General features: G+C 45.2%; 54 protein-coding genes, 1 tRNA gene and 2 pseudogenes (2 of these 57 cut by a window edge). 28 read left to right on the top strand and 29 right to left on the bottom strand.

Translation table 11 applies throughout. The features are described 5' to 3' along the window. Positions 1-451, top strand: partial view of an ABC transporter ATP-binding protein gene (locus tag LFX25_RS16240; RefSeq protein ID WP_167450714.1) — the 3' end only. Its footprint begins 1,448 nt before the window's first position; the window shows 451 of its 1,899 coding nt (coding positions 1,449-1,899); its start codon lies beyond the left edge, outside the window; its stop codon occupies positions 449-451. After that, positions 448-861, top strand: a complete 414-nt coding sequence (locus tag LFX25_RS16235; protein ID WP_238731169.1) for a response regulator — start codon at positions 448-450, stop codon at positions 859-861. The genes LFX25_RS16240 and LFX25_RS16235 overlap by 4 nt, the downstream gene beginning before the upstream one ends. Positions 862-1,016: 155 nt before the next feature. Here the strand turns inward: LFX25_RS16235 and LFX25_RS16230 are convergent, their stop codons facing one another. Next, on the bottom strand, positions 1,017-2,456 hold the full coding sequence (locus LFX25_RS16230; RefSeq protein WP_238731167.1) for a HEAT repeat domain-containing protein: 1,440 nt from the start codon (positions 2,454-2,456) through the stop codon (positions 1,017-1,019). A gap of 55 nt (positions 2,457-2,511) precedes the next feature. Between LFX25_RS16230 and hflX the strand changes: the two are divergent. Then, positions 2,512-4,379: pseudogene (gene hflX / locus LFX25_RS16225) on the top strand (GTPase HflX). On the opposite strand, the gene LFX25_RS16220 reads toward hflX, so the two are convergent. Genes LFX25_RS16220 through LFX25_RS16210 form a run of 3 tightly spaced genes read right to left on the bottom strand, consistent with a single transcriptional unit; the run spans position 4,343 to position 6,351 of the window. After that, positions 4,343-4,714: an STAS domain-containing protein gene (locus LFX25_RS16220; RefSeq protein ID WP_238731163.1), complete on the bottom strand. Its 372-nt coding sequence runs from the start codon at positions 4,712-4,714 to the stop codon at positions 4,343-4,345. The pseudogene hflX and the gene LFX25_RS16220 overlap by 37 nt on opposite strands. A gap of 11 nt (positions 4,715-4,725) precedes the next feature. Further along, entirely contained in the window at positions 4,726-5,028 is a 303-nt protein-coding gene (locus tag LFX25_RS16215) for a hypothetical protein (protein ID WP_238731161.1), read from the bottom strand. Positions 5,029-5,061: 33 nt separating this feature from the next. Beyond that, on the bottom strand, positions 5,062-6,351 hold the full coding sequence (locus LFX25_RS16210; RefSeq protein ID WP_238731159.1) for a homoserine dehydrogenase: 1,290 nt from the start codon (positions 6,349-6,351) through the stop codon (positions 5,062-5,064). A 151-nt stretch (positions 6,352-6,502) separates the two neighbouring features. Here LFX25_RS16210 and LFX25_RS16205 point away from each other — a divergent pair, with 151 nt between their 5' ends. Beyond that, on the top strand, positions 6,503-7,132 hold the full coding sequence (locus LFX25_RS16205) for an LIC_10572 family protein (RefSeq protein WP_118964389.1): 630 nt from the start codon (positions 6,503-6,505) through the stop codon (positions 7,130-7,132). 13 nt (positions 7,133-7,145) lie between these two features. Then, positions 7,146-8,414 carry an amidohydrolase family protein gene (locus LFX25_RS16200; protein WP_238731157.1) on the top strand — a complete coding sequence of 423 codons (1,269 nt, stop codon included), beginning with the start codon at positions 7,146-7,148 and terminating at the stop codon, positions 8,412-8,414. Positions 8,415-8,439: 25 nt separating this feature from the next. Here the strand turns inward: LFX25_RS16200 and LFX25_RS16195 are convergent, their stop codons facing one another. Genes LFX25_RS16195 through cutA form a run of 3 tightly spaced genes read right to left on the bottom strand, consistent with a single transcriptional unit; the run spans position 8,440 to position 10,434 of the window. Then, positions 8,440-9,219: a GNAT family N-acetyltransferase gene (locus tag LFX25_RS16195; RefSeq protein ID WP_238731155.1), complete on the bottom strand. Its 780-nt coding sequence runs from the start codon at positions 9,217-9,219 to the stop codon at positions 8,440-8,442. A gap of 38 nt (positions 9,220-9,257) precedes the next feature. Beyond that, positions 9,258-10,091, bottom strand: coding sequence for a patatin-like phospholipase family protein (locus LFX25_RS16190; protein WP_118954884.1), 834 nt, complete (start codon positions 10,089-10,091; stop codon positions 9,258-9,260). A gap of 22 nt (positions 10,092-10,113) precedes the next feature. Continuing rightward, complete coding sequence (cutA, locus tag LFX25_RS16185) at positions 10,114-10,434, bottom strand: divalent-cation tolerance protein CutA (protein ID WP_118954885.1); 321 nt, start codon at positions 10,432-10,434, stop codon at positions 10,114-10,116. 117 nt (positions 10,435-10,551) lie between these two features. On the opposite strand from cutA, the gene LFX25_RS16180 reads away from it, so the two are divergent. Both LFX25_RS16180 and LFX25_RS16175 read left to right on the top strand, forming a co-directional pair. Further along, entirely contained in the window at positions 10,552-11,937 is a 1,386-nt protein-coding gene (locus tag LFX25_RS16180; RefSeq protein ID WP_238731153.1) for an OmpA family protein, read from the top strand. Between the two features lie 257 nt (positions 11,938-12,194). Further along, positions 12,195-14,759 (top strand): SpoIIE family protein phosphatase, encoded by a 2,565-nt coding sequence (locus LFX25_RS16175; protein ID WP_406600537.1) that lies wholly within the window; start codon positions 12,195-12,197, stop codon positions 14,757-14,759. Here LFX25_RS16175 and LFX25_RS16170 read toward each other — a convergent pair. From LFX25_RS16170 to LFX25_RS16160, 3 genes are read right to left on the bottom strand one after another with little or no spacing between them, the layout of a single operon-like run. Further along, the gene (locus LFX25_RS16170) at positions 14,756-15,631 is read right to left on the bottom strand and encodes a ribose-phosphate pyrophosphokinase (RefSeq protein ID WP_238731149.1); all 876 of its coding nucleotides are present in this window, start codon (positions 15,629-15,631) and stop codon (positions 14,756-14,758) included. The genes LFX25_RS16175 and LFX25_RS16170 overlap by 4 nt on opposite strands. Before the next feature lie 8 nt (positions 15,632-15,639). Next, on the bottom strand, positions 15,640-17,142 hold the full coding sequence (locus LFX25_RS16165; protein WP_238731147.1) for a thymidine phosphorylase family protein: 1,503 nt from the start codon (positions 17,140-17,142) through the stop codon (positions 15,640-15,642). 6 nt (positions 17,143-17,148) lie between these two features. Beyond that, complete coding sequence (locus tag LFX25_RS16160; protein WP_238731630.1) at positions 17,149-18,519, bottom strand: MBL fold metallo-hydrolase RNA specificity domain-containing protein; 1,371 nt, start codon at positions 18,517-18,519, stop codon at positions 17,149-17,151. 456 nt (positions 18,520-18,975) lie between these two features. On the opposite strand from LFX25_RS16160, the gene LFX25_RS16155 reads away from it, so the two are divergent. Together LFX25_RS16155 and LFX25_RS16150 are read left to right on the top strand one after the other, a co-directional pair. Further along, a complete protein-coding gene (locus tag LFX25_RS16155) occupies positions 18,976-19,899 on the top strand; it encodes a lipase family alpha/beta hydrolase (protein ID WP_238731145.1) in 924 nt (307 codons plus the stop codon). 137 nt (positions 19,900-20,036) lie between these two features. Then, positions 20,037-21,092 (top strand): 2-dehydropantoate 2-reductase, encoded by a 1,056-nt coding sequence (locus tag LFX25_RS16150; RefSeq protein ID WP_238731143.1) that lies wholly within the window; start codon positions 20,037-20,039, stop codon positions 21,090-21,092. Here the strand turns inward: LFX25_RS16150 and LFX25_RS16145 are convergent. From LFX25_RS16145 to rssA, 3 genes are read right to left on the bottom strand one after another with little or no spacing between them, the layout of a single operon-like run. Further along, positions 21,089-21,703 (bottom strand): DUF2062 domain-containing protein, encoded by a 615-nt coding sequence (locus LFX25_RS16145; protein ID WP_238731142.1) that lies wholly within the window; start codon positions 21,701-21,703, stop codon positions 21,089-21,091. The genes LFX25_RS16150 and LFX25_RS16145 overlap by 4 nt on opposite strands. 9 nt (positions 21,704-21,712) lie before the next feature. Beyond that, positions 21,713-22,573 carry a tetratricopeptide repeat protein gene (locus tag LFX25_RS16140; protein ID WP_238731141.1) on the bottom strand — a complete coding sequence of 287 codons (861 nt, stop codon included), beginning with the start codon at positions 22,571-22,573 and terminating at the stop codon, positions 21,713-21,715. A 58-nt stretch (positions 22,574-22,631) separates the two neighbouring features. Continuing rightward, positions 22,632-23,600: a patatin-like phospholipase RssA gene (gene rssA / locus LFX25_RS16135; protein WP_238731139.1), complete on the bottom strand. Its 969-nt coding sequence runs from the start codon at positions 23,598-23,600 to the stop codon at positions 22,632-22,634. A 155-nt stretch (positions 23,601-23,755) separates the two neighbouring features. Between rssA and LFX25_RS16130 the strand changes: the two genes are divergently transcribed. Next, positions 23,756-25,855, top strand: coding sequence for a SpoIIE family protein phosphatase (locus LFX25_RS16130; RefSeq protein WP_238731135.1), 2,100 nt, complete (start codon positions 23,756-23,758; stop codon positions 25,853-25,855). Here the strand turns inward: LFX25_RS16130 and LFX25_RS16125 are convergent. From LFX25_RS16125 to LFX25_RS16115, 3 genes are all read right to left on the bottom strand, one after another. Then, a complete protein-coding gene (locus LFX25_RS16125) occupies positions 25,852-26,268 on the bottom strand; it encodes a MaoC family dehydratase (protein WP_238731134.1) in 417 nt (138 codons plus the stop codon). The two genes, LFX25_RS16130 and LFX25_RS16125, sit on opposite strands and share 4 nt — an antisense overlap. 1 nt (position 26,269) lies before the next feature. Then, positions 26,270-26,722 carry an FAS1-like dehydratase domain-containing protein gene (locus LFX25_RS16120; RefSeq protein ID WP_118954895.1) on the bottom strand — a complete coding sequence of 151 codons (453 nt, stop codon included), beginning with the start codon at positions 26,720-26,722 and terminating at the stop codon, positions 26,270-26,272. A gap of 116 nt (positions 26,723-26,838) precedes the next feature. Beyond that, positions 26,839-27,768 carry an alpha/beta hydrolase gene (locus tag LFX25_RS16115; RefSeq protein ID WP_238731132.1) on the bottom strand — a complete coding sequence of 310 codons (930 nt, stop codon included), beginning with the start codon at positions 27,766-27,768 and terminating at the stop codon, positions 26,839-26,841. A gap of 71 nt (positions 27,769-27,839) precedes the next feature. On the opposite strand from LFX25_RS16115, the gene LFX25_RS16110 reads away from it, so the two are divergent. The 4 genes from LFX25_RS16110 to LFX25_RS16095 all read left to right on the top strand — a co-directional run bounded on the left by LFX25_RS16110 (position 27,840) and on the right by LFX25_RS16095 (position 31,721). Then, positions 27,840-30,188 (top strand): sulfatase, encoded by a 2,349-nt coding sequence (locus LFX25_RS16110; RefSeq protein WP_238731130.1) that lies wholly within the window; start codon positions 27,840-27,842, stop codon positions 30,186-30,188. An 84-nt stretch (positions 30,189-30,272) separates the two neighbouring features. Beyond that, entirely contained in the window at positions 30,273-30,749 is a 477-nt protein-coding gene (locus tag LFX25_RS16105) for a MarR family winged helix-turn-helix transcriptional regulator (RefSeq protein WP_238731129.1), read from the top strand. A gap of 62 nt (positions 30,750-30,811) precedes the next feature. Continuing rightward, positions 30,812-31,321 (top strand): LIC10604 family protein, encoded by a 510-nt coding sequence (locus LFX25_RS16100; RefSeq protein ID WP_238731127.1) that lies wholly within the window; start codon positions 30,812-30,814, stop codon positions 31,319-31,321. A 1-nt stretch (position 31,322) separates the two neighbouring features. After that, the gene (locus LFX25_RS16095) at positions 31,323-31,721 is read left to right on the top strand and encodes a DUF3052 domain-containing protein (RefSeq protein WP_238731125.1); all 399 of its coding nucleotides are present in this window, start codon (positions 31,323-31,325) and stop codon (positions 31,719-31,721) included. Positions 31,722-31,771: 50 nt separating this feature from the next. Here the strand turns inward: LFX25_RS16095 and LFX25_RS16090 are convergent, their stop codons facing one another. The 3 genes and pseudogenes from LFX25_RS16090 to LFX25_RS16080 all read right to left on the bottom strand — a co-directional run. Then, the gene (locus LFX25_RS16090) at positions 31,772-32,572 is read right to left on the bottom strand and encodes an enoyl-CoA hydratase/isomerase family protein (protein WP_238731124.1); all 801 of its coding nucleotides are present in this window, start codon (positions 32,570-32,572) and stop codon (positions 31,772-31,774) included. Positions 32,573-32,709: 137 nt separating this feature from the next. Continuing rightward, positions 32,710-33,822 carry a PAS domain-containing sensor histidine kinase gene (locus tag LFX25_RS16085; protein WP_319937447.1) on the bottom strand — a complete coding sequence of 371 codons (1,113 nt, stop codon included), beginning with the start codon at positions 33,820-33,822 and terminating at the stop codon, positions 32,710-32,712. Then, positions 33,814-34,614, bottom strand: a pseudogene (locus tag LFX25_RS16080) (PAS domain-containing protein); the annotation flags it as partial. The pseudogene LFX25_RS16080 and the gene LFX25_RS16085, both read right to left, overlap by 9 nt. 308 nt (positions 34,615-34,922) lie before the next feature. Between LFX25_RS16080 and LFX25_RS16075 the strand changes: the two are divergent. Next, entirely contained in the window at positions 34,923-35,810 is an 888-nt protein-coding gene (locus LFX25_RS16075) for an LA_0442/LA_0875 N-terminal domain-containing protein (protein ID WP_238731123.1), read from the top strand. Between the two features lie 43 nt (positions 35,811-35,853). Here the strand turns inward: LFX25_RS16075 and LFX25_RS16070 are convergent, their stop codons facing one another. From LFX25_RS16070 to LFX25_RS16060, 3 genes are all read right to left on the bottom strand, one after another. After that, positions 35,854-39,183, bottom strand: coding sequence for an efflux RND transporter permease subunit (locus tag LFX25_RS16070; protein WP_255717833.1), 3,330 nt, complete (start codon positions 39,181-39,183; stop codon positions 35,854-35,856). 322 nt (positions 39,184-39,505) lie between these two features. Next, positions 39,506-40,609, bottom strand: a complete 1,104-nt coding sequence (locus tag LFX25_RS16065; protein ID WP_238731122.1) for a DegT/DnrJ/EryC1/StrS family aminotransferase — start codon at positions 40,607-40,609, stop codon at positions 39,506-39,508. A gap of 235 nt (positions 40,610-40,844) precedes the next feature. Continuing rightward, complete coding sequence (locus LFX25_RS16060) at positions 40,845-41,060, bottom strand: hypothetical protein (RefSeq protein ID WP_238731120.1); 216 nt, start codon at positions 41,058-41,060, stop codon at positions 40,845-40,847. A gap of 110 nt (positions 41,061-41,170) precedes the next feature. Here LFX25_RS16060 and LFX25_RS16055 point away from each other — a divergent pair, with 110 nt between their 5' ends. Beyond that, a complete protein-coding gene (locus tag LFX25_RS16055; protein ID WP_238731118.1) occupies positions 41,171-42,214 on the top strand; it encodes a helix-turn-helix transcriptional regulator in 1,044 nt (347 codons plus the stop codon). Between the two features lie 93 nt (positions 42,215-42,307). On the opposite strand, the gene LFX25_RS16050 is transcribed toward LFX25_RS16055, so the two are convergent. From LFX25_RS16050 to LFX25_RS16035, 4 genes are all read right to left on the bottom strand, one after another. Continuing rightward, a complete protein-coding gene (locus LFX25_RS16050) occupies positions 42,308-43,489 on the bottom strand; it encodes a thiolase family protein (protein WP_238731117.1) in 1,182 nt (393 codons plus the stop codon). 73 nt (positions 43,490-43,562) lie between these two features. Beyond that, positions 43,563-44,027: a MarR family winged helix-turn-helix transcriptional regulator gene (locus LFX25_RS16045; RefSeq protein ID WP_238731116.1), complete on the bottom strand. Its 465-nt coding sequence runs from the start codon at positions 44,025-44,027 to the stop codon at positions 43,563-43,565. 139 nt (positions 44,028-44,166) lie between these two features. Next, entirely contained in the window at positions 44,167-44,616 is a 450-nt protein-coding gene (locus tag LFX25_RS16040; RefSeq protein ID WP_238731115.1) for an acyl-CoA thioesterase, read from the bottom strand. Positions 44,617-44,799: 183 nt separating this feature from the next. Next, positions 44,800-45,222: a VOC family protein gene (locus LFX25_RS16035; RefSeq protein WP_238731114.1), complete on the bottom strand. Its 423-nt coding sequence runs from the start codon at positions 45,220-45,222 to the stop codon at positions 44,800-44,802. A 733-nt stretch (positions 45,223-45,955) separates the two neighbouring features. On the opposite strand from LFX25_RS16035, the gene LFX25_RS16030 reads away from it, so the two are divergent. Further along, positions 45,956-46,291, top strand: a complete 336-nt coding sequence (locus LFX25_RS16030) for an LIC10421/LIC12816 family protein (protein ID WP_238731113.1) — start codon at positions 45,956-45,958, stop codon at positions 46,289-46,291. A gap of 215 nt (positions 46,292-46,506) precedes the next feature. Here the strand turns inward: LFX25_RS16030 and LFX25_RS16025 are convergent, their stop codons facing one another. Continuing rightward, a complete protein-coding gene (locus LFX25_RS16025) occupies positions 46,507-46,782 on the bottom strand; it encodes a hypothetical protein (protein WP_238731112.1) in 276 nt (91 codons plus the stop codon). 57 nt (positions 46,783-46,839) lie between these two features. Then, the gene (locus tag LFX25_RS16020) at positions 46,840-48,276 is read right to left on the bottom strand and encodes a hypothetical protein (protein ID WP_238731627.1); all 1,437 of its coding nucleotides are present in this window, start codon (positions 48,274-48,276) and stop codon (positions 46,840-46,842) included. Positions 48,277-48,458: 182 nt separating this feature from the next. Between LFX25_RS16020 and LFX25_RS16015 the strand changes: the two genes are divergently transcribed. After that, positions 48,459-49,016 (top strand): DUF1564 domain-containing protein, encoded by a 558-nt coding sequence (locus tag LFX25_RS16015; protein ID WP_238731111.1) that lies wholly within the window; start codon positions 48,459-48,461, stop codon positions 49,014-49,016. A 1-nt stretch (position 49,017) separates the two neighbouring features. Here LFX25_RS16015 and LFX25_RS16010 read toward each other — a convergent pair whose 3' ends face one another. Continuing rightward, positions 49,018-49,260, bottom strand: a complete 243-nt coding sequence (locus tag LFX25_RS16010; protein ID WP_238731110.1) for a hypothetical protein — start codon at positions 49,258-49,260, stop codon at positions 49,018-49,020. Positions 49,261-49,539: 279 nt separating this feature from the next. Here LFX25_RS16010 and LFX25_RS16005 point away from each other — a divergent pair, with 279 nt between their 5' ends. The 10 genes from LFX25_RS16005 to LFX25_RS15960 all read left to right on the top strand — a co-directional run. After that, the gene (locus LFX25_RS16005; RefSeq protein ID WP_238731109.1) at positions 49,540-50,484 is read left to right on the top strand and encodes a helix-turn-helix transcriptional regulator; all 945 of its coding nucleotides are present in this window, start codon (positions 49,540-49,542) and stop codon (positions 50,482-50,484) included. Between the two features lie 40 nt (positions 50,485-50,524). After that, positions 50,525-51,418: a 4-(cytidine 5'-diphospho)-2-C-methyl-D-erythritol kinase gene (locus LFX25_RS16000; RefSeq protein WP_238731108.1), complete on the top strand. Its 894-nt coding sequence runs from the start codon at positions 50,525-50,527 to the stop codon at positions 51,416-51,418. A gap of 4 nt (positions 51,419-51,422) precedes the next feature. Continuing rightward, positions 51,423-51,498: transfer RNA gene (locus LFX25_RS15995), tRNA-Gln, on the top strand. Between the two features lie 24 nt (positions 51,499-51,522). Then, a complete protein-coding gene (locus LFX25_RS15990) occupies positions 51,523-52,281 on the top strand; it encodes a sugar phosphate nucleotidyltransferase (protein ID WP_238731107.1) in 759 nt (252 codons plus the stop codon). Continuing rightward, positions 52,278-53,216 (top strand): ribose-phosphate diphosphokinase, encoded by a 939-nt coding sequence (locus LFX25_RS15985; protein WP_135574093.1) that lies wholly within the window; start codon positions 52,278-52,280, stop codon positions 53,214-53,216. The genes LFX25_RS15990 and LFX25_RS15985 overlap by 4 nt, the downstream gene beginning before the upstream one ends. A gap of 15 nt (positions 53,217-53,231) precedes the next feature. Beyond that, positions 53,232-53,867 carry a 50S ribosomal protein L25/general stress protein Ctc gene (locus LFX25_RS15980; protein WP_238731106.1) on the top strand — a complete coding sequence of 212 codons (636 nt, stop codon included), beginning with the start codon at positions 53,232-53,234 and terminating at the stop codon, positions 53,865-53,867. A 47-nt stretch (positions 53,868-53,914) separates the two neighbouring features. Beyond that, positions 53,915-54,478, top strand: a complete 564-nt coding sequence (pth, locus tag LFX25_RS15975) for an aminoacyl-tRNA hydrolase (protein ID WP_135574089.1) — start codon at positions 53,915-53,917, stop codon at positions 54,476-54,478. Positions 54,479-54,635: 157 nt separating this feature from the next. Continuing rightward, positions 54,636-56,603 carry an ATP-dependent zinc metalloprotease FtsH gene (gene ftsH / locus LFX25_RS15970; protein WP_238731104.1) on the top strand — a complete coding sequence of 656 codons (1,968 nt, stop codon included), beginning with the start codon at positions 54,636-54,638 and terminating at the stop codon, positions 56,601-56,603. Beyond that, on the top strand, positions 56,600-57,070 hold the full coding sequence (locus LFX25_RS15965; protein ID WP_238731103.1) for an EVE domain-containing protein: 471 nt from the start codon (positions 56,600-56,602) through the stop codon (positions 57,068-57,070). The genes ftsH and LFX25_RS15965 overlap by 4 nt, the downstream gene beginning before the upstream one ends. Continuing rightward, positions 57,067-57,554, top strand: partial view of a 7TM diverse intracellular signaling domain-containing protein gene (locus LFX25_RS15960; protein WP_238731102.1) — the start only. It continues 1,597 nt past the right edge of the window; only the first 488 of its 2,085 coding nucleotides appear in the window; its start codon is at positions 57,067-57,069; its stop codon lies off the right edge, out of view. The genes LFX25_RS15965 and LFX25_RS15960 overlap by 4 nt, the downstream gene beginning before the upstream one ends.

The raw sequence follows: 57,554 nt of genomic DNA, 5'->3' as shown, positions 1-57,554 counted from the left end.
CTATGGAAAACCGGGGGCGACCCGCAAGGACGTGATCCGCGCGGCGAGACTTGCGCACGCACACGATTTTATCAAACAGATGGATAAAGGATACGACAGTATTCTCGGAGTTCGAGGTTTGAATCTTTCCGGCGGACAAAGGCAACGTCTCGTGATCGCCCGCGCTTTGTTGCGCGACCCGGAAATCATGATCTTGGACGAAGCGACTTCCGCTCTCGACGTGGAATCGGAGCGACTCGTAAGCGACGCTCTCCGAAGATTGTACGCCAACAGAACCACATTCGTAATCGCTCATAGACTTTCCACGATCAAAGACATTCCCCGGATCATCGTTATGGACAACGGCAAGATCGTGGAAGAAGGAAATCACAATTCCTTATATGAGCAAAACGGAATTTACCGAAAACTTTCGGACAATCAATTTGCGGCTAATAACGGAGTATTACCATGAAAAAAAGCGTTTTGATCGTGGACGACAACGACCGCTACGCGAACAACCTCAAGGTTTGGTTTGAAAAAAAGGGATTCGAGACCGTGCGCGCGATCGACGCTGCCCAAGGTTGGGAAATTTATTCCAAAGATAAGAATCGGTTTCATACGATCGTGACGGATATCACGATGGAAACGCAAACGTCCGGCCTTTGGATGATCCGCAGGATTCACAAGGACGGGTATCAGGGAAACAAAATCATCGCGACCACCGGTTTCGATTTTCCCGGCGTGATGTTTTTTTCGGCTTCGATTCTTCCTTGGTTTGCCGGAATCGGTTGGATGGTTCCTAAGGTTCCGCTCAAGGAAGGAACGGTTGTGTTCCTTCCCACTGCGCTGAAACGAAGAACGACCTTTGAATCCGTTGTTTAAACGGAGTAAGTCCGAACTTCGTACAAATCCGAAATCGAACGGAACGCTCGCAAGATCTATTCTTGCGAACGAAAGCGCGCTTAAATTTTAATTAAGTCGGGTTTAACCGTGCGACCTTTGTTGATCTGATTTTTTCCGTTTCGGACATTACCGGATCAATTCTCCGGAGTTTGCCCGCCTTCATTGGAAGGTTGATTCTCCGTTTCGGAAGGATTGGCCGCAGGATCGGTTTCTTCCATCTCCGAAGCGGGAGTGAATTTGTTTTCCTTTCTCCGATACTTTCCTTTGCCTTTCTTTTTCTCTTTCGGAGGAGCGATGATCGTTCTGATCTTTAAGTAAGGACCGAACACCCAGGATTGGAACGTTTCGTAATAACTTTCCGGATTCTTGGATTCAAGAAGAAGAAGGTAGTAATGATCTTCCGCGTATTTATCTCCGACCTTTTGTATAAAACGGCGATCGCTCTTCTTCAAAATCTTTCCGACTTCTCCCACGGTTAGGTTTCGCATCTTGCGGGATGTAGGATACGGATTTTCTTGCGAAAAACCGCCTTCTACTTGAACCGTTCCGAATTGATAAAAAGCCTTTCTCAGATAAAGCTGCGCCAAAACCCTTTGGGTCAATTCGTCCGAAGTGGAACTTTCTAATATTCTAATAAACGAATAGGTTCCGTAAAGGCTCGTGTTCTGGCCGATCGCCTCGATGATGTTGCGCACGAGTTCCGGTTTTGTTTCGAGGGTTTGTTCCAAAATTCTAAGCGACGCTCGGGTTTTATGAATTCCCAACGCTTCGATCGCGGTCTTTTGAAGTTCGGGATCTTCCGATTCCAAATACGTTTTAAAGAGTTTGAGGTCGTCGTTTACCTGAAACGCGGCCAAACCCAAGATGGAGGCCTTGACGATTTCGGTTCTGGAAGAACGGATTCCCTGGCGGATCAAAATGTCCCGCGCCGAAGGATCCTTGGTTTTACCCATTCCTCTCCAGGAGGAAAACTGAATGTCCGGATCGTTCGACTTGATTCCTCTGAAAAAGTAATCCAAGGAAGATGGAGAACCGATATCGGCTAACGCCTTGTAGGCGGCCTGTCTTACCGCTTCCCCGTCCCGTTCGATTACGTGGTGCAGCGTCTTTACTCCGCCTTTTCCCATTCTTCCGATGGCTAAAACCGCGGCGGCGCGCACTCTCGGAATCGAATGCGTGAGCGCGATCCGATCCAAAACCTTATAACGTTTTTCCGCTTCCGCGCGGAAGACGGTCAGAATTCCTTTTTTGAGGGAAAGATCGTAATCGATCTCTTGTCTTTCTTTCGGTGTGAGGTCCTTTCGTTTTCTTTTTTCATACGAAGAAACTCCGTCCGATTCCTCCGTAAGATTTCGCGGATCGTCCACGTTCAAACCGCCGGAAGAGTTTCCGTCCGTAGACGATTCTCCCGAACCCGGAGTTTCCGCGGAATCGTCCGGCGCGTCGACTTGTTTTGCGAGCCCGCCGTTTTGTTTCGAAATTGAAATCGATTCCGCTTTCAGACCGGAAAGACTCAAAGAAGAAAGAAGAACAACGTAAAACGATACGTTTCGAATTTTAAAAAATGAGGACATGGGCAGCCTTTGAACGATAAAAATTTTTCTTAAGGGTCTATTATAAGTTCGGTCGATTTTTCAGCTTTTTCACGCTTTTTTCCATGACAAGCATGATTTCCGAGAACACGAATGCTTGACGGAAACCTGCAAACCTGCTACGTTTTAGGTAAAAGGAGAATATTCTTTATTAGCAAGCTCAGCGGCAACCTCAACGGTCTCAAATCCAATCAAATCCAAAGATTGAAAAAAATTTCCGAGAAAAGAATCCGGGAAGATGTAATCGTTAGTCAAGAAATTTCACGCACTCTCTGCGAATTATCCTTAGAAATCAGTAAACAAATCGGAATTCTCATCGATCGATCGGGTTACGTTACTCATGTGTTAGTCGGATCGGACAATTCCATCGAGATCCCGTTTTTGGACCGCCTTCGTACGTCGGAAGCCAGGCTGCGCGGCCTAAGGCTCGTTCACACACATTTAAAGGGAGAATCTTTAAATCAGGAAGATTTGACCGACTTGGCGTTGCTTCGTTTGGACTATATCACCGCGATCGTAATGGATTCTTCCGGAAATCCGAACGGGTATTACTCGGCGCACGTAAATCCGGAATCGGAAGACGAGCTTTGGACCGTTCTCCCCAAACAATATCCGGGTCAGCTAAAAGAAGGAATCATCGAAGAAATCTTGGACATCGAGTCCATGTTGTCTCGTTCGAGAAGAAATCTCAAGGATGCGCAAAAAGAAAACCGAGCTTTCTTAGTCGGCGTATATCCCGAAAGAACGACCGGCAGACATCCAAACCTTTCCATGGAAGAATTAAAGGAACTCTGTAGAACCGCGGAGGTTCACGTGGTCGATACGTTTATGCAGAGAAAGAATCGTCTCGATCCTTCCACCGTTCTCGGAAAAGGAAAGCTGGAAGAAATCATCCTCAAAGCGATTCAGAAACACGTGGAACTTCTCGTGTTCGATTTGGAACTCACTCCTTCCCAAGCGAAGAAGATTTCGGACATCGCGGACATTAAGGTCATCGATCGTACTCAGTTGATTCTCGATATCTTTGCGAGAAACGCGAAGAGCCGAGACGGTAAACTGCAGGTCGAATTGGCTCAGTTGAAATATCTCAAAGGACGCCTAACGGAGTTGGACGACAACATGTCGCGCTTGACCGGGGGAATCGGAGGAAGAGGGCCGGGGGAAACGAAACTCGAGATCGGAAAACGGAGAGTAGAGGAACGGATCACAAGACTCGAAGTGGAACTCAAATCCCTTAAAAAAAGAAGGGAAATCAATCGGAGACAAAGAAAGAAAAACGAACTTCCGGTTGTGGGCATCGTGGGTTATACGAACGCCGGAAAATCCACTTTGTTGAACGCGTTGACCAACAGCGAAGTCCTTTCCGAAAACAAGTTGTTCGCGACTCTCGATCCGACTACGCGAAGAATCCGCTTTCCGGAAGAAAGAGAAATCATCATCTCGGACACGGTGGGATTTATCCACGATCTTCCTCCCGAACTTTCCAACGCGTTCAAAGCGACCTTGGAGGAATTGGGGGATTCGGACCTTTTGATTCACGTCGTGGACGTTTCCAATCCGGATTATAAACTACAAATGGAAGCCGTGGAAAAGATTCTGGAAGAATTAGAACTTTCTCATATACCGATGATTCAGGTTTTCAACAAGATCGATAACCTCGAAACGTTCAAGACTTGGGCCGGGGCAAACGAAGATTCGAACGGATACAAAAAATCCTCCCGGCCTTCGATCAATCACGGACCGGGTTTGGAAGCGATCGCCGATTTAAAAGAGGATCTGGGAATCGATCTTCATTCGGATACGGTTCTCGTATCCGCATACAGAGGATGGGGTTTAAAGACTTTATTGGATCTTCTGGAAGAAAGAATTTACGCGAAAGCCTTCTTTGCCTCGTCCACGGAATGATAGATCTCGACCTTTTTCGGAAGTTCCATCAAACGAATCACGTTTTCCAAAAAGTGATTCAATCCTCCGATCACGATCTTGCCGGAATGCTGATCCACTGTTTTGATCAAGGTAAGAATCGTAGCCACGCCGACGCTGTTGATGTATTCGAGCGCTGAAAGATCGAGAATGATATTGTAGACTTCTTCCTCGAAGATAAAATGAATTTTACGGGAAATCTCGAACGAATTGGAGTTCGTCACCTTGCCGTTAAACACGACGAGCTGGACGTCCTTATTGGGGAGACTCGTTTTTGTAGTCTCAATATACAATGAATCGAATTCTACTCTCGCCATGAAAATTCCTTTTATCGTTCCGGGTAAAGTTTCCCGTCTTTGTATTTCAGTCGGACTTTCTCGCCCTCTTGAAAAGTATCGGCATCATACCGACCTTTTAAAACAACTTGAATCTTTCCTTTTCCAGGAATCTCACCTTCATATTCCAGGTAGTTCCTTCTATGAGAACGTTTTTTTTCAAATTCCACTACGCGCCCTTTCAGAAAATCGTCCAGATTTACATCGGAAGTCCCGAAAGTCAAAAGATTCTCCTCTTGGCCCGGATCTAGGAATAAGTCCAGATGTTTCCCATTCTCCTCCGAATGCAAAGACAAAGTGAATTCTTTCCATTCCAAAGGACGGAATTCTCAGAGCTTATCTTCCAATCGGATCGCAACCGAAGAGTGTCGAATCAAGGAAAGTCCGTCGATGATCTTCAACGATTTCTTGATATTCTCCTCCGTTGCCGGATGCGTAATAACAACAACTTCCACAGGTTCTTTTTCGGCTTCGTTTTGTCTCACGGAAGAAATAGAAATTCCGTGATCTCCCAATACCTTGGAAATTTCGGAAAGTACTCCGGGCAAATCCACGGTGGTAAATCGGAGATAGTAACGAACCAGGGAACCGTTGGCTTCCGAGATCGTCGCTTGCGGAAAAAGATTCTTTTCCGGTGCGATTCCCTTGTTTCTTCTCGCTCCGTAATACAGAATATCGGAAACGACGGAAGAAGCCGTCGGTAGCGAACCCGCTCCTTTCCCCACGAACATTCCCGGACCGGCATACGCGGTCTGATAATAAACCGCATTCATCTCGTTCATGATATTCGCGAACGGATGTTTTACGGGAATCATCACGGGTTGAACTCGGGCTTCGATCTTATTCGACAACTTCCGCACCAACCCCAGAAGTTTAATTCTGTAACCGAGTTCGCTCGCAAATTGAATGTCCAATCCGCTGATCTTTGTTATACCTTCGATTTGTACGCTCTGTAAAGGAATTTTTTCGGCGAACGCCAAACTTCCTAAAATGCTGATTTTGTGAGCCGTATCGATTCCTTCCACGTCGAAGGTGGGATCTTTTTCCGCAAAACCTAAGTCTTGTGCGATACGCAACGCTTCCGAATAATCCAGGTGTTCCAACTCCATCTTGGAAAGAATAAAATTCGTAGTTCCGTTTAATATGCCGTATAAGGAAAGAAAGGAATCTGAACCCAGTCCCGATTTGATGGAACGTATGACCGGAATGGCTCCCGCGACGGAAGCTTCCATTCCGATTTCCAAACCTTGTTCGTGAGCTAAAGAGAATAACTCGTCCCCTCTTTGAGAGAGAAGGGCTTTGTTTGCGGTGATCACCGTTTTGCCGTTCTTTAACGCGTCTTTTACGATGGAATACGCAATGTCGGTTCCGCCAACGAGTTCCAGAATCATATCGATTTCCGGATCGGAGATCATTTTTTGATAATCGGATTCTAATTTACAATTCGGAAAACTTTGAAGTTCCTTTCTGATTTTTTCCGGTGAACGTGTACAGATCGAAGAGAGGATCAATTCCAATCCGAACTTCTCCCGATACGAGGCGCTTTCCTTTTTAAGAATTTCTAAAACCCCCGATCCGACGGTTCCTGCTCCGATCAATCCAATGCGAATGCGTTCCATGGTTTACCATCTTCGAAATTTGCGGGGAAGATTCACTTCATTTTCAAAGGAAAAGCGTTGTTCCTCAACGGATCGAAATTTTAATTTACAACTTTTCATTTCTCTGGTACGAATCAAAGATAAGTCGTTAAATTCAACAACACAGGTCCAAATGGCAAACAAAAGAAGGCCTCCCCGAAAGAAACATAATTCAAATCAAAAAGGTTCGGGAGGAAACGAGAGGAATCGGGAAAACGCCGAATCCAACCGCGGCGGCAACGAACAGAGAGAAGGAAATCGAAGACATTCTCACCAGCAGCGCCAACAACACGGAAAGAATTTTCAAAGAAATCAAGAGTTCCATCGCAAGAGTCAAGAACTTGCAATGGAAAAAAGCGCCGAGCCTAAAGTCAGACCTCCCCGCGAAGGAGGCAAACTCGTAATCCGCATCATCCTTACGGGATGTATTCTGCTCTTGGGAATTTTCAGTTATTTCATCTGCGAAAACTATCACACGAAAACTCCCGTTTACGGCAAACGCGGCTGGGACGATACGTTCCATCGATCCGCGACTTGGGCCGAAGCGAAAGAGATCTGCGACGAAAAGGCGAAACGTCTTCCGGGTAAAGATCAGCTCAAAACCTTCAGCAAACGCGCCGATCAGAAACTGAAAAACGCGGGAGTGTTCTGGTCTTCCAGCCAAGACGGTGAAACCGGTTATTACTTTTCGGTTAACTTAAAAGACGGGATGGAAACGAGCAGCCTCGGAACGATGAAATACAACGTGATCTGCGTTAAGTGAAACAGCGCTTTTCATGATTCGTAAAATCTCCGGCAGAATCGTAACACACGAACGCGAGTTCGACGGAACGGTGGAATGGGATCCTGAAACCGGATGGATTTCGTCCGTTCGCGAAGGATTGGAGTTCGACGTCACCGAAGAACAAACGAAGGAAGAAGCGTGGTTTGATCCGAACCAAACCGTGATCTTTCCGGGGTTCGGCGACATTCATATCCACGCAAGAGAGGACGAAAGCGGCAAACATACTTACAAAGAGGATTTTCTATCCGCGAGCGCAGCCGCGATCAACGGGGGAGTTGTTCACGTCGCCGATATGCCGAACAACCCGATTCCTCCGGTGGATGAAAATTCATATTCAAAAAAACGCAAGTTAGCCGATCGTTCTCCGATTCACATCACGTTGTATGCCGGGATCGGACCGGACACGAAACCTCTTTCCAAGTCCGTTCCCTACAAAGTTTTTATGGGACCGAGCATCGGAGAATTGTTTTTTCATAACAATCAAACTCTGGAAGATACGATCCGCAACTATGCGGGACAGAATATCAGCTTTCACTGCGAAGATCCGGAAATTCTCGAAAAACATCAGGACGAAAAATTCCACGAAGACAGAAGACCGGCGGAAGCGGAAACGATGGCGACCGACTTCGCTTTGTATCTGATCGAAAAATATAATCTTCGCGGAAAACTCTGTCATTATTCTACGGGCGACGGTTTGAACAAAATCAAAGCCGCAAAACAAAAGGGCGTTAAGATCACCTGCGAAGTCACTCCCACGCATTTGTTCTTCGACAAGTCCATGTTGACTCCCGAAAACCGGCTTTGGTTTCAGATGAATCCTCCGCTTCGCGAAAAGGAAGACCGCGAAAGAATGCTGCAAGGCGTCAAAGAAGGTTGGATCGATTATCTAGCGACCGATCACGCTCCGCACAGCATCGAAGAAAAACAAAAAGGAACGAGCGGAATTTCTCAACTCGATACGTATTCACTTTTTGTAACATGGTTGATTTTGGACGCGGGCGTGGATCGGAAAACGATCGCAAAAATCTGCTCTAAAAATCCGGGAGACTTTGTGAACGAATATCTCCCTCCCAAATTCGGAAAAGGTTTCGGGAGAATCGAACCGGGTTATTCGGCGAACTTCACCGTGTTGAATTTGAAACGACCGAAAACGTTCTTAAAAGAGGAAATCAAAAGTAAATCGGGTTGGTCGCCTTTTGAGAATTTTACGTTTCCCGGTTCGATCGAAGCGGTTTTCTTTTTAGGCAATCGGATCAAATAAACACGTCAGAACGCATTAAAGTTTTCTAATGGATTTGAGTTCTACCCCAATGACGCAGGATCGTAGAATCTTGAAAACCGAATCGTTCGTAAATTCCTTGTCCCATCTTGGTCGCGTGAAGAATGATAAATCCGGAAAATTCCTTTCGGATTTCCCGTAAGATTTGATCCACTAGAACGGACGCAAAACCGAAACCGCGATGCGCTCCGTCCGTCGTAATCGAATACAAACCGAAGGATTCTCCGTCGAAATAGCTCATTCCGGTCGTAACCATCGTTCCGTTTACGAAACCTCCGTAGAGCCGAAAACCTTCGCGTCCGATCAGTTTTAAGTAGAGGTTTTCCCGATCGTCGGATTCGAAGGATGAATTTACGATCCTCAGCCAAGTTTTGAGTTCGTCCGCGTCGGCAATCAATCGCACATCCACGACTTCTTTTTTTGGAATGCTCTCGGTCCGCGAAGTTCGATTTTGATTCGGCGAAACCGGATTTCCCTTTAGAAACATTCCCACTTGTTCGTTGCAGGAATCGTAACCCAGTTTTTTGATCGCGGATTCGTGATTTCGTGTATTCAAAAAATCTAAAATATCGGGGTCTTGACCCTTGCTTCTAAGATCTCCGATTTCTTCGGTCAATTCGGAATCGGAAAACTTTCCCTTGAGGATGATTCTCGTAAACCAGTGTGAATCGGGGTTCGAATAGAAATCGAAACTTTTGTAGTTCAGGATCGGTGCGCCCATCAAATCCGAAAGTGTGCGGTGAAGATTGACGTAGTTTTCGGTGATTTCAACGACTTTCGGATTCATCTTGTTAGGCGATCGGATCTCATGCGGATTGCGCGTTTTTATGCGGATGCGAGGATCTTCTTTTTCCAATGATGAGCGCTTTTTCTACCTTCTTCCAACGCTTCTCTTCCGTGTTTGAGGCGATCGGCATCGATATAAGGCGTTACGGTTTCCACGCGTAATATTTGTTTTTTATAATGTTTTGCGAGAAGTTCCTTCAGTTCCCTCGTTTCGTTTTCGATGATCTGAACGGAAGAATGAAACGCGCGCAGCATTGCCCGTTCGGAATGGCCTTTTTTTGTCCGAACGCTGTGGACGACGATCTTCTTGATCGACTTATCCAAAATCAATTCCTTGATCGGTTCCTGATCGGCGACACCTCCGTCGATGAATTCCTCTTCTCCCAATTTTTGAATTTCGAATAGGAACGGAAACGTCATCGAAGCGAGGATTTGATCGATCAGATCTCCTTTCGTTTTGAGTTCGCGGATTTGTTTTGTGAGGTTGGAAACGGAAACTCCCATTGGAACGGGGAGATCTTCGATCTTCTTATGACCTAAATGCGGTTTTAATAATTCCTTGATTTTTTTTCCGGAAAGAATTCCGGAATAATTTTTGAGTCCTTTGCGGATCGGCTTTACGATATTCGTGATCAGATTTCCTTCCCAGAAATCCTTTTTTTTCAAGTTTAGAATCAGATCGGTCATCGTTTCGACAGGAACTCCGGCCGCAACGAGGGAGCCGATGAGAGCGCCTGAGCTGCAACCCGTGATTTTGACCGGATGAAATCCGATTTCGGAAAGTCCTTTGGCGAAACCCGCGTGCGCGTAAAAGCCGAAAAAAGCGGAGTTAAAAGTAAGGGCCGTATATTTTTGTTTAACGTGGATCTGCACTATATAACCTTTTTTGAATCTGTTATTCCGAAATCACTTCGCCGAACAACCACGTAAAGTAATCGCGGTTTCCTTCCAAAAGCGGAAGACTAACCACACATGGAACAGAATAACTGTGTAAGGATTTAATTCGAAGAGTGAGTTCGGTCATCAATTCGCTTTTTGTTTTTAGGATTAGAACGGCTTCGTTATCCACGACGAGTTTCTTTTCCCAGTGATAAACCGACTTCATCTTGGGAAGAATGTTCGCACAAGCGGCCAATCGTTCTTCGACTAAGGTTTTTCCGATTTTAAGGGCTTCTTTTTCGTTCTTTGCGGTGACGTAAACGAGTCTCGCTTCCATAGAATTCTCCCGAAACGAATCGGGACTCCGATTTTAATCTTCGTCCGAATCGCGTATTTTTCGGAAAGTTTTTTACACTTTCCTTATGTTTTCCTAAAATCTTACGAAATTAAAACTATGGGGAAACTTCCGCACAGACATTCGAAATCCGAAAACTTCTCCGGAGGTTTCCTCTCGACGACGTTTCGTATCGCCGTTCTAATTTTGTTTTTTGATTCCTTGTCTCTTGCCTCCGAAGAACCGGAAAAGATTCTTTTTCGATGGAAGTTGGTTCCCGGCGAGAACGTCGAGTTAAACGAATATCATCGCGTTCAATTGGTAAGTCAGGGAAGAAAAATCAAACGAGAGGATAAGAATCGAATTCTTTTACAAACTCTTTCGTGCGAGAACAAGGCTTGTATGCTCGAAGGATTTTTCGACACATACACACGTTTCCCCGAAGTCGATCCTGCGTTTCGAAAAGACAAAACGTTCAAGAGCAGATTTCAAATCACCGAACTCGGTCAATACCGCGTGCCTCAGGAATACAGCATGCCCAATCTGCGTTCGCTTCCGAGTTTTTCCGAAAAGCCGGTTGTAATCGGGGAAGAATGGACGCAACCCGCTACGGAAAGTTTTCAATTTCCGGGCGGAAGAGTAATGATCACGGTTCTTGCAAAATATAAGTATCACGGAATCGACGAGTGGGCGTTTCAAAAACTTTCAGGCAAAGGAGATCGGATCGAATACAATTATACGTTATTCTATGATTCTCAAACGAATCAGGAAGGAGTTCCGTTTAAAATTTACGGGTTCGCGAGGGGGATGGTGTTCTTCGACCGCGAACAAGGACTTCCCCAATACAAACGGGTCCAACTCGCGTATACGTTCGTTTATGCGAACGGTATGGCTCAGGAAATGTCCTTCGATATTCACGGAGTATATAATAAAAACGTAAAATTAACCGATAACGATAAGGACAAATTCGCCGAAGAGATCCGCAAGATTCTGAAAAGCGAACTTCCAACCGGAATCGAATCGAACGGTGATCCGCAACGAAACGGCAAAAAGCCTCCCCGTAATACTCTGCAATGGCCCGAGGAAGAGGAGAATCGCGCGAGGCCGGAAAACGAAAAACCTTCCGGACCGCCGGTGGAGATTCGCAGGACGGAAGAGGGCATCGCCATTTCGTTGAATTCGGTTCTATTCGATTACGACAGTTCCGAGTTGAAGGAAGAGGCAAAGAAAGAACTAGAAAGAATCGCGTCCGTTCTCAAAAAATACGGCGACCGTGAAATACGGATCAGCGGCCATACGGACAATTCGGGCGGGGAAGAATACAACCGGAAACTTTCCAGAGAACGAGCGCTTTCCGTTCTGAAAGAACTCAGGGACAAACAGGGTCTTGAGGAAAAAAGAATGTCCTATGAGGGATACGGAAAGTCGAAACCGATCGCGGATAATTCCACGGTTCAAGGCAGACAAAAAAATCGCCGAGTCGATATAACGATCGTGATGGAGTGATCGTAAAACTCGGACGTTCGATCGAACGAAATTTTTTAGGATTCGTTTTAATCCTGATGTAAGAAACTTTCACCTAACATTAAAAAAGTGAAATATTCTTCCAAGTTCTTCCTTTCCGCCGAATCGAGGTTCGATCAATTATTTTTATTTCCGTTTAATATTGATTGCCAAACGAAGGATTTCTTCTATCAAAGGGCTGGCGGCAAATAACGGTGGATTCCGATTTTCAAAACAGAACCGAACGTTTTTATAATCGCATCCTCTTATGCGTTTTTTTTCTGATAAGCGCGCCTATCTTTTCATTTCCGATCCAATTGACGAAGGATTGGAAAATTACGGAAGGAAAAAATCTTGCCGCTCCGATCGAGAATTCTTCCTGGAAGGAATTGAAGTCTCTTCCGATTCCGAAAGATACCGTCCGTTCCTTTTCGTTTCCCGAAGGTTTTACGCGGACCGTAACCTTGTTAAAGGTGTTCGATATTTCCGCGCAGGATCTGAACGTTCTTTCCGTCGACGGACTTTCCATTCACTTTCCCCTTCTTACGAACGCGTATGAAATTTATTTCAACGGAGAAAAGATAGGAGAGGGGGGACTGGTCTTTGGAGGAAGAATCGTCAAAAACGGATTTAAAAGACACGTGATCTTTCCGATCCCCGAAAACAAAGTTCGCGTCGGAAGCAACGAAGTCCGACTGATCTTGTCTTCCGATCCGGGCGAGGAACTCGACGCGTACGCGAGTTTCGATTCCGTTCCTCCGATGATCGATTTGCAGTCGCGTAACGCGTCGATCTTATCCGAACGATCGACTTTGATGCTCGCGTTTTTATATCTGTTCGTCGGTTTCTATCATTTCCTATTTTATTTCAAACGTCCACAGGAGAAATACAATCTCTTCTTCGGTCTTTTTTCGATGTTGCTTGCGATATACATTTATCTGAGAAGCAACGCCGTTTACGAACTCAACCTTGATCCGGTCCTCCAAATGAAATTGGAGTATATGGTCGTATTCAACATTCCGACTTTTTTTCTTTTGTTTTTGGAACCGATCTTCGAATCGAAGATCGGTTCCGTGTCTAGATTTTATCAATTCTTTGCCTTTGCGCTTACGTCCCTGATTCCGTTTTGCAATCGTGCGATTTCCGTTCTATTGCTTCAGGCTTGGCAGTATTCGATCTTTCTCTTTGCGTCGTACGCGCTTTACGTTATGATCCGCTCCTTGATCCAAAGGAACCAGGACAGTGTTCGGTTATTCGCCGGATTCATCATTCTTCTGGTATCCGCGATCACCGATCTTGTGGGGTCTATGCAGCTCCTTCCTTATTTAGAAAATTATGGACTTCTAAAATATGGATTTTTTACCTTCGAATTGGGGATCGTGTTCATTCTCGCGAACCGATTTCTCAGGGTTCACAACGAAGTGGAAGAATTGAATCTGGACTTGGATCGAAAAGTCCGAGAAAGAACGGGACAATTGGAAGATACTCTGAATCAGATTCAGGAGTTGAAGATTCAGCAGGACGGGGATTACTTTTTGACTTCTTTATTATTGGATCCGTTGAATCGTTATAAGATTCAGAACGAATCGATTTCCGTGGAAGGTTTCAGCCGTCAGAAAAAACATTTCGAGTTCAAACAATGGAAAAAGGAAATCGGAGGGGACATTATCATCGCCGACGAGATCGTTTTGAAGGATCGGAAATATCTCGTTCTCGTAAACGGGGACGCGATGGGAAAGTCGATTCAAGGCGCGGGAGGCGCACTCGTGTTAGGGGTGGTTTTCAGATCTTTCGTTTCCAGGACAAAGAACGTTAGTTCGTATCGATCCAAGCCGCCTGAACTCTGGTTGAAGGAATGTTTTTTGGAGCTTCAGAACATCTTCGAATCGTTCGACGGATCGATGTTGATTTCCGTAGTCCTGGGTCTCGTGGATTTAGAATCCGGAATATTCTATTTTTTGAATGCAGAACACCCTTGGACGGTTTTATATCGCGACGGCGTCTCCTCCTTTATCGAGGACAAATTGGAACTTAGAAAGATAGGAATCACCGGTCTGGAAAGCAAGATGAAAGTGAAAATCTTCCTTTTGGAAAAAGGAGATACGATTTTTATCGGTTCTGACGGACGAGACGACCTGCTGCTCGGAGTCGATCCGGACGGGACAAGATTGATCAACGAGGACGAATCGCAATTCTTAAAAAGAGTGGATGAGGCCAGAGGCGATCTCGGTTTACTCGTACAAGGACTTCGGAATTACGGAGAACTTACGGACGATCTGAGCATCGTAAAGATGACCTATCTCAAAGAACCGGTTCGCCTGGAAAGCGCACCTAAAATTCAATCCTTCGTTTTTCCGGACGAAACGTATCTAAAGTATCTGCAAGCGGAGAATTGGGAACACGCTTTGTATCATCTCGAAAACCTGAAGAACAAATTGGAAGACGAGACGATGTCTCCCGCGTTTAAAAAGGAACTCGCGAAGATATATTATAAAATCGGCAAATACGAAGAGGCGCTTAATTTATTCGAGGAATTGATTTCCGATTTTCCCGAGGATGTGGAGGCGATGTTTACCGCCTCTTTGATCTACAAAAGGATGAAACGTTTTCGTCAAGCGGTGGAGTTAGGGGAGCGCGTATTACTCCGTGAACCGGAATTCCTGAACAATGTGGCTCATCTCGCCGAATCGTATCTGTTCATTCATAAGAAGGAGATCGCGGTAAAACTTTTGGAAAAAGTGGATCAACTCGATCCGAGTAATTCTCACGCAAAAAAAATCCGCATCCAGCTCGAGCATCCGATTCCAGATCATCGAAACGGTTAAAACAAATTCTCCGCAATCAGTGCGCTTATATCGATACGATTGCTTACGTGATCGATCGTATTCGTAGTAATGATCGGATTCGCTCCGCTTTCGATCAATTCTTGATAAGAATCGTCCGCGAAAATTCCGTGAACACAAAGACAAGCGGGGGCCTGCATTCCGGCATTTTTCAGATGTGCGATCGTTTTGAGCAGAGTTTTTCCCGTGGAAACGATGTCGTCTATCAAAACCGGCGTATGGTTTCGATACGTTTCGATCTGCGGAACGCTTACTTCCACGTCGCGGTCCCCTTTGCGTTTTTTTTCCAAAATCGTAAACGGAGAATCGGATTCTTTCGCGACTTCGCTAACCCATTGACTGCTCTCGTTGTCCGGTCCGATCAAAATCGGATTTTTGACGTTCTTGCGGATATAATCCGCAAAGAGCCGTGTCGCGTGTAAGGTCGTCGCCTTTACGCTGAAAATGTCTTCTAGGTTGTGAATTCGATGCAGATGAGGATCGATCGTCAAAACCGAATCCACGTAACGGGAAATCAAGGATGCGAAATAGCGGGCGTTGATGCCTTCTCCGGGATGAAAGACTTTGTCTTGTCTCATATAACATAGATAAGGCGCTATGAGATGAATTTTTTCGGCACCGAGCGACCTTGCCGTTTCACAGAAAAAGAGAAGCGGGACGATCTTTGTATCGGGGCGATCTAAGGAGCAGACGACGTAGATTTCCGTTTCAGCTAATTCTTCGTCGATTCTAAATTTGGATTCTCCGTCCGGAAATCTTCCGAACTCGGCTTTACCGACCTTTAAGCCGGATCGTTCCGAAATTCTTTTTGTAAGGGCTTCGTTTTCGGGCAATGAAATTAGGATTCGTTTCATAAACTCCTTTATTGAATCGTAATGATTCCGTTTTGAGTATTCAGGTAATCGAAAGCGTATTCTAATTCTCCTTCCGAGTCCGAATGAACGGTATAGAGTATGTCGCCTTTTTCGATCGTTCTTCCCAACGGAGAAAGAAAATACACTCCCGCAGAAGAACTGTTAGGCGCTCCTGCAAGCCGAGCCACCTTTGCGATCTTTCGATTGTCTATCTCTGAAACGATCCCCGACGATTGAGCGATGACGTCCATTTGAAACTTGGAGGAAGAAGGTTCCTTAAAATCCCCTTGAGCCCTACATATCTTTTCGAATTTCTCCCAGGCTTTTCCCGATTCTAAAATTTCAAGAGCGGCTTGAATTCCGTTTTTATATCGATGCGGAGCCGCGAACTCGAGCATGGCCGCGGCGATCGTCAGAGCTCTTTGTTTCAGATCCGAGGGAGAATCCGCCTCGTTCTTTAAAACGCTGATACAATCCTTAATTTCGAGAGACGGACCGATTCCTCTTCCGATCGGCTGCGAACCGTCCGAAATCAATACCTTGACTTTCAAACCGACGAACTTTCCGACTACCGTAAAATAGTAATTTAACTTTTCTGCATCTTCTTCCGTGCGAACTTTTGCAGTCTTTCCGATGGGAATATCGATCACTACATGGGAAGAACCTGCCGCGGCTTTTTTCGATAACACCGAGGCGATCATTTGTCCTACGCTGTCCACTTCCAAAGCGCGTTCGACGCGGATGAGAATATCGTCTACGGGGCTTAACCCGATCGAACCTCCCCAAACGATACAACCTCCTTCTTTCTCGACGACGGCTTTCATTTCGTTAAGATTCAGATTCACGTTCGTAACGGTCTCCATCGTGTCCGCCGTTCCCGCCGGAGAAGTAATCGCGCGTGAAGAAGTTTTCGGAACCGTTAAACCGGCTGCGGCCACGATCGAAACTACGATAGGAGTCGTTCTGTTTCCCGGAAGTCCGCCTACGCAGTGTTTGTCGACGACCGGGTGTTTGTCCCATTTCAAAACGGAACCGGTTCGAATCATCGCTTTGGTGAGCGCTTTGATCTCGTCCAAATTGAGATGATCGCCGGAACACGCCGTAATAAAGGATGCGATTTCGATATTGGAATATTTTTCGTCTTTGATGTCCTGGATGATTCTTTCAAAGGAATCTTCGTTTAGACGATTTTCGTAAATCTTCGATCGAACTTCGTGTAAGGACAAAACGGGTTTCAGATGCGAAAGAAGAACCGTATCTCCTTCTTTTGCATCAACCGCTTTCCACGCGCTTTCCGAAAGCCCGACTTGTCCGATCGGGAGAATCTTGTTGTCGACAATGTTAAGCGAAGCGATGATTTTATGATCGCCTACGGTTACCTGAACCCGATTGAGAGCGATAAACCCTTCCGATTTACAGGCGGGACAATCCCTTCGGAGAAATACGACGTATTCTTGATTCGTATCGATTCCTAAATTTTTAAGAGTGAGTTTTTCTTTTTTATCGGACATGATCTCTCAGAGTTTGATTTCGACTATATCGAACAAATTAGGAACCTCGCATTCGAATTGAAGACTGTCTTTGAGTTTTACTCGAAGCGTATCGGATGCGCCTTTTTCACCGTGAACGATAAAAACCTTTTCGGGTTTTCGTTTTAAATTTCCAAGCCATTCCAGAATCTCTCTTTGATCAGCGTGGGAAGATAATCCTTCCACGGAGCGGACTTTCGCTTTCACATCGTAGAATCTTCCGTAGATTTTGATTTCAGGATTTCCGTCCTGCAGTTGTCTTCCTCTGGTTCCCAGCGCTTGAAAACCGCATAGAAGAATCGTCGAATTCGGATCTCCCAAATAATATTGAAGATACGTGAGAACTCGACCGCCGGTTGCCATACCGCTGCCGGCGATTACGATTTTAGGAGCGCGGTTTTCCGCGAGTTTATACGTTTCCTTGATCGATTCCGTTTTTTGAAAATTTTCCCAGATCTGCGAACATTCCATCGAAGAAAGTTTATGCCATTTCGTATGAGTTTGAAAAACTTCAAAGACGTTTCGACCCATAGGACTATCTAGAATCATGGGAACGTTCGGAATTTTTCCCATCGATTTAAATTTCCAAAGAAGATACATAAGGCTCTGCGTTCTTTCCACCGCAAAGCTGGGAAGAATCACGGTTCCATCGTTCTTCAGTGTATCGTTTAATATTTCCAGCAGTGCCGTTTCCGGATCGGAAGGATGAATCCTATCGCCGTACGTACTTTCCGTAAAAATATAATCCGCTTGTTCGGGACGATTGGGAGGATACAAAAGAATATCCTTCGGTCTGCCGATGTCTCCGGAAAAAACGAACAACTTGCCGAAGACTTCCAATTCGATAAAGGTCGCACCGAGTATGTGCCCGTTGTATTTCAATCGTACGCGAACGCCTTCTCCAAGATCTTTCCAATGATCCAATTCGATCGGATACAGAAAGGAAAGGGAAGCGATCGCTTCTTTAAGATCGTACAATGGAAGTGCGGGTTTGTGTTTGGAATATCCTCCCCGATTGGCGCGATCGGCTTCTTCTTCCTGAATTTTTCCGGAGTCTTTGAGAATAATCTCCGTAATTTCCAGCGTAGGAGCGCTTCCGAAAATCTTTCCTCGAAAGCCTTGTTTGACAAGTCTCGGAATATAACCTACGTGATCCAAGTGGCCGTGAGTCAATAATACGAAATCGATTTCGGAAGCCCGGACGGGCAGTTGCGCCCAATTCAATAACCGAAGTTCCTTAAGCCCCTGAAACAAGCCGCAATCGATCAGGATCTTAGTCTTACCCGTATCGATCAGATATTTGGAGCCGGTCACGGTTCCCGCCGCTCCCAAGAAATGAATTTGAATGGAAGAATTCATTCTGAAAATGCAAACGGATCGACCCAAAAATGAAATCATAAATTGTCCGAATGGAAGTTGATATATATCACTCGCGGAATAGACCTTTTCCAGAAAAATGAGCAACTTTTGGAGATACGTCAAATGCTTCCGTTATGTGTCATTCTATAGTTCAGTCATGATATTTAGTTATATATCGTTTGTTATGGATAGAATGCGTAATTTTGCCGCTTTGAGACGGTTTTAGACAGGATCGGATTTGATTGAGTTTTATAAAACGACCGGAATGTTCCTAAGATAATGAAATAACATTCGTTATTAAAAAGATGAACTTTTTTCTACGAATCCTCTTGACAGAGAATTCTCTTTGTTTAAATTCTTACTTCGGTGTATCAAACACTACAAGCGAAGAAGACCGAAGCGAATTTCGAAAAGAAATAAAATAGAAGAATAGTGAAGAGAGTTGAGGTATTTGAAATGCGCAAATTAAGCTTATTGATCGTAATGAGTTTCCTATTGACTGGTTCTTTAATGGCTTCCGGCGGAGGGTCTTCTTCGAAGCCTTTATCCGGTTCTTATCCGATCGTACTTTCCCACGGTTTATTCGGATGGGGAACCGATTCCAGCGGAGTAATCAGCATCGTAAACTACTGGGGTGGAATGGACACTTACTTGAGAAATCAAGGTGCAAACGTTTACGCTCCCACAAAAACGGCGGCTCAGTCCAACGAGACAAGAGGCGCGGAACTTAGAGATAAAGTAAACGTCTACATGGCGGCTAACGGTTTTACTAAAGTTCATATCATCGGACATTCACAAGGCGGATTGGACAGCCGTTATATGGTTTCCAATTTAGGAATGTCCGGCAAGGTTTCCACCCTGACTTCTTTGAATTCTCCTCATAGAGGATCTCCGATCGCGGATATCGTAAACGCTGTAATCCCAAGCTGGGCTCAGCCTTTCGTATCTTCCGTTCTGGGAGTTGTGGTTCAATTGGTTTACGGTGGAGGACAACAAGACGCTGTTAAGGCTCTGAAGTCCTTGACTACCAGCGGAATGGCTTCTTTCAACAGCTACACTCCGAACAGTTCTGCGGTGAAGTATTTCTCTTACGGATCTACGATTACCATTCCGGATCTGATTCAGCATCCTCTGATGGGAATTCTTTATCCTGCTTGCTGGGCGGGCGGAGTTTTCAACGGACAAGGCGGAGACAATGATGGACTGGTTCCTGCAACTTCTCAGAAATGGGGAACTTGGAAAGGCGGTCCTTCTTACGGTATTTTTACGACCGGTGTGGATCACCTGCAAGCTTCTAACACCCTGCTTTCCGGACAAACTTGGTATGACGTAGAAGGATATTTCCTCTCTATGGCTTCCAACGCGAAGGCAAATCAATAAAAAGAATCGTTTCCTAAATTCCAGTAACCGTACAAGATAGGATTCCGCGTTTGGGCGCGGAGTCCTTTTTTTTTTTACCGACTAACTGTGGATAGTTGTAGAATTAAATAGCAAATTCGGATTTGATGCCTATCCTTATGGGATTTTCCTTCGCAATTTTGGGCTCCGGAAGCATCGGAACCTATCTCGGCTGCCGGTTATTAGCGGCCGGAAATCAAGTGATCTTGTACGGTAGGGAAAGAATTCGAAACGAACTCAAAACCTACGGCGCGAAAATTACCGATTTTACGAATCACGAAGTTTTACTAAGCCCCGCTTCCATTCCGTTTACCACTTCTCTTTCCGATGTTTTTACCGCAGACGTATTTTTGGTGACGGTAAAATCCAAAGATACGAAGGATCTCGCGCAGGAACTTCGCGGTATTTTGGAAAAACGGCAAAAGAATCATTCCGTTTCCGGTTCGTTGCCCGTTGTAATCAGTTTTCAGAACGGAGTACGTAACGCGGAGGTTTTGCGCGAGGAATTGCGAAATTTACCCGCGGAGGTTTTGGCGGGAATGGTTCCTTTCAACGTGGTTTCAAAAGGGAACGGACATTTTCACCGGGGGACGAGCGGAAATCTCGTGATCGAAGATTCAAAGACTTCGCGTTCTCTCGCTCGTATTTTAAATCGGGCCGGACTTCCGACCAATACGCATAAGAATATCGGGGGAATTCTCTGGGGAAAATTGATTTTCAATCTGAATAATTCCTTAAACGCACTTTCCGGTCTGACTTTAAAAACGGAAATTTCAAAACCCGGGTATCGTAAGATTCTTTCCAAGCTGATGAAAGAATCTCTCGAAATCATGAGGCTCGCGGAGATCCGACCGGTTCGTTCGGGGAAAATGATACCGAGTCTTGCGCCGATCATTTTGAATCTTCCGGATTTTTTATTTTTTAGAATCGCGTCGGGAATGGTAAAGATCGATCCGCAGGCGCGTTCGTCGATGTGGGAGGATTTGGTTCAAAAACGTCCGACCGAAATCGATTCCCTCAACGGAGAAGTCATCAAACTCGCCGACGTGATGGGACATCCCGCGCCGTTGAATCGAGGAATCGTAAAGCTCATCAAGGAAGCAGAATCGAATCCGGAAATTCTCAATCAGAGCGCGGAAGAACTCGCCAGAAAATTGAAGATCGATCTAAATTAGCTTTTGAGAATATTCCAAAAAGAGCGGTTTTTATCCGATTCTTTGCGGACGTATTTCTCTTCCCATTGTTCCAGGGTGATTCCTTCCTTTTCCGCCTGTTTTTCCCGAAACCCATTGAGCAGCGATTTCGTAAGAGGATAACCGGCGATTGCGGAAGGAATTCCGATCAGAAATCCGCCGAGAAACATGGGGGCGCCCATGTCGTTTATCAAAAACGCGCTCCAATATTTCAAACCTTCGTAGAGTTCGAGAGAACTGGAATGGTCGATGACTTCCAAAATTCTCGCGAAGTTCATGGCGGACATATCCCAACCTAACAAATTGTAGGCGGCGATTCCCGTGACGTAAAAGATATAATAGAAGAACGGAAGGGTGACCGGATTGGTGATCCATATCATCGCGATCGCGATCGGCATATAAAATCGGATTCCGATCAAACGGAGAAGAACCCAAGTGATCAATCCGAGATACATCTGAATTCCGATCAGGGGAGTGAGAGACCAAAAAAGTCCGATCGAAGTTCCCAAACAAACTTCCTTTACGGGAGCGTGCGATTGCTGAAACGGAACGATGATCTGTTGATGAAGGAGTCTATAAACGGCTTTTATCATGTTTGAAAATCAAAGACCGGATTTGATTCTTTCCTTTGTATAAGTCTGCAATGCTTCCAGATATTCCTTGTGAAGAGGAAAAATCGAAATCGCTTTTTTGATTTCGGCTTCCGCTTTGACGGGGTCTTTTCTTTTTTCAAAATAAAATTTCGACAACAAAAAGTGCGATTCGGATTGGAACGGTTTCGCACGGAACGGCTTGGAAATTCCCTTTTCCAAAGAAGCGATCGCGCCTTCGCTGTTTCCTTCCATAATCAGACAAAGACCGAAACCGTAATAGGCGTCCCCTTTATCCGAAAGGGAAATCGCGTTTTGGAATTCGCTTAAACTTTCTTTTCTTAGATTCTGCCGAAGATATAAGGTTCCTAAGTTTTCGTGGAGTAACGCTTCCGAATCCGGACTTTTTTCTTTTGCGAGAATCAGCGCTTCCCGATACGTGGATTCGGCTTCTTTGTAATCCTTATTGGATTCGTATACGAGTCCGAGGCCGCGTTTGCAATCCAGGGATTTGGGATCGAGCGCGAGACATTTTTTGAAGTCGTTCATCGCCGCGTTTTGATTTTTTTGAAGATACCGAATCCAACCGCGCACATACAAAAGTTCCGCGGTGTCTCCTTTCAGTTTCAGATTCGCTTCCGCTTTTTGAAGCGCTTCGACGAGGTTTTCTTTTTCCGTAAGATCCCGGATTTCCAAAACCGAAATGGATTCTTTTTTATTGCAGTTTACTGCGAGAAAAAACAATGAAATCGTAATGAAGGCCGCGCGCAGCAAAAGGTTGAATCTGCGACCGAATCGATTGCCGTTTCGCGTTAAATTCCGGTTTCCTTTCGGAAATCGTTCGAAGTTTTGTAAAGATCCGTCGGTTTTCATTTTTCCTCGCACAGAAAGATTCTAAGATCGTTTTGATAAGCGCAATCGGAAAAAAGGATCAAGGAGGATTCTTCAGAAAACCCGCAAGCAGTTCCGCGGCTCGTTTTCCTTCTTCGATACATTCCTGCGCTCTGTGAAATTCCATCAAACCGATGTTTCGGAGACGGGGTGCGATCGTTACGTCGGGCGGATCTCCCGCCATTCTGCTGCGCGTGATTCGGATCTGCATAACGTTGATGCTTTTCGACATGACCTCGATCATTCCCGGTTTTTCGTCTTTTTCCTTGCCAAGGTTTTCCTCCAAATCCTTACCCCAAAAATGAGAGAGGAAAGATTTGCGGTTGGATTCTTTGGCGACCGATTCATCCGCTTCTTCCTTTCGATCCAAAAGGTCTTGATTCAAGTCGACTGCGATCACGAACTCCGCTCCCATCGCCTTACACAAAGAAACGGGAACCGGATTCACCAAACCGCCGTCCACAAGCCAACGGTCCTCGCGTTTCACGGGTGAAAAAATTCCCGGAAGAGAAATCGAGGCTCGAACCGCTTCCGGAACCGACCCTTCCCTTAGCCAGATCTCCGAGCCGTTGTCGATGTCCGTTGCGATCGCTCCGAATTTTTTTGTTAGGTGATCGAACTTTAGATCCTTGAATTCCTTTTCAAAGAAGTCGAATAGCTTCCTTCCCCCGAGAATTCCGCCTCCGAACGATATGTCCATGAAACCAAGTATGTCCTTCCATTCCAAGGTTTGAACCCATTCTTCCAGACGATCGAGTTTGTCCGCGGCATAAAACGCTCCCACGAGAGAGCCGATCGAAGTTCCGCATATGATATCGGGTTTCCAACCGTAGGATTCTAAAACGCGTATAACGCCGATATGCGACCAACCTCTTGCGGAGCCGCTTCCGAGAGCCAATCCGACTTTCTTGCGTCTACGACCCGATTTCAATACTACCTCGTTCAAGGGAGAAGGGCTTGGATCTGCGGACTGGGGATCGCTTTGGAAAGAATTCTTGTTCTTTTTCAACGTGTTAGCCTCTTTTTTTGGTGAGATTCTTCGAAAAAATAAAAAAGATCCGTCGTATGGAAATTTTTTGCGCCGAATCCTACGTCAGTTGTTATATGCAATTGACGACCCTCAATTGAATTTCCATTTTAATTCGGAACGGATCTAAATTCGAGATGCAATTTTCAAAAATATTCTTTTTCTTAATTGGTCCGTTCGCGCTTATCATCTTAGTCATGATTTCTTCTCCGTGGCAGGCGGGGGACGGACTTAGAGCTTACCAAGGTAAAATCGATCTTCGAGGAATTCAAGATCCGGAATTCGGAATGACCAAGCTCAACGGAGAATGGGAATTCAACTGGCTTCAAGAACCGGACGACGGAGTCGAAAATCATTCCAAAGGATTCATCGGCGTTCCCGGTTCCTGGACGAACGAATCCAAAAATCAACAAGCCTATCCTAAGTTCGGTTATGCGACATACCGATTGAAGGTTTTTTTGCCCGATGTCTGGAAGAAGAAAATTCTTTCCGTTTCCTTGGGAGCCGTAGCCTCCTCTTATCGCGTTAAAATCAACGGTCAAATCATCGGAGAATGCGGAACTCCCGGAGTGAGCGCCGATACTTCGATGCCGAGAATCGAACCGAGAGACTTTTTATTCTTTGCGGACGAGGACGAAGTGGAAATCGAAATTTTCGTTTCCAATTTTTCTTCCACGATGCCCGGTGTGCTGCTTCCCGTTTCGGTCGGACCCGCGAATTCGGCGGGCGTTTCGCGCGCGATCACATTGTTCTTCGATATATTCTCCTTCAGCAGTCTTCTCATCATGGGGATCTATCACATCTTCCAATATTTGTATTTGAGAAGCAGCGTATCTCCTCTCTATTTCGGGATGTACAGCCTTGTGATCTGTCTCCGAACGTCTTTGATAAATTCAAAAATCATCATGTTGTTTTTTCCGCAGATCCCTTGGTCGTGGATCAACAAGATCAATCATCTTACCTTGTCCGTGGCGGTTCCGTTCTTTCTTTTGTTTTTCAGTTCGGTGTTCGCTCCGTATGTGAATCGGAAATTCATCAATGCGGGAGTTATCTTTTCGATTCTATTTTCGATCGTAACCTTGTTCGGAGATATGCAGTTCAACAATCAGAACATATCGATCTATCACTACTTCATTCTTGCGGTGATCTTTTATCTGTTCTATACGATTTTGAAGATCGATTTCGATAAGGAAAGAAATTACACGTATATTCTCTACGGATCGGGAATTCTATTCATCGCCGTTCTAGTGGATTTGTTTTACGCGAGAGTTTTAAAAACGGGAAGTATTCAAACTTCTCATTACGCGCTTGTGTTCTTCGTCTTTTTACAATCGCTTCTTCTTGCATCGGAGCGTTCTAGGAAATTCGCCGAAACGAGGGAATTGGCTTTGAATCTGAGAACTTCCAACCTCGAATTATTCGAGATGAAGGAACAACTCGTTCAAAAGATCGAGGATCGAACCCGCGTACTCAACGACAACATCATTCAGATCAATCGTGAATTGGAAATCGCCCAGAACGTTCAGCGGAAGATTTTGACGCCGCTCGATCGCAACATCTCCGGAATCCGCTTTCATTACGAATATATGCCTTTGGAAAAAGTGGGCGGGGACTTTTTGGACGTATCCGAAATTCTTCCGGGAAAGGTGCGCGTTGTGATTGCGGACGCGGTCGGTCACGGGGTTCAGGCTTCTTTGATGACCATGGCCTTAAAAACGGAATACGAAGAATTGAAGAATCTCGAGAATCCCGCTCAGATCCTCAAGGAATTGAACTTTCGATTCCTGAAAAAATTCGATTCTTTGGAAAGTATCTTCCCTTGTTTGATCGGGGACATCGATACGGAAAAGGAAGAATTCACGTACGCATCTGCGGGACATCCGGATCAAATCATTCAACTGCCCGGAGAATTCCCTTCTCTCATTCAAAAGACCGGACCGATTCTCGGATTATTCGAAACTCTTGAAATCGCTTCCAAGACCGTGGCCTTTCCTACGGGATCGAGACTGTTGCTGTTCTCGGACGGTCTGATCGAAAATCGTATGAAGGATTCCTTAAATACGAAACAGTACAACATGGAACTGATCACGAAAACCCTTCATGAAGGAAGAGAAAGCAGTCTAAACGCTTTGATTCAGGAGATCATCAAGATCGAGGAATTGACAAGAGGGGAGAATCCACGCTACGACGACGTAACCGTCATAGCGGTGGAATCTTATTCGTCGAGAAAAGTTTAGGCGACCACGACCATTTCACCGGAACATTTCACTTCTCCGGAATCGTCCGCAGCTTCCACGGAAACGGTAATCAACTTCTCACCGTTCTCTTCTTTCTTACGTTTTACCTTGCCGGTGCAGGTAAGTTTTTGTCCCGGTTTGGTCATGTTCTTAAACGTAACTCCGAACTCGCGGATTTGTTTTTGATCCGCCCATCCGGTGCAAAGTCTTCCGAGTTGAGCCATCACATACATACCGTGAGCGATCGTTCCGTCGAGACCCGTTTTACGAGCAAAGTCGGGATCGTTGTGGATCGGATTAAAATCTCCGGAAGCTCCCGCGTATCTTACTAAGTTCGCGTGCGTGATGACGTCCGTTTTTAAAGGAGGAAGTTCGTGTCCGACTTCAATTTTATCAAAATCAATCTTACTCATATCATGCCTCCGGTTTTCTGATAAAGATGGACATTTCCGCTTCTACGATCGCTTCCCCTTTGGAGTTCGAAACCGTAGTTTTGAAAGTCATCGTATCCATTTTTCCGACCGTAACGTTTACGCATTCGCCTTGCGAGGAAACTCTTCCCGGATAGATCGGTTTTAGATAGGTGTATTTTTCCTTTAAGTGGAGAATTCTGGAAGTATCGACTCCCATGTTTTCCATATCCTGCCAAATCTTTGGGTAACCCCAAAATTGAATTACGGTAGGATAAGTAGGGGGGGCGGGAGTGTCTTCGTAGCCCGCTTTTTTTGCGGCTTCCAGATCGAAGTGAATCGGGTTGGTTTCCCCGATCGCCTGACAGAACTCGCGGATCTTTCCTCTTTCTACGTCGAATTCGTAGCGATCCAGTTTTGTTCCAATCAGGTCTTTGGATATTCCTTTTGCTGACATATAAAGTTCCTGAGATTTGTTTTGAAAAAAGGGCTTTCGACCGAATTCAATCTTACCAGAGAAGAAGAATCCGGTCGATGATTTTTTTAGAAAAAACAGAACAAACGTTCTGTCTGTCAATTTGCGTGGGAATCAAACCATTTTTTGAGATCGTTTAAAACCTTGGTTCTGTCTTCTAAGCGTTCGTTCATCGTTTCGTGATATAAGCCTTCGTAAATCTTGAGGGATTTATCCTGAGAACCGACCACTTCGAAGAAGGCCTCGCTTCCGGTGCAATCCGCGATAGAATCCTCTTTTCCGTGAAAAACGTAGATGGGAAGTTTGATTTTTCCCGCGTTTGCAAGAATCGGTTCTTCGCTGTTTAAGAGCATATTGCCCAAATACGCGGACGCCATTCCGTGAACGAGAGGATCTTTCACATACGCGTCCACAACTGCCTTATCATGGCTCAAATGATTTACGTTTAAACCTGTGGGCAGAGTCAGGTTCGGAAGAATATCGGCCATAAAAGGAGCGATTCCTTTTTTGATCTTCATCACGAGATCCAGCTTCACTTTGATAGGAAGGGCGGAAACGATAAGTCCGTTCAAGTTTCCTTGATTGGTTCCTTCTTCCGCATAAAAGGTCACAATGGCCGCGCCCATCGAGTGACCGAGAAGCGTGACTTTGGAAACTTTTTCTTTCTCTTTTGCGATCGCGATCAGTTTATCCAAATCGGAAAGAAAATCCGAGAAAGAATCCACCGCTCCCCGTTTCCCTTCGGAGCGACCGTGCCCTCTCGAATCGATCAGGTAGAACGCGGTTCCCGTTCCTGCGAGCGCTTCGATTAAGAATTCATAACGCCCGCTGTGTTCTCCGATTCCGTGTTGCACCACGAGAACCCGGTTTCCTTTTCTTCCTTCTTTGGGTTGATAAGTCCGGTAGAAGATCTTGGTTCCGCCGCTTCCGACGAACGTATCGTCTTGTAGATTGTAAGAATTACTCCATGACATAGCGGAACGTGTTATAAACGCAAACCGTCCTTTGAAAAGAGAAAAAAATTTCATTTGGGAAAAATTCACCGTAAACCGAGGTTCTTTTCTGTTGTCTCGCGAGCCCGAACGAATTTCCTGGATTCATGTTCTCGACCCGATCGTGTTTCCATTACGGAATGTTCGCGATTCTCATCGTATCGTTTTCGATTTGGATCGGATGCAATCCCGTTCCGCATTCCGAAAAGAATACGGTAAAAGGAGATTTGACCCGTTTACTGGGGAGCGGCGATTTTGAATGCACAGGGGAAACGAATCGTGAGATCGAAAAGTTTCGATTTCATTGGAAAAAAAATCCGGGAAGATATTCCAACCTCAATTCCGCCGATCGCTGGAAGAACGTTCAGATGACTTTGTACACGGACGAATCTTTGTTCATCAACGAATCCCAGGATTCTTTATTCATTCCATCGGGACAAGAATGTGTATTGAAAGCGGAGAAGTTTTTCGTCGATCGCGATCGGCTTGTGTTTCAATTCTATGCCGCACATCTTTCCAACGGGAATTCGTTCGGAGGCGACGGAAATCTAAAAATTTATTTCGACGAAGCGAAAGTTTTTGAACGGCGCCTTGAAAAGAAAAAGGAAGAATGGAATCGTTTTTCGGTTCCGTTACAAACCGCGGAAGCCGAGCCGAAAGTTTCCAAAGCTACGTTGAAAATCCGCTGGGAATCGCGGACGGGTTCCGGATTGTTTTTAGGTTCACCCGTTCTATTCGAAAAACGGAATACACAAAAAAAGAATGTGATCTTGATCGTGATCGACGCGTTGCGTCAGGATTCCTTGTCTTCCGGCGGTTCTCCGTTTCCGACGACTCCGATTTTGGATTCTTTTTCAAAAGAATCGATCGTGTTTCAAAATACGATCGCGAACGGCAATTGGACTAAACCTTCCATGCTTTCTTTTTTCACCTCGGAAATCGCTTCCAATCTCGGACTCGGAAACGCATGGTTTTATACATCGGGACAGCAGCGAAAAATTTTTTATTCAAAAAAGCCGCTTACGATGCCGAACGCGTTTCGTGAAGAAGGGTATTTTACCGAAAGCATCATGAATAACGTTTTTCTAATGGATTATACTTCGGTCGGAGTCGATTTAGGATTTCATAAAATTCAACAAGTCGGAAAGGATACGCTCGATACGGAAGAACTGGTTGCTCGGGCCGAAACGTTTTTCGGAGAACACAAGGACGATTTGTTCTTTTTGCATCTCAATCTGAACACGCCCCACTGGGGATATCGCCCCCCCGCTAAATATTTTCAAGAGCTGAAGGAGCGATCCGATCCTTTGTTGTGGGATGAGTTGGACGAATATCAGCAGAAGTATCTCGGAGAAGTTCGTTATACGGACGCGCTCTTAGGGAGAATTTTCGAAGAACTCAAAAAACAAGGATTATACGAGGATTCTTGGATCGTCGTTACGAGCGATCACGGAGAGCTTCTGGAGAAGTCGCATTATTATCATCACCATTTCATCACGGAAACGGTCTATGCCCACGGAGAGACGCATTACGAAAAAGAAATTCGCGTTCCTTGGATCATTCATCCGCCGAAAAGCATGCAAAGTCGGATTCAAAAACGCGAGTTTGCCGATCCGGTTTCTCTTTTGTCGTTGATGCCCACTCTGCTCGGCTTGAACGGGATTTCCTATCCGCCGGAAAAATTAAAAGGCAACGACTATTCCAAAGCGGTTTTCGGACAAGATGGTCCGTCATCCGAGCCGGTCATTTATACGGAAGGTAGATATTCCGAATCCGTTCTAACGAAACATTTCAAATACATACGACGTTATCCCGGTTACGATTCGGTTCGAAGAACTAGGGAAGGGGTTCCGCATAAGATGTCCGAAGAGTTATACGATCTTCAAAAAGATCCGAAAGAACTTCGGAACGTCGCCCTGACGAACACCGAATTATTAAACGAAGCCCGAAACGTTTTGAGACGAAACCAGCTTCATAAAAACGAGTTCGTTTTACGATTGCCTCGATGTGAAGCCGATTGCGAACGGGAGATCCGCCTCTTTTCCAAGGGCGGGATATACCGTTACGACTTTGACGGAGAGTTTAGGGTTTTACAAGAGGATTCGAAAAATGTTACATTCAAAATATTGAATGGTTCGGGCGCCTCCGATCGCGTTTTGACCGTTCGGACGGTCGATCCGTTTCCTGATTTCAGACTTCAGATCCTGAAAAACGGAAAACCCGAAGACTATCGAGTCGGTAAATGGGGAATTCGTTCGAGCAAGGCCGCGGAAATATTATCGATCGAACCGAATTACGTTTCCTTGGGACGGGAGCCTTATCGATTCGCGTCCTCCGAAATTCCGTTTTTGTACTATCACACCGGCTTTTCCGGAGGCAAAGAAACGGAAGAAGAGGCGGCAATGGGCAAGGAAGTCCGTAAAATCCTCGAAAGCTGGGGTTATATCCATCAGTAAGTTTCGTTTTTAAAACGATTTAGTTTTCAATGGATTTCGATAATTTGATTTGACTAATCAAACTATTTTCTATAAAATAACCGCGTGAGCGCCGATTTAGTCAGTCAGATCCTGGAATTTTATCCGAGAATTTTCTTCGCTTGTCATACGAGACATGTCGAGGATCCGAAAACGAAGCAGGTTCTGACGGCAAATCAAGCGAGCGTTTTGGATCATCTGGACGGAGACGAACCCGCGAGTCTGTACGACTTGGCTTTGCACATGGGAGTGACTCCCTCTACGATGTCGATCACCGTTTCCCGTTTGGAAACGCTCGGTTATTTGTTAAAAGAAAAGAATCCGAAAGACGGAAGAGGAACTCTCATTCGTTTAACAAAGGCCGGAGAGAAGATCAAAAGTAAAAAGTCGGTTCTGGATCCGAATCTCGTCAAGAATCTTCTGAAACGATTGAGTAAGGAAGAACAAGAAACCGCGGTAAAAGGGCTCGGGCTGCTCGCTTTTGCCGCCGAACTGGAAATGAAAAACAAAAGTCTTTCAAGGTCTTGGTCGCGAGGGAAATGAAGACTAAAAAATTATAAAACTAGAATATTCTTAATTATTAAAGTATCAAAGAGGTTTTGCGTATGATATACACGATTCTTATGTATGCGGTCGGGTTCTTGGTTTTATTGGTTGCGGGGATTTACGGAATCGGAGCTTCGCTTCCCGTGGAACATACTTCTTCTTTAGAGCGGGTGTTTCCGGCGCAACCCGGGACGATTTACGCGATGATTCGCGATTTTAAGCGATATCCGGCTTGGAGACCGAATATTAAAAACGTGGAAGAGATTTCTTCCAACTCCTGGAAGGAAACGGATTCTCACAAAGAAGTGATGACGTTTTCCTTTATCCAAGATCAAAAAGACCGTTTGATCGAATCCAAAATCATGGATGAAGACAAACCTTTCGGCGGTTCTTGGACATTCGAATTGAGTGAGGCCGAGGGCGGAACCAAATTGAAGATCACTGAAAACGGAAAAGTTTTTTCTCCCGTGTTCCGATTCTTTTCCAAATTTATTTTCGGTCATACCGCGACGATCGATTCTTATTTGAATTTTATGAGTACGGAAATTCAGAGGAAAACGGGGGAATAGTATGGCTGGTTATTCCGGTAAAACATTGGGAGATAAGCTCGGTTTAAAATCCGGCATGAAAGTTTTCTTTAAGGATTTGCCGGATGAAGTTCAAAAAGATTTGAAATCTCATTTGAGCGAGGTCGAAATCGGAAAAACCTTAAAAGGTACATTCGATTATTTGCATCTATTTACCAAAGAAGTCAAAGAGCTTCAAAAACAATTTCCGAAACTCGTCGAATCTTTGGGTGAAAAGGGGATGATTTGGATTTCTTGGCCGAAGGGTTCTTCGAAGGTGCCCACCGATTTGAACGAAAATATCGTTCGTGAAATCGGATTGAAACTCGGAATCGTGGACGTTAAAGTCTGCGCGGTTTCGGAGATTTGGTCGGGTTTGAAATTTTATAGAAGAAAGACCTGAGCAAGCCCGGTCGTCCCGCGACTTGCAGTCGCGGGAATCGCCCCTAAGGATTAAGCGTAATTCGCTTCGTGTGTGAGGGAAGGTCTTCTTCTTTCTTTGTTTGCCGTCATTGCTTCGAGGAGATTCGGGATCATCTTCGGTTGTAAATGAAACAGTTCTCCGAGTTCCTTCGGCGCGGCCAATGCTGCTTCGATCGCGTCCTTATTCAGTGCTCTTTTGGTTTCAACGGTTGCGGAAGCGGGAATCCGATTGAGGACGTTGATCTTGCTGAGGGATTTCTTTCTCAATTCTTCCAAGGAAGCTCCCACTTCGGTTAACAATCCGTTTTGTACCGCTTCTGCGGGTTTGTAAAGAGCGCCCTCGAGTGCTGCTTCGGATACGGCGGAAGGCAACATCACTTGTCTCATTCTCAAAATCAAGGATCGTGTGATCGGAAGACCGACTAACGGTTCCGCGAATCCGATTCTTCCTTTACCGTCCACCATATAACGATAATCGCATGTATAAGCGATAATGGCTCCGCCGCCTACGGCGTTGCCGCCGATTTCCGCGATCAATGGTTTTGGAAAGCTCATCAAGGATGTGAACATCTGAAAAATTCCCCCCATGATCTTGGAAATTTCGTCCGCGGAAGAACTGAGAATCGCGTCCGGGTCCAAGCCGACACAAAAATCTCCGTCCGGTCCGTTGATGATACCCGCGCGGATTTCCTGATCCATCGCGAATTCTTTAAGAATGGCGCCCATCTCGTGCATGATGGGGAGGGTCAGCGTCATGGGGCCTTCCGGTAAGAATTTCATGACTCCGATTTTCGAATCTTTTGCGGTGATGATTTCTTTTGCGAGTTTCATACGATTCCTCTTTGTGTTCTCCGAGATTTAAATCTTCGATCTGCGATTTATTTCCAACGTCGAGGTTTGATAGTTTTGGATCAAACTTAAATCCAACGACGGGAGGAATTTATTGGTTTGAATTTTAAACTAATTGTTTAATTGTCCAACGGAATTTCGATAATAAACTTGGTTCCGATTCCTTCTTCACTTTCCAAACTGATCTTACCTTTGTGAAGTTCCACGATCACTTTGACGATCGACATTCCGAGCCCGGTCGTTTGTTCGCCTTTGAGTCCTTGTCGTTTGGCGCGAGTGAATTGATCGAAGATCGCCGATTGAAGTCCTAATGGAATTCCGATTCCCGTGTCTTCCACGATGATCATCGCCTTTTTATTCTGAGAATAAGAATGGATCAGTATTTCCCCGCCTTCTTTCGTGAATTTGAGCGAGTTGGAAATGAGATTCTCCAATACGCGTTGAAACTTAAGAAGTTCGATTTGAACCGGAATCGGATCGGTTCCCAGCTTCGCGTGAAGTTTGATCTTTTTGTTTTCCGCGTCCGGTAGATTTTGTTTTACGAGAGCTTGGATGAGATGATTTAAGTTCGCCTTTTCCGTTTTGAGTTTATAGTTCTCATTTTCCATTTCCGCAATCTGAAGCAGATCTTGGATGATGTTTAGAGTCTTATTGGCGGCTTGACTCATCATTCCGAGAAGTTCCGTGTTATTCGGATTGTTTGTTTGTTCCTTTAATAGTTCGGTTAAACTGATGATTCCGCTGATCGGATTCTTAAGATCGTGCGCGACGGCCGCAAGCAATCGGTCCTTGCTTTTGATGATCTGCGTGGTTTTTTTTTCGTAGTTTTTTCTTTCGGTGATGTCTCGAATGTAAATGGTAGATCCTGAAATCGTCCGTTTATTTTCGGAAAGGTCGTATATGGGGCATGTTAGAATTTCATAATAATTGTATGTTCCGTCTTCGTTCGGTATTTCCCATTCCCTTTTGATCGAATTGCCTTCGAACGTTAGATCGTATATTTCCTTCCAGGTTTTCGACATGTTCGAATCGAATTCCTCGATGATGTTGCTTCCTATTTTCAAATCTATTTTATATATTTTGAGGATCGCTTGATGAAAAAGCTGGTTCATCGTGATGATTCTGTAATTCCTATCGACGGACCAAATAGAATCTTGCGTATTCTCGATCAGAGCCCTTAAATTTTCCTCCGACTCTTCCAGCTTTGCGGAAATCGCGATTTGATCGGTCACGTCCCGCGCGATCCCTTCGATGCGCTCCGGTTGGCCGTTGGTATCCCGCACGATCCAGGAACGATCGCTGATGTAACGGATCTGTCCGTCGGGGCGAATGATCCTGTATTCCACTTCGTAAAATGGCTTTCCGGAATGCAGCTCTTTCAATTTCAATTCTGCGAGATATCTGTCGTCCGGATGGATCAAGTTGATCCAGAGTTGGTTGTCCTTAAAGAATTCTTCCGGTTCGATTCCGTAGAGTTTTTTAGCGCCTTCGCTGAGATACAAAAGCTTATATTCCTTTGCATCCGACGACCAGATGAGATCGTCGATCGTCCCTATGACGTTGCGGATCAGTTCGTTCTTCTGTTTGATTTCGTTTTCGACCTGTGCTTCTTTCGTTTTATCCGTTCCGACCCCGAGAAATCCCTGGAATTGATTTTGTGTATCTAACAGGGGATAAATCTTCCATTCGACATGCAGTCTCTCGCCGTTTGAGTTTCGAATATCGTAGGAATGCGTTTCCGGAAGGAGAGTGTTCTTTACGTTCTTTAGAATATCAAGGATCGTGTTTCTGATATTTTCCCGGAGGAACTGAATCCATTGAACCGCGTAGAGTTGTTGTTTACTTTTTCCAAAGACTTCGCAACAGGTTTGATTGATATAAGTGAGAGTCGTATCCGGCAGAAACTTACAAATAAGCAAAGGAAGATGATCGAGTATTTCGGATGATTCGGGTGAATAAACGTTTCCCGTGATCGCTGGGGTTTTCGGATTCAAATGTGATTTCCTTCTGATGTCCTTTTCCATTGGACGAAGAAGAGGAGAATGATATTCACCGTTTCGATTTCAACGCACAAAACCGCTACGAGGAAAATAACATACCTTCCGAATTCTTTGTCACAGATGACACCGCTCTTTTTGAGTTTATACATTTCTCCCTATTCTCCCGAAGAGAGTTGATTATTAAGAGACATCATAAATTTCGACACGATCCGAAAATCCTGCGCCGGGAACGGAAATTGAACCGCAATTTTATACGCCTAGAACCTGCGAAAATCAAGACATTTTGAAAAAAATCAATTTGACTCTTTCTTTTTTTGCATTCATTATGCGGAATGCGAAATAAATTTTTTCTCATTTCAATTATATTCTTTTTTTGGAATGAAACGGTTTTTGCAGATATTCTCTATCTCAAAGACGGCCGCGTAATTTTCGTAAAAGTCCTCAATCAAGACATGGATAAGGTCACGGTTTCGAACGAACGCGAAACTTGGGACATTGAAAAACGGAAGATTTCCCGAATCTCCTTCAATGAAGACGAAGAAATCTACGTTCGCAATCAACTTAGAGAACGGGATCGAATGGTCGCCGAGATCGATTTCTTAAAAAAGTCTCTGGTCGAAAAGGAAGCCCTCGAATCTCAGAGAAAGGAAGTATCCGTTAAAAATCACGATCTTGCAAAAGGTTCGTTTTGGAGGAGCGCTGTATTTCCCGGCTGGGGACAATTTTATCGGGAAGAAAAGGATCGAGGCTATTTCTTTTCGATCGCTGCCGGTCTTTCTCTTTTGTTCTGGTATAAGTCGGATCAAAAGTATCAAGAACAAGGAAAGAATTTAAACGAAGCCGATCGATTCTCAACCGCCGCAGCCGCAAGCGGAGATCCCGTTTTGATCGCCGGAGCTTTCTTTCACGCGAACGAAATTAGAAATCAAAGATACCAAGCGGGAATTCAGGCTTCGTCGGCTTTGATTCTTTTCTTTACGATTTATACTTTCAACTTGATAGATGCTTGGTTGTTCGGAAGACCTTGGAACTTCTTTGCCAAATCTCCGGAAGAAAAAAAAGATTCGATCGAAATCAACGCGGCCCCGGATTCTCCCCAAAATCCTACCACACCCGTTTTACCCGAATCGCCGGATAGGACGGTTCCAATGTTGCCTCAATCGAATTTGCCCGGGAACGGCATGAATCGATGGGAAGTTCGATGGAGAATCCGTTTTTAAAACGATCGAGTCGCCTCGGATTCTCCATGCAGAAATTGGAATGTTATTTTTTTGGTTTTTTGGAAGAGGATTTTTTCGGTAATTCCACTTCCGCTTCTTCTTGGGCGAATGCCCATTCTTTTTCGTAGTTTGCCTGTCCGTTCGATGGATGCGACGGCGCGTGAACCAACGATGCGTTCATGTCGTAATCCGGACGGAATTTCGTTTCGATCCATTCTCTGAATCGATCGATGAATCCGAAGATCGACGGTACGACCACGAGAGTGACCACCGTGGAAAGAATCAATCCTCCGATGATCGCGATCCCCATCGCGGTTCTTGATTTTGCCGCTTCTCCCAATCCCATCGCGATCGGAACGGTTCCCATAATCATCGCGAGAGAAGTCATCAAGATAGGTCTGAGTCGAACCAATCCCGCTTCGTAAATCGCGTCGTTTCTGGATTTTCCTTCGTCTCGCATCGCTTGCATTGCGTAGTCGACTAAAAGAATCGAGTTCTTGGCAACGAGACCCATGAGAAGAATCAAACCGATCATCGAGAAGAGATTGAGCATCTCGTTGGTCAGAGCAAGTGCGAAGAAGGCTCCCGAAATCGCGGGCGGGATCGCGAATAGAATCGTAATCGGAGTGATGAACGATTCATACAAGGAAGCAAGCACGAGATAGATGAACACGAGGGCGAGTCCGAACGCGAGCACGATGTTCGCCAGAAGTTCTTTGAAGTCCTCCGATTGTCCTTGGAAGTTGTAACGAATTCCCGGAGGCGGAGGAAGTTCTTTCTTTAGAATTTCATCCGTGATCTTCGTTGCGTCTTGAACGGCTCCGCCCGGCGCTAAGTTTGCGTTGATCACGATCGTTCTTGCGCGGTCGATCCGGTTGATCCGAGAGGGTCCGGCCGTTTCCTTTCCGACGCTAATCGCGGACAAAGGAATCAGTTTGTTCGCGATGTTCGGAACCTTTGTTTGCCCGTACGCCTGTCTTAGGTTCCTTTGATCCGGACGAAGTCTCATTTTAACTTCGTATTCGATTCCCTTATCATAGAACTTGCTGACCTGGTCTCCCGCGATCTGATATCGAAGTTCGGAACCCGCGACACCGGGAAGAACTCCGACGAGTTGCATTTTCAGGTTATCCAGATGGATTTGGTATTCCGGTTTTCCGGCTCTGTAATCCGTATCGATGTCCGCCAGGTCGGAAAGGGATTTCAATCGTGCGACGACCTTTTTGGAATACGCATCCATCTCCGCAAGATCTTCCCCTTTGATTACGAGCTGGAACGGATACTGAATCCCGCCGCCTACGGCGCTATAATCGGAAACCGCAGGTCTTGCATACGCGAAGGGTTTCAAAAGTTCGCGTATTTCATCTTTGACTTGTGTAGTCGTACGTTTTCGTTTTTTAGAATTTACTAATGCAACCGCGAGCGTTCCCGCGTTCGGTTCCCCGCCGTCCGGCTTTCCGATCGTAACCGCGATCATATCCATCTCGGGAATTTTTTTCAGAACGTCGAGAACTTGATCCGCAACTTGTCTGGTTCCTTGTAGGCTCGTTCCCGGAGGAAGATCCAAGGTGACTAAGAATTCTCCCTGGTCGTTTGCGGGCAGGAACGTACTCTTCACCAATTTCAAGGAAAGAATGGAGAGGATAAAAATTCCAAGAGACGCAAGTAGAACCATTCCCGGTCTTTTTAATGCGACTTTCATCACTCTTCCGTATTGTCTTTCCAGCCAAGTTTGGAATTTATCGAAAAGTTCGATCGCCTTGTTCGGTTTCGCGTTGTGATCGATCTTACCCGCAAAATACGCGGACAACATCGGAGCGACCGCGAGACCGTCGAAGAGGGAAATGAGCATCGCGAATACCACCGTTAAACCGAACTGTTTGAAAAACTGACCCACGATCCCGGAAAGAAATCCCACAGGTAAGAATACCGCGATCACCGTTAAAGAAGTTCCGATTACGGCTAACGTTACTTCGGTCGTTCCCGTTTCGGCCGCTTCGATTACCCCCTTTCCTTCCTCCAGTTTTCGGAAGATGTTTTCCCGAACGACGATCGCGTCGTCTACGAGAAGACCCACGGCCAACGAGAGCGCGAGAAGAGTCATGACGTTGATGGTAAAACCCATCGCCCACATCAGAACGAACGCACCGAGCATCGAGTTCGGAAGAGCGAGACCGGTAATCACGGTCGAACGGAAGTTTCCTAAAAAGAAATAAACCGTGATGACCGCGAGCAAGATACCGATGACGATCGCTTCGGTCACGTCCTCGACGTTGTAGCGAATCCATTTGGATCCGTCGCGGATCAGTCGGATTTTCGGTTTTCCGTCTAAGTTGGCGATTCCGTCGTTGAGTTTACCGATCCGTTTGAGAACTTCGTCCGCGACCGCGACCGTGTTCGCACCGGATTGTTTGTAAACGTCGATGAATAAAGCCGGTTTGGTTTCCTTTGTCGCGGCCGCAGTTTGTTCTTTTTTGCCTTTGAAAAAATTTCCGATTTTGGTGAAGACCGAAACTTTCTCTTCGATGCCTTCGTCTTTGGAAGCCCAGAGATAACCGATGGTTTCCTCGTCTTCGGTTCCGTCTCTTACGGTTCCGAGTTGTTTGATGAGAACCGCGTTACCAACTTCTCCGCTGAAGGAAACGATCGTGTTTTCGATTTGAGAAAGAGTTTCGTAGCGGCCCAAGGTTCGGTAAGAAGTTTCTTTCGAACCCGCTTCGAATTTACCGACGGGAACGTTTAAGCCCGCGGTTTTCAAACGATTCGCGATGACGACCGTAGGCATTTGATACGAACTGAGTTTGTTTCGATCCAACTCGATTTGGATTTCTCTTCTCGTTCCACCGACAATCTTAACCGAACCGACGCCTTGCACTTGTTCGAGTCTTGCTTTCACGGTTTCCTTTGCAAGGTCGTAGAGTTTTGCTTGGTCCAATTCCGCAAAGAGTGCGAGACGAACGATCGGCTGATCCGCCGGATCGAAACGAACTACTTTCGGTTCCTTGATTCCGGTGGGAAGTTTCGGTTTTACAAGACCGACCTTGTCACGAAATTGTTGTTCCGCGTATTTGATATCGGTGTCGAGAGTGAATTCACCGAAAACGACGGAGACGCCTTCCTGATTTCTGGAAGATATTTTTTTTAAACCGGAGATGGAAGAAAGTTCTTCTTCCAAAGGTTTGGAAACGAGTTCTTCGATTTCTTCCGGACCGGCTCCGGGATAAATCGTCGTTACGGAAACGACGGGAATGTTTACGTCGGGGAAAAGATCCACTCCCATTCTCCCTAACGCCACCCAACCGGTGAGAAGCATCAGAAGAACGATACTGCAAATAAAAATAGGTCGTTTGATCGAAAGCTGGGCGATATTCATGGACTACCTCAGTGTAACTACCAGTGAGCGCCGAGCTTCGTAAAAAAGAAATAAATAACAAATTTCCGTGAAGAAATTTTGAAATTCTCTATTAGAATTTACTGAATTCTCTTATTTAGTTTGAACCTCAATCTATCTCGAAACAAACGAAAAGTGTTGATTCTTTCCGAGATCGGATTGTTTCCAGAGGTCTGGAAATTTTTGATTGGTCGGAATTCCGTTTTGTTTCACTCAGAGAAATGTCGATCGCTCATCTCAGCTTCGCTGAGAGCTACTCGCGACGCTCCGCTGCTCGTTAGCTATTTCGCTCTCTATGGATCGCTCAATAGATTCTGCGGATCGCTTGGGAAATTCTTTGGATATTATCCTTTGTCAGGTTCGGATAGATCGGAATACAATGTCCTCTTTGAAAAAGTCTTTCTCCGTTTGGAAAATCCGTATTGGAAAGTTCGAGGATATGATGGATCGGTTCCTCGGCGACTTTTTGCGTTCCGATTTGAAGGGAACGGAAGTAGCGTTCCACTTGTTCGTAACTTCCCGGAGCGAGAATGATAAAACGGTTGAACGTGTCTAAGTTTGGATCTCCGTACCAAGTGTTGACGGAAGTTCCCGAGATGGATTGGAGATAAACCTGCGCGATTTTTCTCTTTCTTTCCAAGATGATTCCGATTTTGGAAAGTTGTTCGATTCCAAGAGCGGCTTGATAGTCGATCAGGTTGTAATCTAATTTCGGCTGGCCTTCTTTTCTTTGATACGGTTCTTTTCCCGCTTTCATGGCGCGGATTTTTTTTGCGAGAGGTTCTTGATCGGTGATGATCATCGCGCCGTTTCCGGTAGTGATCATCTGATCCACGGAAAGACCGCAAACCGCGATATTGCCTTGTTTGCCCGGTGCGAACGTTTCGCTCTGTGCGCCTAAGACTTCGGAAACGTCTTCGATGACCGGAATTCCTTTAAAGTCGTAGCGCTTTGCATCCGCAATGGAACCGAAAGAATGATCCAAGATGATCGCTTTTACGGAAGAATCTTCGAGCGCTTTAGAAAGTCCTTCCGGGCTCATATGGAAAGAATTTTTATCCAAGTCGATTACGACCGGAACCGCCTTTAAAAGAAAGATCGCATCCAGCGCGGAAACGGGTGCGAACGTGGAAAGAGCAACCTTGTCTCCGGCTTGAATGTCCAGGGAAAGAAGGGCGAGGTGATACGCCGCGGTCAGATGATTGGCGGAAATAACTTGCTTATAACGGAATGTGGAAGCGAAGGCTTTTTCGAAACGAGTCGTTACGTTTCCGGTGGTGAGGTGATCTTCCACGAGGCATTCCAGAACCGTTTTCAAATCCTCTCTGGAAAGAGTGGGTTTGTGGAATTCAATCTCCGTCTTTTTTTTAGGATTTTTTTCCAGAATTTCGGTTTCGGTGCTGCTCATATCCAACTCAAGCTCTTATAATTTTATTATGTCGCATTTTGGACCAAAATTGGATCTCGTAAAGATCTTTTCGGGCCTTGCAGACGCAGATTGTGAGACAATGCGAAAAAGTACAAGAAAAATCCGATCGAAGATCGGATTTTTGTGGGAACTCATACAAAAACACGGTTGAGCCGGATGTTTTATTCGTTCCGTGGAAACTGTGGGAACTCCTGCGGATTTGCAGGAATTACGATCAATCCTTGTGGAACAGTTTTCTTGTTCCGATCCAAATCTCCGGAAGATAAGCCCCGACGATAATCAAAACCAAACCGCCGAAGGTCCACTTCGTAATCAGAACGTTTTCCGTAAAACGGGTCAGACCCACGTTCAAAATACTGACATACCAGCCGACCGCGATGAGAATGATGCCGACGGTGTGAGGAATCACGTAATTCAAGATCGTATTCATAAGAAATCCTTTTCGTAAAAATGAAGAATGGGAAGATTTTGCCGGGAAAGCGATTGGATTCAAGTGGTTTTCGAGTTGCTGAGAATCTTGCGACTCGGAAAGTTTCTGCTATGTCCGAAAGTGAAACTTGGAACGAAGAAGACGAAGACTTTCCGCTTCCCGTCAAAGAAGCCGGAAAAACGGAATCCAGACTCTCCGCATTACTCTTTAATTTACTCAGTCATCATTCTCCCTTGAGTTTTACGAAGATCCGATCTTTGTTGCCGGATCATTATCAGAATCTGGAAAATCCCGATTCCGATCGGAAAAAACTTTCCCGAGACGTGGAAGAATTGGGAGAACTCGGATTTTTGGTTCGATCCACGCAGGAAGGATACGTTCTCGATCGAAACGTTTCCAATCGGGAATTGAAATTGGAAAAGGAAGAATTGCAGACGCTCGCGGAAACGATTCTTCGTTCGTATCAAGAATCGCCTTCTTTGGAATTGTATTCCTTATCCCAAAAAATATTCGAAGGAAAACTCGACGTATATCCCGAGCTGGAAATGGATCTCAAAACGCAAAAGAATCTGAGTCAAACGGAAGCGAACGTTTCGGAAGAACTTTTAAAGAAGTTATTGGAATCCTTAAAAACGAAATCTCCCGTTCAGTTTTTGTATTATAAAACCTTTCCCGAAGAAACGTATCGAGTCGAAGTCGATCCGATCCGCTTGATCCGGAAGAATTCGGAAGACTATTATCTTCTCGCGTATGATCGAAAGAAAAAGGAAAGAAGAAGATTTATCATTCCGAAAATTTCCAGGGTGGAAACGATCGCCGAAAATTCTTTGTATCAGCCGCAGGGGCAAAAGAAAGAAGTAGCGGGCGATTGGGTGTTGCACCCGGCGCTGTTTCAAGCTCACGATCCGATCGAAGTAGAATTAGTCTGCGATCCGGAATCCTCATACAAGGTCCGAAATTCCCTGTCCGAAATTCCTTATGAAGAATTTACACGCGATTCGTTCCGATTTAAGGTAACGAACCAAGAAGGATTGTTTCCCTTTTTGATCGAAGCCCGCGACGCGATTCGAAACATTCTCCCGGAAAGCGTCGCGGGCGCGTTTCGGAAGAATGTCGAACAAATCCTTTCCCATTACAACGAAGGAACGCCGTAGAGAAAAAAACAGATCGTCGTTTAAGGCGGCGATCGCCGAAATCCACGATGACCTTATGCGAGAAAAGAAACGTCTTTCGCATAAATATGGATTTTATTTTATAAAATTAGGATTTTCTAATACGATCGCGATTCCCTGTCCGCCTCCGATGCAGAGCGAAGCGACTCCGAGTTTCAAATTTCTCCGTTTGAGTTCGTACGCGAGTGAGAGGGTGACTCTGGTTCCGCTTGCACCGAGCGGATGGCCGATCGCGATCGCTCCTCCGTTCACGTTCGTTTTGTTCGGATCGAGTTTTAATTCTCTCATCACGGCCAAAACTTGGGACGCATACGCTTCGTTGATTTCGAAAAGATCGACGTCGTTGATTCCAACGCCCGCATTCTTCAGAGCATTCGGAACCGCAAATACCGGGCCTAAACCCATAAACTTCGGATCGCATCCTACGTTCGCGTAACCGAGAATTTTTGCGAGCGGTCTGATGCCGGAACTTTGAACCCAAGAATCGGAAGCCAAAAGAACCGAAGCGGCTCCGTCGTTGATGCCGGAAGCGTTGCCGGCGGTTACGGTTCCTTCTTTCAAAAACGCGGTGGGAAGTTGTTTCAACTGAGGAACGCATTCTTCTCCCCGGATTTGTTCGTCTTTGTTCAATAGAAAGGATTTCTTTCCTTTGGTCGCAACGGGAATCATTTCTTCCGCGAAGGTTTGCGAGAGTGTAGCTTTTTCGGCCCGCACCTGAGAGATTCCGGCCCATTCGTCTTGTTCTTGTCTGGAGATTCCGTATCGTGTCGCGATATTCTCCGCCGTCATTCCCATCGTGAGATCTACGAAACAATCGGTGAGACTTTGTGCGAGTCTGTCTTCCGCGATCGTGTCTCCGTATTTGTTTCCCCATCTCGCGTTTTTTAAAACGAAAGGCGCGTTGCTCATCGATTCTGTTCCTCCCGCGAGAATCAGTTCGTTCTCTTTGGAAAGAATTTTCCGCGCTCCGATCAGAATACTTTCCATACCCGAGCCGCAAAGACGATTGATCGTAAGCGCGCTGGATTGTTCGGATAAGCCGGATCGGAGCGCGATATGTCTTGCGAGATACGCGGAATCCTTGTCGTCTTGAATTACGTTTCCGTAAATCGCCTCTTCGATTCGATTGAGATCGACTCCCGTTTTACGAATCGTTTCTTTTGCGGTGACGACTCCGAGTTCGGAAGAACTGAAATCTTTCAGTCCGCCTCCGAATTTTCCGAACGGGGTTCTGGCTCCGTCGACGATATAAACCATGAGATTCTCCTTTTTATTAGTGTATATGCACTATATGTTTATCTTTTGGACACTTCCCGTTTCTCATTCGGGATCATTCTTCAAAATCGGATTGAAGAATCGGAAGTTTTCTGACTTCCGAGAGGATCGCAAGCGTTTCCTTGAATTTTGCTTTTCCCAAAGATTCGGTTAGCGAATCCTGCGCTTGTTTCCAAAGTTCGATCGCTTCTTCCACTTTGGATTCTCCCTTTTTCGTAAGAAATACGGAGCGGACGTTTCCCGATTCTTTTTTATCGATTCGGATGAGTTCGTCCCTTTTTAAAATTTCCAAACTTCTTTGAAGAGTGGTTCGATCAATGTCCGTGATTTTGGATAAGTCCGTGATGCTGCATTCCCGTTCATACGCGATGCTGACTAAGATGGTAAATTGAGTGATGCGCAATCCCGCGGGTTTTAGAATAAAATCGTAATAGGACGTGATTTTGCGGGTGGTTCTTCGTAAGCTTACGTTCAAGCAGGAAAGTCCTATCATTCTCAGATCTTTGTTGGAAAGTTTCACGATCGTTTTCTCTATAACCAATCTTAAATACCGTAAGAAAAAAACAACCGGATCCTAGTTCGCAAGGATCCGGTTGGCAAGTGAAGCATGAATTACTCCGATTGTAAGGTTTCCAAGAAGCAGTTTTCGCGGTTTCGGTTTATACGAGCGCCGCTTCTTTCTTCAAAAAATGATTTTTAAATTCTCCCATTCTCTCGATCACTTCCGGCGGTAAGAACGCGGGTTTTTTTGTTTCAAAGTTGATCCACATTCCGTAAGAACGAACTCGGCTCACGAGTTTTCCGTCGGATTCCCGTTCCAGTTCCTGATGAAAAATGGCTCTTGTCTTTTTAATAAATTCCACCCTGGTTCTTACGATTACCGTATCGGGATATTTGAGATCGCCGAGATATTCGTATTCGGCTTTGTAAACGATCGGTCCGATTCCTTCCCGTTTCATCTTTTCGAGATCTACTCCCGAGCTTACGAAGGCTTTCATTTTGGCTTCGTCGCAATACGAATTATAATTCTGGTTGTTTACGTGTCCGTTTACGTCGGTATCGCTAAAACGGACCGGGATTCTGGATTCAAAGCGAAATTCTTCTTCCATTGGATTCTTCCCTTCCTTGGTGATTCTTTTTACATAGTGTATATGCACTATGTAAAGTCAAGAAAATTTTGAAACAGTAAGTCCGAGAATCGAGATCGAGTCGATTCTCGGACTTCTCCCGGTCGTTTTTGTGGGTCGCGAAGGGATGGTTCTTCGTTGCTAAAGATCGTTTTTAAAGAGGAATCACCATTCTCCCGTATTGGGCATGGAAGCCCAAGGTTCTTCGGGGGGTAATGCGTGTCCTTTTTGAAGAAGTTCGACAGAAATTTGATCCGGAGAACGGATGAACGCCATTCTTCCGTCGCGAGGAGGGCGGTTGATCGTAATTCCGCGGGATACGATCCGCGAACATGTTTCGTAAATATTGTCCACTTCAAAGGCCAAATGTCCGAAATTTCTTCCTACGGTATAAGGATCTTTTTGTCCCCAGTTGTAGGTTAGTTCGATTTCGGGTGCATCGGCTTCGCCCGTTGATAAAAAGACGAGCGTGTATTTTCCTTCGGGATGTTCTTTTTTGCGCACAACGACCAGTTCAAGCGTCATGCAGAAGAAATCGAGAGCCTTTTCCAGATCCAAAACGCGTATCATTGTATGTAGGTATTTCATGTTTTTTTCCAAATCCACGTTTCCCGGGATTTGAAGATTACACAATTCACAATTCGTTGTGAGGAGAATTATGTCGTTTTGTGGATTCAAATGTTGGAACTCCTTCAATTCTTCTTTGGATTGGGGAGATTTCACGGATATTTACTCGGCGGATTCTCTGCGCGCTCGCCGGTTTATAGCGTTATTCCTGTGTGATTTGATTCTAAATTGAGTGGATTTTCTAATTTTTGATAGAGGCTGCTGCTTTTATTCTCAAATTTCTTAAAAACTAAATGTCTAAAAAATAGGCAAAGTTCGACGACTCTACATCTAACTGAATTTTATTCAAAATACGGCCGGAAAACGTTACTGTGAATACATTTTCCCCAAGTTTACGAAAAATTTTTTGAATATCTGCCTAATAATTGAAGAAGGTTGTGCTCAAACAAAACAACAGCGCTTCCTTTGAGCATGCTCTCGGGTTTTGTGTTTGTTGCGATCAAGTCCATAAGCAAAATTGCAATTACTAAGCTCAGTGCCGTGCGTTCGTATTCTTTTTGAGCCGCTTCGCAAGTTCGAATGTTTAATAAATATTGAATATTCAAAAAACATTAAGCTCTGAATGTGGTTTAAGGAAAATTTCAAGAAAAAGAGCCTTAAAATTTTTTTTTGATTTATTTCTTCGGGACGCTTGGTCAAATTGGTATAGAAGATTCGTTCTTCAAAAAATAAAAACTCATCTGAGGTTTCAATCATGAAAACAAACAAACTGATTTCTGTAATTTCCCTTCTTGGCCTTTTGGCTTCAAGCTCCGTGTTTGCCGTATCGGAAGAAGTTGAAGATCAGCTTTTGGAAAAAGCGATCGTTGAAAGCGCAGTAACAAAAGAACAAAAAACAGCGGTTGGAAATTATCTGAAAGCCGTTGCACAACAAAAAGCAACCAGAGCCGAGGAACTTCGTGAACTCGCAAAAAGATCCACCGGCGGCAAATTTCTTGCAAGCAACGTTCAGTCTCAAAAATATCTGAAACAAGCTCAAGCACTGGAAAAAGAAGCTCAAAGATATCAATCCGTTCTCGGAAGTCTTTAATCTTTCTTCATTCGACCTGCTTTTCTTAGGTTGAATATAAAAAGGGCGTCCTTTGAGGCGCCTTTTTTATTGTACGAATGTTTGGATGTTGTTCGTGTGATTCGATTGCGGACTTCAAAAGAAAGGGATTCTTCTCTTGGAACAAGACGCGTGATTTGTCCCTTCAGACCTTGGTCGTATTATAGCACCCGCCGAGTTCGAGGTGCCTTTTGCTTTCAGTTCGTCTTAGGTTTGTTCGAAGCGGGCTCTCGGTTGGGGTTCGGGAAACAGCTCAAAGAAAGGCCTTCCACGAGGTAACAGATCGCATCCGGAGAAACGCATTTATGTCCGTCATCGTAGGTTTGTCCGTTCACAATGAGTTCGATCTTTTGACAAACCATCTTCTCCTTAACGTTCTGGGTTGCGTCCTGCGCTTCTATTTTGGAGGAAAGTAGGACGGCGAGCGCAAAAGAAAGAATGAGTTTCGGGACTACGTTTGGGATTCGTTTCATGGCGATTCTTTAGATACCTTTCTTAGAATACTGACTCTTATTTCGTTTCTCTGTCAATCAAGGATTCAGACCGTTTCGCATCTTTGGATTGTTCCGAATCCACAGAAAATAGATCGGAATCGGGGAGAGAAAAATCATTATCCAAATCCATTGGATTGAGGATTTCCAGGATTCATCGATATTCGTCCAAGAAGGTAAATACGGAAGAATCGAGTCCGGTAAAAAACCGGGCCTTTGGGCCTGGTCCGGTTCCATCGTATGATAGAGAGAAGCCGTATGATCGAACCAGGTTTTGCCGATCCAAATTTGATAAGCGACAAAGACGAATAGAATTCCCCAGGAAATCTTTCGATAGGCTCCGTTGAGAATCTTCCATCCTGCGATGAACGGCAGAAAAAACAAAGGAGCGGAACTCCATTGAAATCTTCCCGGCAAGGAAAGACATCCGTAAGAACAGGGATGCCCCGCATTGATTCCTAATTGAAGAATTATCACGATCCCCAGGAGAATCCCGACCTTACGGAGCTTTTGATCCCTAATTAGAACGATCCAACCGAACAACCCCGGAATCCAAATCAACGGATTTTGAAAGAAAAGGCCTTGGTTGCGGTCCATCCAAAGTCCGGAAAACACTGTGACCCAATGGGAAAAGTTAGGATCGAAGGTTTTATGAATGTTTTCACCGGCGCGTGAATACGGACCGATAAAGGATCCGAATAAATGAAAATTGTAAATCACGAGGCCGATTAGCGAAGCAAGCGCAGGCCCTAAAAGGATCGTTTTGGTTTTTGAGTTCCATTCTTTTTTCGATACAAAAGGCAAAGATAGAATAAGAATTGCGACGGGCAGATTCTTGAGATGAATCCATATTGACAGGCCGATGGTGGCGGAGTATATAAAAAGCAAAATATTCCTATTTTTGAATGTTTTGTTCGTTTCGAATGAGATGAGGATCGCGATTGCGGATGTCAATAGAATGCCGCTCGGAAGATCGGGGAAAATTTGTCCCGCGACCATTGGGAATGGGAGGCTGACCGAGTAAACAATCGATGTGAAGGCGGACTTGGTCTGCGAGAGACGGAGGCTTCTTCCCATGGAATAAAAAAGAAAAGGAAGAATGCCTGCGATTAGAGTTAGCGCAATCTTTGATCCTAAAATGCCGAAGGTTTTATATCCGATGAACGATAGCAAAGACGTTCCAATGGAATGAATGCTGTAGAATTTTTTGTTCCCGTTGTTTGCAGTGTTTGAAGGAACAAAAACGGTATGGTTTTCCACATCGACCGGTCCGATAATTTTGTTCGTTTTAGCGTCTTGGTCGTAGTTATTTTTTAAATCGAGGTCGCCATCTGCGGCAAGGCTTTCCGAGATCATTAAGTAATGAGGTTCGTCTCCCGTAATCGGGAGCTTCTTCTTTTTCTCCCAACTGAGTACGGTTCCGGAGTAATAAAGAGCGGGTAAGCAAAGAATGAGAATTAGGGTAAGTTTTCGCATCTTCGGAAGAATCTTTTCGTGAATCGGATTGTCAATCAAGTTGCGTTTTCCGTTTTTCTTATTGAGATGTTGCGTCGGCAGCGGTGATCGAATCGATAAAGGGGAAAAATTTTATTTTGAGCTTTCTGATTTTTTTATGAGATAGAGCTTCTCGGAATCGTTTCGAGTGAACTGAGAAAGGTATGGAATGGATACTTTCTTATTCGGATCGTAAAATCGAGTCTCCTTTGGTTGAAGAAACGAGCAGGGTTGTGACGTTGCTCGTTCCGGAAAATTACTACGATCAGTTGTCGACGGAGAATCAATTGGGTTTATCAAAGAAGCTTCCTTATCTTTTGAGGAGATATGCAAAATTTATTTCGGCTACGCAGCGCATCAATTCTAAAGCCGGAACGGCTTTGTATCAAGATCCGGCTAAGATGAAACGAATCAATTTTAGGGTGAGTAGCGGATATTGGTCGATTTTAGGGGCTTTGGCACAAGCGCATGGAGTTTCGCGTTGTTACCTTTTTAATTTTTTGTTGGCCTTAGATGAGGTCGGGGTTGGAGATTCTATTGTGGAAACCGTGAACGCAGGAGTTCCAACATTTCACGAATATTACAGTTATATCTGGCACCTAGACCTGGCTCACAATCGAATCAGCAGACAGCTAAAATTCTCGCCAAACCCGATTCGGACAATATATGACACGAGTTTTCCGTGGTACCAAAAGTTTTTAACCGACCAATCCACATTTTAGCTCACACAAATCGATCCCTTCGAAACGAATTCGATTCTTCTTCCAATCGAATTCCCGGCGGAAGAGATTCCTCCGTTTCGATCTCCAAACGGCAAAAATGATCGTAATCGTTAAAATGTTCCGAAGGGTCCTCTTCCCAACGAGAAACAATTCTCCCGACAAAAACACACGATTCTCGACTTCTCACGCCGTAAATCGCACCTTGAATCGAATCGTCTTCCTTAGCGCTCAATTTTTGATTCACAGAAATTAGGATTCGATTGCCCGTTAAACGTAAGGGTGTGCCGATAAATACTCCGGCGGAATCCATCAATTCCAAATAAAATTTCCGCGGGTACTGAATGTTTCTAACAATTTTCTTTTCTGACTCTGGCTGCATGAACACAGAATGAGAAGCTTCTTTTGCAAACGGATTCCAAATCCTTAAAATTTTCCTTTTTTCAATTACAAATCGTTTCGCAAGAATCCCGCATTTCCGGTTTACAGAATGTGCGCCGTTTTTACTCTTGAGGAGTAGGTTTTCATGAATCCAAGCACGGTTCGATTGAACTTCAAATTAAATCTGATTCGTCATCTTAAGGACGGGAAACGAATGACACTGGAAGAACTTTCCAGTGTGACGGGTGTAACCAATCAAAAAGATTTAAAGGAACAGCTCGGAGAACTTTTTTTTCTCGGCGCGACTCCTCATGTTGCGGATTTGATTCAGGTCGATTACGATTCGGAAACGGATACCTTCGGATTGATTCTTCCGTTTCGTTTTGATTCCAGTTTGCGTCTCAGTATTCGAGAATGGCTCACCCTTCGCAAAATTTTAGAAGAAGCCGCCGAAACCAATCAAGATCCGAACACAAACGCAACCGCACGTAAGATTCTTCAAAAGATAGTTTCGATCGTACCGGTTGCCGGACAAGAAGCCTTGTCCGCTTATAAAACGAACATACAAGACGCGATTCGCCAAGGAAAAAGCCTCATCTTGGAATACCAATCCAGAAGCGGAGAAAAATCCTCTCAGAGAAAAGTGGATCCTTGGTTTCTGTTTCATTCATTAGAAGATTATTTATTAGGGTTTTGTCATGAACGAAAAGCTGCTCGAAACTTTCGGCTCGATCATATTCTCTCTTTAAAAATCGGTAACGATCCGATTACGCAACCCGCGGGTCAAAAGAAGTCGACATATATCCTAGAATTCGAGGAATTTAGAAAATCACAGGAGAATTCTTCCGGCGTAGCTGAAATCTGGCACACGAAAGAAGTGTTTTACAACTTGAATCGCAAACTCGGTCTTGAACGGACTTCCGAAACGAAAACCTTCGACAATGTCGTCTATCATTTGTCAAAAGCGAAGATTCGCGAAGAGGGCTGGTTTTTAGAGACGATTCTCCCGTTTGGAAAAAACGTAATTCTGAAAAGCCCTTCTCATCTCGTAAAAAGAATCGTAGGTGAAATCGAATCCATTCTGCGTTAAGCTACAATGAAGTCGTTCACGAAAACAAAGGAAGAATCGTTTGCTCTCCCCCGCTAAGATCAATCTCGGATTGGAAATCCCGTTCAAACGGCCGGACGGGTTTCACGAAATCCGAAGCGTGTTTCTCCGAATCTCCTGGGGAGACGATATCGAAATCGAACCGGCGGATAGCGGAGTTTTTGAGCTCGTTTCTAAAAACGAAATCATATTAGAGAAACGGAAACTATATGATCAGGTTTCCGAAAAGGGCGATCTTAAAAAGAATATTCTTTATAAGACCTACGAAAAGGCGCGATCTCGTTTTCCCGAACTTCCGGGAGTCAAAATTCATCTGACAAAACGGATTTCTCCCGCGGGAGGACTTGGAGGAGGAAGCACGAATGCCGCTTCTCTTCTAAACTTTCTTTTTTCCTGGCGTTCTTTTTTTACTTCGGATGAGATGCGCGATCTCGCGGCAGAAATCGGCTCCGATGTTCCGTTCTTTTTGGGAGAAGGCCACGCATTCGTAACCGGTCGAGGCGAAATTTCGAAAGAAATCGAAGTCCATCCGGGACAGGGAATTCTCGCTTTAACTCCGCAGGTGATGAATACGGCGGAAATGTACTCCTTATTGAAAAAACCTTTACAAGAGGGGGGCTCCCAGAAAGATGGGAATACGCTGCCAGAAAATCTGATTTCTGTCTTAAAAAACGGAGATTGGAGCGCTCTGCAGGGTAGGCTCTTGAATGATTTTGAGCCGGTTGCCTTCCAACTTCATCCGGAATTGGGAGTTCTCAAGGACAGATTCCTGGAGTTTGGATCCAGTTATTGTTCTTTGACCGGTTCAGGTTCGAGTGTGTACGGGCTGGTCCAGGGCCTTGAGATCCAAGAAGAACTGCTGCACAGGCTGAGGCAGGAATTCCCAAATCTCACTTTCGTACGATTCAACTTTTAGAAACTGGGCTGTCGCCAAGTGGTAAGGCAGCGGTTTTTGGTATCGCCATTTCCTAGGTTCGAATCCTAGCAGCCCAGCCAGTGAATTACTGACATTTATTAACGATGAAACCTACTCAGGATAAGGTCGCTGTGGTATTAGCCGCAGGGAAGGGCACCCGTATGAAAACGGATCAGCCTAAGGTTGCGGTAGAGCTGAACGGCAAACCGCTACTTCTCTATGTACTCGATCACCTGAAAGCATCCGGCGTGGAACGGATCGTAGTCGTAGTAGGTTACAAAAAAGAATTAGTCCAAGCCCTCTGTTCCGGAATTTCCGGAGTTTCTTTTGCGGAACAAACCGAACAACTTGGGACCGCACACGCTCTTCTTTGTGCCGAATCGGAACTCAAAGACTTTCAAGGTTCGGTGATCGTCGCCTGCGGCGACGTTCCTATGATCACCGCTGAAACCTTCGGTAATATCGTAAAAGAACACAAACAAAACGAATTCTCCGCAACGATTCTTTCCGCAGTCGTAGAAAAGCCGACCGGTTACGGAAGAATCATCCGCAATTCTTCCGGTGATGTTACGGCTATCGTGGAAGAAAAGGATTCCAACGCGGAAGAAAAACTCATCAACGAAATCAACACCGGAACCTATGTGTTCGACGGTGACGGACTTTTCGATTCTCTCAGACAAATCGGAAACTCGAACGCTCAGGGAGAATATTATCTTCCCGATCTCGTGAAATTATACAGAAACTCAGGAAAGAAACTCGGCGCTATGAAACTGAAAAATCATCTCGAAAGTCACGGGGTGAATTCTCCCGAAGACCTGCAGATGCTTTCCGCCATGATCAAAGGGGAGGCCGTCCATCCATGAACGGAGACATCGCGGTATTTGCCGGAAGTTCCAATAAACAAATCGCCGAAGAAATTTGTACTCATCTTAACATTCAGCCCGGCAAGATTAACCTGAAGAAGTTCTCGGACGGAGAAATTTCGGTGAAGGTGGAAGACAACGTTCGAGGAAGGGAAGTCTTCATCGTTCAATCCACTTCGGCTCCTGCGAACGATCATTTGATGGAATTGATTCTGATTATGGACGCGCTTCGCAGAGCTTCCGTTTCCAGCATTAGCGTCGTGATCCCGTATTACGGCTACGGTCGTCAGGACAGAAAAGTGGAACCGCGCGTTCCCATTTCCGCGAGAGTCGTTGCGGATCTCCTCGAAGTCGTTGGCCTCAACCGCATTCTTACCATGGACTTGCACGCGGATCAAATCCAAGGATTCTTCCGTGTTCCGGTCGATAATCTTCACTTTGCCCCGGTTCTTGCGGACTACATCAATACGAAAAATATCGAAGACCTCGTGATCGTTTCTCCCGATTCGGGCGGCGCGGAAAGAGCGAGAGCCTTCGGCAAAAAAGTGAACGGTTCATTAGCAATCATTGATAAACGTAGACCGAAAGCGAACGTCTCCGAAGTGATGAACGTGATCGGCGAGATCGAAGGGAAGAATTGTATTCTTCTCGACGATATGATCGACACCGCAGGAACGATCTGCAAGGCCGCGGACGCTCTTTTGAAACACGGAGCGAAGTCGGTTTATTGTGCGGCCACTCACGGGGTTCTATCCGGCGAGGCCGTGGATCGGATCAACGCGACGAACTTCACGGAAGTCGTTCTTGCGAACACGATCGCGATTCCCGAATCTAAAAAGATTCACAAATTGAAATCATTGTCCGTAGCTCCTCTTTTCGCGAACGCGATCAAGAGGATTCATACAAATCAATCAGTCAGCACTTTATTCGATTAAGGTTAGGTAATAAGAATGAGCCAGAGCACAATTCACAAAATCGCGGTTAAAAAAAGAACGGAAACCGGTAAAAACGAAAACAATCGTCTTCGTTCTTCGGGCTTGGTTCCCGTAAATATCATCGGAGCCGGAGTTGCAACGTCCGGAGCGGTGAACGAGAAAGAACTGGAAAAGATGGTTCATTCCGGAATCCGTCAGTCCACTCTGATCGAACTCGACGTGGAAGGCCAAGGCACGCAAAAAGTATTCGTAAAAGAAATCCAAAGATTTCCCGAAATCGACAGAATCCGTCACGTTGATTTCTACAAAGTCGTTCCCGGTCAAAAGATCATCACCAAAATCGGCATCGAGACTACCGGTGTCGCGAAAGGTTCCAAAACCGGAGGTCAATTCGAACATATCATTCACGAGATCCGCGTTAAAACGATCCCTGAAGATCTGGTTGAAAACCTTACCATCGACGTTACCGATCTCGATGTGGGCGATGCGATTAAGATCAGCCAGTTGAAAGTTCCCGCAAGCTGGGAAATTTTGATCAACGGAGATCCGATCGTTACTTCCGTAAATAAAACGAAAGCACTCCTTGCCGCCGAAAGAGCGGAAGCTAAAGGCGCCGCCGGCGACGACAAAGCTAAGAAAGGAAAAAAATAAAACGGAACTTCAATCAGGTCTAATCTGATAAAAACAGATAGGTATTCATGAAGCTGATCGTCGGACTCGGGAATCCAGGGGACAGATACAACAATAACCGCTCAAACATCGGTTTCAAAATTTTGGATGTTATCGCGAATAACATCAATGTTGAAATCAAGACCAAGAAGAAGAAATCTCTAATCGGTCGCGGTGATTTTGAGGGGGAAGAAGTCGTACTCTTAAAACCGCAGACGTTCAGCGATCTGTCCGGTGAGTCCGTTCTTTACATCGCTTCGTTTCTAAAAATCCAGGTGGGAGAAATTCTTGTCATTCAAGAAGACTGGACTCTCCCTCTCGGAAGAATCGTAGTTGATAAAGGAACTCAGGAAACGGATCATCCCGGTGTGAAGTCCATCATTCAATCTCTTCGTTCTCCGAATTTTATCCGCATTCGAATCGGAATTTGGAACGACGGATTCGATCTCAAGGCCCGCGATTCTTTTTTGAAAGAAGATTTCGAGCCGATGGAAAACTTGAGTCTGATCCAGATCATCAACGACGCGGAAGCCGCGATTCGTTCGATTTCTCTCGGAGATATCGACGACGTGATCGAAAAATATCATCTTTGAAGTAAAAAATCTTCGCGATTTCCGTTTCCCGCCGATTTCCTTTTAGCGTTATCGGCCAATTCTTCCTTGCCTTTTTGAAGAAACGTGAAATCCTATCAGAAGGAACCTCTTGCCTGTTGATTGTTTCTTACAGGCGTCTAAGTTACAGGAGAACTCCATGAACAAGAACTTGAAAAACGTATTCTTTGTCCTTATTATTATGATGGTCGTTTTGATCATCGCTTACAACTACGAAAATAACGCGGGCGCAACAAAGGATATCTCCTATTCCGATTTTTTGAATATGTTGGAGCCGGTAGAAGGTAAAAAACCTCTCGGCAAATTGTATAAAGGAAGCGTCGATAAATACAATAAGATCCAAATCGAGAAAGACGTCATCGAAGGATTTTACATTCCTTCCGAATACGCGGAATCCAAAACAGCTAAGCCAGTAAAATTCAGAACCACAGTCGCACCTTTGGATAAGGATCTTATCGCATCCTTAAGAAGAGCTAACGTGTCCTTCGACGCTCGTTCCGCGGAAGAGGGAAAATTCTGGAGCGTCATCGGAAGCAATATTCTTCTCATCGTAATTCTGATCGGTCTCTTCTGGTTCATCATGATGAGGCAGATTCAATCCACCGGAAACAAAGCTTTCTCCTTCGGCAAGTCGAAGGCGAAAATGACCGTGGACCCGAAAGTAAAAGTCACCTTTGAAGACGTCGCCGGCTGCGAAGAGGCAAAGGAAGAATTAGTCGAAATCATAGAGTTTCTCAAAGATCCTAAAAAGTTTCACGCGATCGGTGCGAGAATCCCCACCGGTGTTCTGTTAGTCGGTCCTCCGGGAACCGGTAAAACATTGCTTGCAAGAGCGGTTGCGGGAGAAGCGGGAGTTCCTTTCTTCTCCATTTCCGGATCGGACTTCGTGGAAATGTTCGTCGGGGTCGGAGCTTCGAGAGTGAGAGATCTCTTCGACCAAGGAAAAAAGAATTCTCCTTGTATCATCTTTATCGATGAGATCGATGCGGTCGGTCGTCTGAGAGGGGCGGGACTTGGCGGCGGCCACGACGAAAGAGAACAAACCCTCAACCAAATGCTCGTCGAGATGGACGGTTTTGAAAAGAACGAAGGTGTGATCGTAATGGCGGCTACGAACCGTGCGGACGTTTTGGATCCCGCTTTGCTTAGACCGGGTCGTTTTGACCGTCAAGTAATGGTCGATCTTCCGGACATCAAAGGAAGAGAAGAAATTCTCAAAGTTCATTCCCGCAAAGTTCCGATGACCAGCGATATTTCCCTTCACTCGATTGCAAGAGGAACCCCCGGTTTTACCGGAGCCGATCTCGCGAACCTCATCAACGAAGGCGCGTTGCTTGCGGCTCGTAAGAATAAAAAACGAGTCACTCAGGAAGAACTCGAAGAAGCGCGCGACAAAGTGATGATGGGACCGGAACGGAAATCCTTTTTCATTTCCGAAAAAGAAAAAGAAGTCATCGCGTATCACGAAGCGGGTCACGCGATTCTCGGAACCCTTCTTCCTTATACGGAACCGGTTCACAAGGTTACGATCATTCCGAGAGGACGCGCGCTCGGATTGACACAATCTCTTCCCAAAGAAGACAAACACATTCTCCCTAAAACCTATTGGCTCGACCAAATCGTGGTGGCGATGGGAGGATTTATCGCGGAAGAATTCAAGTTCGGCGTGACTTCCACTGGTTCTAGCAACGACATTCAACAAGCGTCGAACATCGCACGCAAAATGGTCTGCGAGTGGGGAATGTCCGAAAAACTAGGAACCGTGAATTACAGCGGCGATCAGGCGAACGTGTTCATTGGAAGAGATATGGGCCACAGCAGCAAATATTACTCCGAAGAATTCGCGGCGATGATCGACAAAGAAGTTCGTGAAATCATCCAGACATGTTTGAACAAAGGACGCGATCTCGTTCGTAAGAACGCTTCTAAATTTGAAGGACTTGCAAAGGCTCTTCTGGCTAAAGAAACCATTTCTCACGAAGAACTGATGGCGATCGTTCATCCGGCCAACGAGGAAGGTGCTAAAAAAAAGCCGGAAAAAACCGTTAAGTCCAAAAAACAAAACGGCATTAAAACGAATCCAGCTTACAACGCCGGAATGGAATGAAACACTGGCTGTTTAAGACAGAACCGGACGTCTTCTCCATCGACGACCTCTACAACGCTCCTTCCCATATCGCTCCTTGGGAAGGGGTAAGAAATTATCAAGCCCGCAATTTCTTGCGTGACAGTATTAAAAAAGGGGATTTAGTTCTCTTTTACCATAGTAGGGCGAACCCCCTTTCCATCGTCGGAATTGCGGAAGTAGTAAAACCCGGTTATCCGGATCATTTCGCTTTTGATCCTTCTCACAAATACTTCGATCCGAAAAGTAAGACTGAGAATCCTACTTGGTATATGGTAGATATAAAGTTCAAAAAAAAGTTCCCGAAACCTGTCACGATGGAAGAAATGAAAACACAGAAAGCCCTTAAAAATATGGTGCTTTTACAGAAAGGATCTCGCCTTTCGATTCAACCGGTTTCTCCCGCGGAGTTTCAGTTTATTCTGGGACTTGCGGGCGTGAAACTTTGAAGCGACGCGTATCTCTCTTCTTCATTTCGTTTTGTTTCGGAACTCTGCTTGCGATTCCGGCTAACGTATTTTCTCAAACTCAAACACAATCTTACTTAAAGACAAACTCGTTAACGGAAGAATTCGTATTCCCTCTTTCCGGTGAAATGAAAGGGGAATATCTCGGAAAGAATCTTCAAATCTTAGAAGATCCTAAAAACGAATTCCGCATCGAGGATTTTTCCAATCTCAACTTCAACCCGGGTTGGACTAAGTTCGAAAAAAACAGTCTTTCCAAGGGGTTTACACAATCCGTGTTTTGGGTTCGTTTTAAAACACGTTTTAAAAATCACGAGTTCGGTTCTCATCCTTGGTTTTTGGAACTCGCCAATCCGGCCGCGGAAGAGTTTACCGTTTACAGAAAAATTTCCGGCTTTCCGATTCGTTACGAAGAAGTTCGGAAAGAACAAAGCGTCCGCTATTTTCATCCCGTATATCGTCTTGT

Origin of the sequence: Leptospira sanjuanensis (assembly GCF_022267325.1) — a bacterium.
GTDB classification, from domain to species: domain Bacteria; phylum Spirochaetota; class Leptospiria; order Leptospirales; family Leptospiraceae; genus Leptospira; species Leptospira sanjuanensis.
The sequence above is the reverse complement of the archived record's forward strand: the minus strand, read 5'-3'. Positions and strand labels throughout refer to the sequence as shown.

Excerpts from the sequence above, each read along its gene's own strand:
- LFX25_RS15980 (WP_238731106.1), top strand. The coding sequence starts at position 53,232 with ATGAGCCAGAGCACAATTCACAAAATCGCGGTTAAAAAAAGAACGGAA.
- LFX25_RS15985 (WP_135574093.1), top strand. The coding sequence starts at position 52,278 with ATGAACGGAGACATCGCGGTATTTGCCGGAAGTTCCAATAAACAAATC.
- LFX25_RS16150 (WP_238731143.1), top strand. The coding sequence starts at position 20,037 with ATGGGATTTTCCTTCGCAATTTTGGGCTCCGGAAGCATCGGAACCTAT.
- LFX25_RS16145 (WP_238731142.1), bottom strand. The coding sequence starts at position 21,703 with ATGATAAAAGCCGTTTATAGACTCCTTCATCAACAGATCATCGTTCCG.
- LFX25_RS16005 (WP_238731109.1), top strand. The coding sequence starts at position 49,540 with ATGAATCCAAGCACGGTTCGATTGAACTTCAAATTAAATCTGATTCGT.
- LFX25_RS16065 (WP_238731122.1), bottom strand. The coding sequence starts at position 40,609 with ATGAGCAGCACCGAAACCGAAATTCTGGAAAAAAATCCTAAAAAAAAG.
- LFX25_RS16165 (WP_238731147.1), bottom strand. The coding sequence starts at position 17,142 with ATGTCCGATAAAAAAGAAAAACTCACTCTTAAAAATTTAGGAATCGAT.
- LFX25_RS16120 (WP_118954895.1), bottom strand. The coding sequence starts at position 26,722 with ATGTCAGCAAAAGGAATATCCAAAGACCTGATTGGAACAAAACTGGAT.
- LFX25_RS16050 (WP_238731117.1), bottom strand. The coding sequence starts at position 43,489 with ATGGTTTATATCGTCGACGGAGCCAGAACCCCGTTCGGAAAATTCGGA.
- LFX25_RS16025 (WP_238731112.1), bottom strand. The coding sequence starts at position 46,782 with ATGAAACGAATCCCAAACGTAGTCCCGAAACTCATTCTTTCTTTTGCG.
- LFX25_RS16170 (WP_238731149.1), bottom strand. The coding sequence starts at position 15,631 with ATGAAACGAATCCTAATTTCATTGCCCGAAAACGAAGCCCTTACAAAA.
- LFX25_RS15990 (WP_238731107.1), top strand. The coding sequence starts at position 51,523 with ATGAAACCTACTCAGGATAAGGTCGCTGTGGTATTAGCCGCAGGGAAG.
- ftsH (WP_238731104.1), top strand. The coding sequence starts at position 54,636 with ATGAACAAGAACTTGAAAAACGTATTCTTTGTCCTTATTATTATGATG.
- LFX25_RS16235 (WP_238731169.1), top strand. The coding sequence starts at position 448 with ATGAAAAAAAGCGTTTTGATCGTGGACGACAACGACCGCTACGCGAAC.
- LFX25_RS16070 (WP_255717833.1), bottom strand. The coding sequence starts at position 39,183 with ATGAATATCGCCCAGCTTTCGATCAAACGACCTATTTTTATTTGCAGT.
- LFX25_RS16155 (WP_238731145.1), top strand. The coding sequence starts at position 18,976 with ATGCGCAAATTAAGCTTATTGATCGTAATGAGTTTCCTATTGACTGGT.
- LFX25_RS16205 (WP_118964389.1), top strand. The coding sequence starts at position 6,503 with ATGGCAAACAAAAGAAGGCCTCCCCGAAAGAAACATAATTCAAATCAA.
- LFX25_RS16100 (WP_238731127.1), top strand. The coding sequence starts at position 30,812 with ATGATATACACGATTCTTATGTATGCGGTCGGGTTCTTGGTTTTATTG.
- LFX25_RS16030 (WP_238731113.1), top strand. The coding sequence starts at position 45,956 with ATGAAAACAAACAAACTGATTTCTGTAATTTCCCTTCTTGGCCTTTTG.
- LFX25_RS16055 (WP_238731118.1), top strand. The coding sequence starts at position 41,171 with ATGTCCGAAAGTGAAACTTGGAACGAAGAAGACGAAGACTTTCCGCTT.
- cutA (WP_118954885.1), bottom strand. The coding sequence starts at position 10,434 with ATGGAAGCGAGACTCGTTTACGTCACCGCAAAGAACGAAAAAGAAGCC.
- LFX25_RS16200 (WP_238731157.1), top strand. The coding sequence starts at position 7,146 with ATGATTCGTAAAATCTCCGGCAGAATCGTAACACACGAACGCGAGTTC.
- LFX25_RS16220 (WP_238731163.1), bottom strand. The coding sequence starts at position 4,714 with ATGGCGAGAGTAGAATTCGATTCATTGTATATTGAGACTACAAAAACG.
- LFX25_RS16230 (WP_238731167.1), bottom strand. The coding sequence starts at position 2,456 with ATGTCCTCATTTTTTAAAATTCGAAACGTATCGTTTTACGTTGTTCTT.
- LFX25_RS15965 (WP_238731103.1), top strand. The coding sequence starts at position 56,600 with ATGAAACACTGGCTGTTTAAGACAGAACCGGACGTCTTCTCCATCGAC.
- LFX25_RS16110 (WP_238731130.1), top strand. The coding sequence starts at position 27,840 with ATGTTCTCGACCCGATCGTGTTTCCATTACGGAATGTTCGCGATTCTC.
- LFX25_RS16060 (WP_238731120.1), bottom strand. The coding sequence starts at position 41,060 with ATGAATACGATCTTGAATTACGTGATTCCTCACACCGTCGGCATCATT.
- LFX25_RS16020 (WP_238731627.1), bottom strand. The coding sequence starts at position 48,276 with ATGCGAAAACTTACCCTAATTCTCATTCTTTGCTTACCCGCTCTTTAT.
- LFX25_RS16015 (WP_238731111.1), top strand. The coding sequence starts at position 48,459 with ATGGAATGGATACTTTCTTATTCGGATCGTAAAATCGAGTCTCCTTTG.
- LFX25_RS16210 (WP_238731159.1), bottom strand. The coding sequence starts at position 6,351 with ATGGAACGCATTCGCATTGGATTGATCGGAGCAGGAACCGTCGGATCG.
- LFX25_RS16160 (WP_238731630.1), bottom strand. The coding sequence starts at position 18,519 with ATGAATTCTTCCATTCAAATTCATTTCTTGGGAGCGGCGGGAACCGTG.
- LFX25_RS16090 (WP_238731124.1), bottom strand. The coding sequence starts at position 32,572 with ATGAAACTCGCAAAAGAAATCATCACCGCAAAAGATTCGAAAATCGGA.
- LFX25_RS16115 (WP_238731132.1), bottom strand. The coding sequence starts at position 27,768 with ATGAAATTTTTTTCTCTTTTCAAAGGACGGTTTGCGTTTATAACACGT.
- LFX25_RS16130 (WP_238731135.1), top strand. The coding sequence starts at position 23,756 with ATGCAATTTTCAAAAATATTCTTTTTCTTAATTGGTCCGTTCGCGCTT.
- LFX25_RS16035 (WP_238731114.1), bottom strand. The coding sequence starts at position 45,222 with ATGAAATACCTACATACAATGATACGCGTTTTGGATCTGGAAAAGGCT.
- pth (WP_135574089.1), top strand. The coding sequence starts at position 53,915 with ATGAAGCTGATCGTCGGACTCGGGAATCCAGGGGACAGATACAACAAT.
- LFX25_RS16125 (WP_238731134.1), bottom strand. The coding sequence starts at position 26,268 with ATGAGTAAGATTGATTTTGATAAAATTGAAGTCGGACACGAACTTCCT.
- LFX25_RS16095 (WP_238731125.1), top strand. The coding sequence starts at position 31,323 with ATGGCTGGTTATTCCGGTAAAACATTGGGAGATAAGCTCGGTTTAAAA.
- LFX25_RS16195 (WP_238731155.1), bottom strand. The coding sequence starts at position 9,219 with ATGAATCCGAAAGTCGTTGAAATCACCGAAAACTACGTCAATCTTCAC.
- LFX25_RS16040 (WP_238731115.1), bottom strand. The coding sequence starts at position 44,616 with ATGGAAGAAGAATTTCGCTTTGAATCCAGAATCCCGGTCCGTTTTAGC.
- LFX25_RS16075 (WP_238731123.1), top strand. The coding sequence starts at position 34,923 with ATGCGAAATAAATTTTTTCTCATTTCAATTATATTCTTTTTTTGGAAT.
- LFX25_RS16140 (WP_238731141.1), bottom strand. The coding sequence starts at position 22,573 with ATGAAAACCGACGGATCTTTACAAAACTTCGAACGATTTCCGAAAGGA.
- LFX25_RS16180 (WP_238731153.1), top strand. The coding sequence starts at position 10,552 with ATGGGGAAACTTCCGCACAGACATTCGAAATCCGAAAACTTCTCCGGA.